The organism is Psychrobacter sp. TS_SC_6, from assembly GCF_056156305.1.
In genome coordinates this window covers 519,045-576,715 of sequence record NZ_CM149590.1, presented here as the reverse complement: position 1 = coordinate 576,715, position 57,671 = coordinate 519,045, and the positions used below count along the sequence as shown (strand labels likewise).

The window sequence follows — 57,671 nt, the reverse complement described above, 5'->3', positions numbered from 1 at the left end:
ACAGGACAGTATTAGAACATTTAGAATATGGAGGCTTAATCTATACCGCTATTTTGGCAGACAGTGAAACCACTATAACCAATTTACAAGCTGATGCATGGCCCACACCTGAACCGCTTGCAAGTGACCCTAGCCAGCCTACACGCTACCCGATTGAAGCATGGCCGCCAATACTACGAAAACCAATAGAAGCTATTGCTTACTATACACAAGTACCATTAGCGATGGCAGGGCAAGCCGTGTTAGGTGCAATAGCTCATATAGGGCAAGCGCATATTGATGCACCGATGGGCAGCGAACACAAGCCAACGAGCCTTATTATCATTACAGAGGGCGAAAGCGGTACAGGTAAAACACAAGTAATGGGCTTAAGTCACTTTAAGATAGATCAGCATGAGAAGCAGCTATATTCTAATTATTTAAGTGACATATCATCATGGGAAAATAATTTATTAAGTCTAAAAGGTAAAGACAGAGCCGCTTTTTTAGATGAAAACCCAAAGCCACCTAACCCCGTCACTATGTTTGATGATGCAACGATTGAACCGCTTATTGATCGTTTTGTTGATGGTGAAATGTATAACGCCAGTTTATCCACTGATGAAGCAGGACAATTTTTTAATGGTCACACCATGAAAAGTGAAACCGCTGGCAGTGCGTTAGGCGCGATAACCAAGCTTTATAGCAGTGGCATTGCAGGACGCACACGTTCGCAAAAGAACGCTTACGCAAACCCAAGAACCAAAGCTTATGATGTGCGTATGACTTTTTTACTACAAGGACAGCGCGTAGTCTTAGAGAAAGCATTAACCGACCCACTGATGAGCGGACAAGGATTTTTAGCACGTGCAATGATTGCTTGCCCTGAGGACTTACGAGGCAAAAGAGTATGGAATGATCCAAAGCGTAGGAATGACAGGCCACATGACAACCCTTACTTAATAGACTACTGGTCACGCTGTCAAAGCTTACTTGATCCAATCCCAGCTGATATACCAAGTGACATTAAAGGCGCACCTAGCCGCATTAAAATGCAATGGGCAAGCAATGAAGCATTACAAGCTTTTGAGGACGGTATGCAAGCGATAGAGAACCGCCAAGCAAGCGGACAGGTTTTAGAATATCTCAAAGCTTACGCCTCACGTATGGCAGAAAATGCCACGCGTATAGCTTCACTAATGGCATTCTTTGATAGCCGCAAGACCGTTACCACTGATGATATAAAACGCGCCTTTATGTTAGTGGAATATTCAACAACCGAACGCTTACGCTACCAAGATGCAACCTCTACAGGTGAGCAGAATGACAGTGAAAAGCTAAGTTGCTGGCTAGTAAATAAAGCAAGAAATAAAAACCCTCATAAATTAAACCGCACTGATATTTATAATGGTGCACCTCAGCCTATGCGTAAGAATAACCGCATACTTCAAGGTGAGCTAGATAACTTAGAAAGTAAGTCACATATCAGGCAAACGGACGAGGGACGAAAAAAGATTATTGAGGTCAATCCAAAGCTTTATAAATAAAGATACTTGCCCAGAAATGTGCCTTTTTTGCCTAAATGCCCCTTAGCCCTTACAGCTAGGGGGTTTTGCTTAGTAAAGGCATTTGCCTAACCGTGCCTTTTTTGCCTAAACCGTCCTAAAAACATACCTATTTAGGCACAATAAAGGCAATTTAGGCACGCTTAGGACGGAGGCATTACCAACTTAATGCTATATGTAATAAGGCCTACAAGCTATTTAGGCAGTTTAGGCACGTTTTCCTAGGTATAAAACTATATTGGTAGGTATGAGTAAAGCCCAGCTATTAGAAACCTCACAAGATATAACCGTATTGTTATATAATAAATAAGAAATAAGGCTTACTATATGTATGAGATTATATTTGCCCCTCAATTTGAGGACTGGCTAGAATCGCTAACCCAAGCCGAGCAGGACGATGTATTAGCCGCTTTAATGATACTGCGCCAATACGGGCATCAATTAGGCAGACCACACGCTGATACGCTAAAAGACAGTAAGCTAACCACCCTAAAAGAACTACGGGTTCAACATGCTGGCAAGCCATACAGAGCGTTTTATGTGTTCGACCCTTATAGGCAAGCAGTCATGCTATGTGGTGGTGACAAGACAGGTGACAAGACAGGTGACAAGCGTTTTTATAAGCGCATGATGCCGATAGCCGAAAGTATCTATCAGGCGTACCTTAAAACGCTAGATAACAAGGAGAATAACAAATGACAAAATTTACGAACTTAGATGACTACATGGCAAAAATGCCAGCCGACAGACAAAGCCATATCACTGATAAAGCCAAACGCTTAAGCCAGTCTATTGAGCTGGCTAAACTTAGAAAGATGGGAAACCTTAAACAGTCGGAGCTTGCCGCCATGATGGGCGTATCACAAGCCAGCATATCAAAGGTTGAAAGTGGCAAGGACATTCAACTATCAACTCTACAGAACTATGTACAGTCACTAGGAGGCGAAGTGGTCATTACTGCTAAGATGCCAAACAGTGAAGTCATATTGATGTAGTACACTCGCCTTATAGGTAAACCCAATCTAATACTGAAAGGCAGGCGTGTATCGTCTGCCTTTTTTGTGCCTGATGATACTACGCTCATAAGCCCATCTGAACATATTGACTGCATTAACAGATACCCCCAAGTTTAGGGCTAGCGACTTGGCTTTGGATTACCCATACCGCCATTATTTGATCGATTGAACACGACAAACTTGGAAGCAAAACCATGGAATCAAGAAAATTAGGAAGCAAAACCCGCCTTTTTCGTAATATTATAATCACGGCAATCGCTTAATTCATAATGGCTACAGCGGAAGCAGAGAAGAGAAATGGAAGCAAGAGGAAGCAGGAAAAGGGGTTTATTCACCTAGATGAATAGAACCCCTTGTTACCTTAAATTTTCTGTATAACCTATCCTGAAACCTCAGCACCCAACTTCGTATCAAGCATCAATCTAATGAATTTCTTAAACTGATTAGGATTAGACAATAAGTGCATGGTCATACCCTCATAAGCTTCTTGGCTTTCAAACAGCGCATCCATTGCTGCATCTGGATAACCACCTAACATAATCTGATCCGTGCTGTTATTACTGAATTGCTTGACCACGATCTCATTTTCGGTGACTTTATCCCAAATAGTGTTTTGAAAATTAACCATGTCGTTCTCGGTAAAGTCTTCGCCAGCAAATACCTCATTCAAGCGCTCAATCACCTGCGATAAAAAGGCTTCTTTTATATCTTTAGGGGTCGCCGTACCAGCGCCGCCACCCGCTTCTAGCTCGCCACTACCTTCTTGTAGCTTTAGGTCTTGCTGATACAGCTTTGAGACACGGTAATGACTCATGACGATATTACTCAGATCAACCTCATCCTCATTATCTAGGCTTTCACGCAGTAACGGCTGTAGGTTACGCGCGTATAGGCTCAGCTTCTCTAAGTCTTTAGAATCATAGTCAACGATTTGCGACATAAACTCATACTGACGGGTAAATGTCCCTAAGTCCTTTTTAAAGATCTCCAGCGCATCTTGATCAGTTTTAAAGCCTTTATAATCATTCTCAGCATTGGTGATAAGCACCACATTACCAGTCTCTTTGGTTTGCTCAAGTATATTCTTAGCATGCTGTGCTTTTGTACGCGCTTTATGATATTGCTTCTGCCAACGCTCGACCGCTGGCTTGCAGATATTGCTAATGGCGGCGTTAGACTTGTTTTTACTATAGAAGGCTTCGACAAACTGCTCGACTTCGTTCTTAGTGAAGATACCACTAACGCGCAGCTTCTCATAAAGGTCAAACACTTGATCAGGATCGGACACATCTGCTAAGTGTGCGGTCTCATAATACGGCTGAAAGGCCTCTAAAATATCTTCAGGATCATTAAAGAAATCGAGCACAAACGTGCCACTCTCCGCTTTGCCCTTATAGGTACGGTTAAGCCGTGATAAGGTCTGTACGCAGTCCACGCCTGTTAATTTCTTATCAACATACATAGCGCAGAGTTTAGGCTGATCAAAGCCTGTCTGGAACTTATTAGCCACCAGCATCACTTGATAGTCATCACTGTCAAAGGCTTTACGCATATCACGGCCTTTGAGGCCAATATTCATATTACTTTCGGTGAACTTCTCGCCAAGCAATGCGCCGCTATCAGGATCATTATCAGTAAAGGTAACTTCACCTGAAAACGCAACCATCGCATTGATGTTTCTATAGCCGTACTCAGCGATATAGTTATCAAACGCCAACTTATAGCGCACCGCTTCCTTACGTGAACCCGTCACTACCATCGCCTTGGCTTGCCCGCCAAGTAAGCCTTTGATGTTGTCATTAAAGTGCTCAATGATAATTTTGACCTTCTGGGCGATATTGTGCTCATGGAGGCGCACCCAGTTATTAAGCTTAATCTTGGCGCGGCGCGCATCGACTTCATCATCAGTGGCGGCAAGCTTTTGCTTGAGCTGATAGACCACTTTATAGTTGGTATAGTTTTTTAGCACATCTAAAATAAAGCCCTCTTCAATGGCTTGGCGCATTGAATAGACATGATAAGCGGCGGGCAGGTTATCTTTCGATGCTGGCAAGTCAGGATTGGGCAGACGTCCGAATAGCTCAATGGTCTTTGGCTTAGGCGTGGCAGTAAAGGCGTAGTAGCTTAGGTTAGGACTGCTACGGCGGGCGGCAAGCGTAGCATCCAAGATATCTTCGCTAGATAGTGGCTTATCATCGTCTGCATTACTCTCTATATCACCTGAGACCAGCACTTCTTTGAGCTGGCGCGCGGTAGAGCCGGTCTGCGATGAGTGCGCCTCGTCGGCGATGATGGCATAACGGCGCGATTTTAGAACGCTTGAATCTTCAATCGCTTTGAGCACAAACGGGAAAGTTTGAATAGTGACAATGATAATGGGCTGCGAGTTCACCAGTGCGGCAGCCAGCTGTTCAGACTTTGAACCGTCACCTTCTTTTCTATTGATTTTACCAACCACGCCATCGGCATGTTCAAACTGATAGATGGTTTCTTGTAGCTGGTCATCAAGCACAGTACGGTCGGTGATGACGATCACTGAATGAAACTGCTTATCGCCATCGCTGTTGTATAACGTGGATAGCTGATGCGCTGTCCATGCGATAGAGTTGGACTTGCCTGAGCCTGCGCTGTGTTGAATGAGATACTTTTGACCAGTGCCTTCAGTCACGGCAGCATCAACCAATTTGGTCACCACATCCCACTGATGATAGCGCGGGAACATCATGGTCTCGCGTTTAGACTTGCGCCCAATCGCGTCCTCTTCTTCTTCTATCTGCAAGTGCATAAAATGGCCGAGAATCGCCAAGAGATTGTCTGGTGTGAGTACTTCATTCCAGAGATAATCAGTAGCATAGCGGCTGCTATCGCTAGGTGCATCATTACCCGCGCCGCCCGCTTTAGTACCTTTATTAAACGGTAAGAAGTAAGTACGCGCGCCATCCAGCTTCGTTGTCATATAGACTTCATATTGACTGACGGCAAAGTGCACCAATGCGCCGCGCTTAAACGTTAGTAGCGGCTCAGGATTTTTGGTATCAGGGTCTTTTGGCAAGCGTGTCTTTTTATACTGAGTAATAGCATTTTGTACTGATTGCTTAAACTCTGACTTTAGCTCCATCGTGGTCACGGGTATGCCATTGACGAATAGCACGACATCAATACGGTTACGCTTAGCGACTTTGTCATTAGCATCAGCGCCGTCTTTTAAGCTGGCATGAGGGCTATAGACTACCTCAGGAACAACACGGCAGATATTGGCCTCATAACGTGCCATGATTTCAGGGTTGAGACTGTGCTCAGGTTTAAACTGGCACAAGCTAAAACGCGCGTTACGAATCTTTAACTCATGACGCAATACGCCCAATGTGCCATAAGTGCGCGACGCTCTATCAGTAGAGTGCTCATCAGCTTTGTTTAACTGCTTAACCAATGCGTCGATAAAGTGGCGCTCTGAGTCGATAGGATAATTACGGCAGAACTTCTCCCACTCTTGCGGCTGGGTATTCTGCACAAAGTCCAGCACGTCTTGCTCATATAGCGCGGTCTCAGCCGTATAACCACTAGGATTACCCAACTGCCAGCCTTGCACCTGCATTTGAGTGACAATATCGGCTTGGAAGACAGATTCATAAGTGACGTTGTGCGCGTTAGTCATGTTAAGTCCGTTTTTAATTATTATTTAGATAGAATAATGATTAGATAAAATAATGAGTAAATTCATGGCGTATGAAGTGCACCCTGAAAAACATAAACTCTAGATATTTATGATAATTGACATAATGGCATAAGCTACGTATAATGGTACGCAACAACTCCCCTAGTTTTACCAATCCATGTGATTGGATCATAAGACTAGGGGCTTTTTTTGTCTGTTTTTCTTGTTTAGTTTTCCTGCCATAACTGCCATGAGCTGGGGTTTACATCAACGCCCATTTGTTCTAAACAAACGGCCTTATTTCCCACTTGCGGAAACTCAGCCAAAAGCGCCAAAAAACGCGTGCCCCATTTTGAATTAGGGCAAATCACATCTAGCATTCTCTTCATCAAACAAAAATAAACGAATACTTTTTTGACGGTTAGATTTTGCCATTGCTGATCATTTAGCCCTTTTACGCTCGCTTTAAATACTATGGCTCTATTCCATAATCGGCTATGGTGTGCTGATACATTACGTATAAAGTTAAAGGCATGCAAATGTGATTGTAAATGGCTACCACTTTGAAGGTGATAGATCTTTGCAATTTTATCTTTATCACTGTCTTTCATACCTTTAAACAGCGTTGACATGGTGCCAAAATCCCATGTTTCGCAAGCTACCCAAATTGGTAAAGCAGAATAATATCGTGTGTGGTGATTAACAAAGGTATTCTTTTTTCTTTGTTCATTATCTATTGCACCTTGATGACGTGTGACCCACTTTTCATGGTTAAAGTTATCATCAAAATATTTGCTATCTAAGTAAGCCGTAGAACTATAACGACCTAACGTATAACTGATATTCACTCGTAATGCGACTTCAATTCTTTCTAGTGCATCCAAAGCCATTTGTCTAAGTTTCTTGTCAAACATATATAGATTTTTGACATCCTCAAAGTGACTACTCTCTATAAAGCAATCTAGCTTGCGATTGGAGTTTTGGGCATCCACCTGTCTAAACGAATATAAATAACCACTAAAGCGGTAATAACCAATGGTTTTTAGATAACCCAAAGCTTTTTGTTCGTCTTCGATAATTAGCCCACGATTTTTTAAAAGCTCTAGTTGTTGGCTAAAGCTTGTCCACTCTTTTATGGGTTTTTTGTTGACCATGTTTTTTCCATTGGTTAACGCTAAAGCGTTTAAAATATAAGTGTATAAGGTGAATAAGATCTACTCAGGTGCTTGCCAGCAGCGCACATCAATCTTGCCCGTAACAGCGGCAGATATTAAGGCGGTGCGGCGTTCTTGCATAAGTTGTATGGCTTTTTCTGCTTCACATATTAATTTCGAGTATTTATTCTGATTTTTCTCGATATGCTCAACAATACTTTCTTGCTCTACTCTTGGCGGCACTGTGACCACCATATTTTTTACTTCATCAAGATAAATATTTTTCTGAGTATTTGATTTACCCATTGCTGCATAAAGATATGGATTTGAAACGTAATGATATAAGTAGTTAATATCAACTTTTATATTGCAAAATGGAATAAAACCATCATGTATGCACACTTTGACTTTATTAATAAAAGCCTTACCAATAGTTGCTGAGGCAGTAATAATTAGGTTGTTAGGATAAACTCTCGCACTCTTCTTGCTCCCTAGAGGGGATAACCTTAATTTTGACTCATACAAATATTTATCACATTTTGTAGCATCTGAAATATTTAAATATGCCCATTCACCATTTTCATCAAAATATTCAGGAGCATCGACAGGGCGTAAAATAGCACCTCGTGTAATATCTGCAATATATTTTGCCTGTATTACCCCCCAATGCTCAGGCACTTCCCCCAACCACTCAACGCCCGAATCTTTCATCGGCGCATCAGGGTTTAAGCCTTTAGTGACGGCATGACTGATCACGGCTTGTCGCTTTTCTTTTAATAGTTGAATCAGGGTTTGCTGCTTTTCGATTAAGGTATCGATTTGGGCGGTTTCGTGGTCGAGGAAATTGGCGATTGTTTCTCTTTCATCTAAAGATGGCAACCAAATTTCAATCCCTTTCAAAATAGATTGGGTAATACTAAAAACTTTAACGCCTTTTACCATGTGTCTAATTTGGGTTCTTATTTCCTTAGAGTCCATCAAGTAGGCATAAAAGCGACTACATTGACGATCAAAAGGGCGAGCAATAACGGTGTGATAACCAGCAAAAACTAAATCATCAGTAATTAACTGGGTAAAATTCCCTGAACCTTCTATGTCCTCAGAAGTATCAGCAAACACCAAATCACCTTTAGTAAGCAAGGCATAAGGAGTTGACTGCAAATATCCTTCATCAACACACTTTAAATAGTGTTTTTTTGGATCAACCTCAAAACCATATTTTGAATGCACTTCCCCATAGCTTACACAAGGTACGCCAGTATCTAAGAGGTCTGCTTTGGTTATAGTTAAACCTCGACCAAACGAAAACATATATCTAAGCTTACTGAGTTCCCAATGACTAGGAATTTCCTCCAACCACTCAACGCCAGAATTTCTATATTCTTCATATTGTTGATACTTCGCCATTATGAATGCACCTCACCCAACAACTGCATAATCTCGCTACTGACAGCATCCAAGTCTGCATCAATCTCAGATAGCGGACGCGGTGGCTCATAGACATAGAAGTGACGGTTAAACGGTATCTCAAAGCCCACGATGCCAATCTCTTCATCGATGGCATCAGTCTTGTCACTATTGATCCACGCATCAGGCACATGCGGCTGTACTTCACGGGCGAAATAACTTTCAACCAGCTCAGTGGTCGTGACCTCAGGATTGAGCGGCACGTTTTCATAATCACGTAGATCGCTATCAGTTTGGAACTCGACAATCTTGGTCTTGCTGGCGGGATCGATATAGCTAAACGCACCATAGAGGGGATTGGCAACCTTGATCGCTTTTTTGATGACAGGTTCTGCCTCAGGATTTTTCCATGTGATGGCATCCATCAGCTGCTTTTTCTCTTTAGCGTCCAAATCTACCTCAGCATCTTTTAACGCTTGTTTGAACACTTTTTCAAACTCATTGAAGTCATCGAATTGGCGCGCGCCGATAGCTGCTTGCAAGGCTTTCGCTTTATTCATCAGCACAAGCTGCGCCTGCCATATTTTAGCATCGAGCACGTCTTTAACTTGGCTCTCTTTAAGCTCGCTAAAGTCGGCCTTGATCATCGCGCGCGCCTCTAAGGTCACCGCTAATAAATCACCGTAGCTGTCAGTCGTCCATTCAACACCAAAAGCGTCATATAGCGCTGGCATGACCATATCAAACGGCTTAGCTGCATAACGCAAGCTGTCGATAGCTTCATCAGATAATTGGGCAGACAAACGTAGCGGCCGCTCAATAGTGATACGGCGATAGCCAAACTCATGAGTGGCGAATATCTTACTGGCAAAGGTTTTGGCAGGTTCAGCCTTAGGATTGGCAGACTGACGGCCACGGTTAGACTTCACCTCTTCTGGCTTATTTAATACGCGGGCATCAACCACTTCAAAGTTACCAAAGCTACGAGTAATGGTCTTGATGTCGTCATCATTCATCTCATTACGCTTAGAGCCAAGTGATTTACGCATCTTACTGTATAGGTTACTACCGTCAATCAATTGCACTTTGCCGCGACGCTCAGAGGTTTTCTTATTGCTTAATATCCAGATGTAGGTCGCAATGCCCGTGTTATAGAACATATCGTTTGGTAAGGCGATGATGGCCTCTAGCAAATCGGCCTCTAAGATATAGCGGCGAATCTCACTCTCGCCGCTCCCTGCGCCACCCGTGAATAACGGCGAGCCATTTAAGATAATACCGATACGGCTGCCTTGATTGCTGTTTTGACCATTACTAGCTTCTTGCTCAGTAGCAGTAATCGGACGCATCTTGCTAATCAGATGCATCAGGAATAATAGCGAACCGTCAGACACGCGCGGCAAGCCAGCCCCAAAGCGACCGTCAAAGCCCTTTTGCGTATGCTCATCGTTTATCTCACCGGATATCTTTTTCCAGTCCACCCCAAACGGCGGGTTCGATAGCATGTAGTCAAACTTCTCAGCGACCAGCTGATCACTAGACAAAGTATTACCAAGCTTAATGTTATTCACCTCTTGCCCTTTGATCAGCATATCGGCTTTACAGATGGCATAAGATTCAGGGTTTAGCTCTTGACCATAAGTACGCATCACCGCGTCAGGGTTAAGCTCTAACACGTATTCCATACCAGAGGATAGAAAACCGCCTGTCCCCGCTGTAGGGTCATAGATGGTGCGAATAATGCCGTCTTTGGTCAGGGCATCATCATCTTCCATAAATACCAATGAAGTAGTCAGGCGCACGATATCGCGCGGGGTGAAATGCTCCCCTGCGGTCTCGTTCGAGCTTTCAGCAAAGCGGCGGATAAGCTCCTCAAAGACAAAGCCCATTTCATGGTTAGAGATAGTCTCAGGACTCAGATCGGTATTGGCGAACATCTGCACCACTTTATAAAGCAGGTTGGCATCGGCTAACTGACCGACGAACTCTTCAAACTTAAAATGCTCAAATATCTCACGCGCGTCTTTTGAGAAGGATTGCACGTAGGTATTGAGGTTATCTTTAATATCGCTTTGACCCATCTTGCTAAGATCCATGGGCGAGATATTATAGAAAGGTCTCTTGCTAGCACGAATAATGAACTTCTCTTGCGCTTCTTCAGGTAATCCCATGCTAGCGATACGCTGACTTTCGGCAACTACATCTGCCTTGGTCTCTTCTAATACGCACTCTAGGCGGCGCAATAGAGTAAAAGGCAGAATGATGCGGCCGTATTGAGATTGCTTAAAGTCACCGCGTAATAAATCAGCGACAGACCAGATGAAAGCCGCTGTTTGAGAGAAGTTTTTGGTCATGGGATTATCTTATTGTTTGTTGAGCAAGGATAGATACTTGGGATCATATGACAGGCTTAAAAATTGAATAGCACGTACTGCGACGGCGTACATCGACTGATGACGGCTTATAAAACTCATTGTATGATAGTAGGGTCTATAAAGGCTAGTATGAAAGCGGAATTAAAGGCTATATTGAATAAAAGAATTCTTGTTAAGAATAGATGATGCTTTTTGGAAGCAAGAAGTCAGGAAGCAAGAAATCGAGGAAGCAAAAAAGGGTTTTTATACTTTTACTCAATCAGCTTGACTACATGCCAGTAAAGGGTTTAAGCGGAAGCAAAGACTATTTGAGGAAGCAAAAACCATCTTAGGAAACAGTAATACGCTTAAGAGGCTGGCTTGAGATAAAACCAAGTTTGGGTTTATCTAGTTTTTCGAGTAAGTGCGAATTAGTGCGAGCTGACACTGTGGTTTTTGGTGCGGATAATCGTACTACAGACGCGCTATAGGCTGGCAAGTACAGTAAGACCCACTAGGCACGATGCAGTGAAACGCATCATAAACGCATGCATAAACTGGCTAGATTTAAGTAATCACAATCACAATGTGCGTTATTTGCACGATAAACGCTTAACTTTAAGCGCCATTATCAAACGTGTGCAATCAGTCGCAATTTAACCCCATGTACCTATCAGACAGCCTCCCCCAATGGGGGTGATCGTGGAATATAGGAATAAAAAAAAGGTTTTCTGATATTTTTAATTTTTCACAAACCTATACCAGTAAATGGTTTAAGTGGAAGCAAAGCCTATCTTAGGAAGCAGCAATAGGAATAATTGATAAAAACAGTCAACGCGCATTAATACCACTGTTAAGGTATAAGCATGACGCACCAAGAGCGTTTAGCAAAACAACCCCATGCAAACAAAGTGCCAGTTGATTTTAGTATCAAAAAATCACAGTAATATGCTTAAGAGGCTGGCTTGAGATAAGCTCAAGTTTGAGCTTATCTATTTTTTCGAGTAAGTGCGAGCTAATACGGTGGTGTTTTATGCGAATAATCGCAAAAAGAGCAGCCTCAAACGCGCTATAGGCTGGCAAGCATGATAAGCCCCACTGGGCACAATGCAAAAGAAACGCAGTAAAAACGCACACTATTTGCGCCTGTTTTGCACCCATTTAAGCGCTTTTCATCTTGACTGGTCAAAAATCCTGACATTTTCTTTGACATTTTCAATGTATATTTTTCTACAACCCTTATCGTATAATGATTTCAACTGACAATTATCTTGACATTTTCTTTGACAGATTAGGGTTACTTATTATGGCAGAACAGTCTAAAGAGTGGATTGATGATCACACACTTAGAGTCATGACCTATCGGTCTGGGGCATTCACGTTTACGTTGGGCTGCTCACCTAATGAAGCGCTTTTGAACCGTATTGATGATGCCCAATTACGTTTCAATAAAACGCCAACAGTGCCGCAAATTATAGACCAGATTCAAGACAAGGTTTTGGTCAGTAGTGTTTACAGCACCAATACCATTGAAGGTGGGGAGTTCAGCGAAGAAGAAACAGGGCAAATCTTACATACCGCCCCAAAAGATATTCAGAAAACCGCCGAAAAACGGTTGTTTAATCTAAAAGATGCTTTGCTATGGGTAAACAAACACCGTAATCCACAATTCGAACCTACACAAGGCAAACCATTTTTATTAGCAGATATTACGCAACTGCATATTTTGGTGTCGCAAGGTTTAGATGAGGGGCATAACCCAGTTGGACAATTTAGAGATAATGAAAAATGGCAAAAGACCTATGTCGGTAATGCAGAGCATGGAGGACGCTATCAGCCACCCAAGTGCCTTAAAGATATTGAGTATCTATTACAGGCATGGATTGAATGGCTAAATAGCCCTGCTATTATTAACCAGCATGTGATTGTCCGAGCTAGTTTGGCTCATTACTATTTTGAGCTTATTCACCCCTTTTGGGACGGCAACGGTAGAACTGGTCGATTGGTTGAAATGTTAATATATGAGCAATCAGGATATAGGCTGTCATCGTCAGCTATATGGCAGTATTATCAAAAAAAGATTCATGAATACTTTGCGTTATTCAACCATTGCCGTAAACAAGCTAAGGATAAAAAAGATGCGCCAAATCAATTGTTTATTGATTTTGTGATGGCTGGCATGCTGCAAACGATTAATGACTTACATGACCAATGTAATCAACTGATTGGTTTTTTGCTGTATCAAGGTAGTTTAAATAATGCGAAGTTTAACAAAGTGATTTCTGAAAGACAGTTTAATACTATTATGGTTATGATGGGGCTTAGTGATAATTACACCTCTGCTGCATTATTGCGTAATCCGCAAATTAAAGCTTTATATAGTAATCGCACGGAAAGAACCTTTTATCGAGATATAGAGTCCTTGATAGATGAAGGCTTTCTATCTGAACAAGAGGGAAAACTTCTATTAGCCATTTAAGAGAGCTTTTAAATATATAGGTGCTTCTAAGCGCTTAAGTTCAACCATTTGTAAGTTGCATTTCTCTTAGATAGGTTTGCATGATTCAAAGTGAAATCAGCAAAGTCCGAGTAGTCACTCAAAAAATAAATTCTGATCATTAGCGATAACGAAATGTTGTTAAATCTGTTGTTAAATTAATTTACAACAACTGTTAAAGCACTGATAACAGAGACTTATATCTTTATGGTTGACTCCCGCCGAGCGCACCAATCATCGTATTTCGCCATTTCTCAGCACTAACTCAAATCTGTAAAACCATTTAAAACAAAACCTTAAAGTTTTTATCATTAATAAGCTGGTCTGTTAATACCTATAAAATGTTGTATATATTGTTGTTAACTCCATTTTATGCTGACTTATGACGGAGTATTATTTTTCCTAGCTAGATATTTGTACAGACCTATTCTGCCTCTTGCAAATTGGCTTCTAATTGCGCACGGCTAGGCACACGCTGATAATTAATAACAGGTATATCACCTAAACGGCGTTGACTGGCAGCAAGCTTAGGGTCGATCGTAATCATCGCGATTTTTATATTTTGTCGAGTGATGAGCAAATGACTGCCCTTTCGTGTCACTCGATAATCAGGAAAATACTGCTTAATCATCTCCGCCGTCTTTTGTAAGGCATCATTTATCGGTTTTTTCTTATCTTTTGACTTTGTATCATGTAAGTTATGTGGCACACGTGATTTTGCAAAAAACCATAATCCACTGATAACTGCGATCAATATGACAAGCCACCAAATTCCGTCTATCATAAGAAAGGATATCCATTATTAGCAAGGGTTAGCTTATGTTAGCAGAATTACCATTGGCGTTAATAGCAGAAGTGGAGCGCGCCGCCGAACTATTAAAAACAAAGCAGCGCATTTGTCTCTTAACAGGTGCAGGGATTTCAGCAGAAAGCGGTATACCGACTTTTCGTGATAAGCAAACTGGCTTGTGGGAAAATTATAGCGCTGAGGACTTAGCAACACCAGATGCCTTTTCTCGTGACCCAAAGCTGGTTTGGTCATGGTATCAATGGCGCAGACAGCTGGTGGCTAGTAAAAAACCAAATCCTGCCCATATAGCACTGGCGCAGTGGCAATATCATAGTCAATCGACCAATCAGCAACTCACCCTCATTACTCAAAACGTTGATGACTTGCATGAGCAAGCGGGCAGCACCGTCACCCACTTACATGGCAATCTGTGGGCTAATAAATGTAGCCGATGTAAGACATCTTATACCACTCAATCAAAAAGCACTTATGACAGTGAATATAGTATCGACTTTGATGAAGCGCTGATTACTTGCCAGCATTGTGATGGTTATATCAGACCGGATATTGTGTGGTTTGGAGAGTCGTTACCAGTACATGAGTGGCATATAGCAGAGGAAGCTGCCGCAAATTGCGATGTGTTTATCAGTATCGGCACTTCCAGCCTTGTTTATCCTGCTGCCGGACTGGCACAGTCAGCAAAATACAACGGTGCCAAAATTATCGAGATAAACCCTTATCCGACACCAAATACGCTAGTCGATATTACGCTGGCAGCAAAAGCTGGTGCCATCCTGCCAGAGTTGGTAAAAACAATGGGCATACTATAACAAGTAAACCGTTAGCCTACCGCTTGATCGACTTTATCTAAATACTGCTGCTTTAGCTCATCACTGATAAATGACGATCGAAAAGAGTTTTTTACCAAGGTGATAATATCGTCTTCTGTTAATGGCAAATTCTCACTGATATTGATGAAGTTTTGGTTAATATAACCTTTAAAATAAGCAGGGTCATCTGAGTTAACAGTGATATTTAGACCATAATCTAGCAGCTCTTTAATATTATGTTCTTTATAGTTATCAAATACTCTCAACTCGATATTAGAATTCGGGCACACGGTCAGTGGCATCTGCTCCTCTTTTAGACGCTGCATCAGCTCAGCGCTTTTGATAGATTGCACGCCATGGTCAATTCTACTGATATCCAACAAATCCAACGCTTCATAAATGTAAGAGAAATCCGCTTCTTCGCCAGCATGGGCAACCAACTTAAAGCCTTCCTCTTTTGCCTTTTTAAATACCTGTATAAACTTCGATGGCGGATTGCCTAATTCTGAAGAATCTAAACCGACACCGATAATATCGTCTTTAAATGGCAATGCTTGCTCTAATGTCTCAAATGCTTCTTCTTGTGATAAATGCCGTAAAAAGCACATAATAATACAAGAGGTAATACCATATTGCGCCTTAGCATCAGTCAGTGCACGTTTGATGCCTGTTATTACTGTCTCAAACGCGACACCTCTTGCGGTATGCGTTTGCGGATCAAAAAATATCTCTGTATGAATGACATTATCCTCAACGCATTTGAGAATATATTCCCATGTCAAATCGTAGAAGTCATCCTGCGTAATCAAGACATTGGCACCAGCATAATAGATGTCTAAAAACGTCTGCAGATTGGTAAAATTATAAGCATTACGCACATCTTCTATATCCTTATAAGGAATCTCTATCTGGTTCTTTTTTGCCAATCTAAACATCAGCTCAGGCTCGAGCGAGCCTTCAATATGTAAATGCAGTTCTGCTTTTGGCAGTCTTTTTATTAGATCAATCATAATATTCCAGTATTGGCGTTGTATATCGGTTATTTATTAAAGATAGCTATAAGTGTTTAGTGTAATCTTTCATGCTGATGACCGTAAGGGTTTATTTTAAAAAAACCACCGTATCAGACAGCTCATTACCTGATGGGTTTTGCTCCAGATGATAATACTGGCGCAGCACTTGACCAACCTCATCTAGCAATTCAGTCAAGCTTTCTTCTGTCTTCTGATTGGCAATACCGACTACCGCTTTGTCACACATTGCGCGCCAAACTGTTGGGCTGACATGGGCACTGATACCACGATCAGCGACGATTTCAAGCTTGTGCTCGCAAACATTGACGTATATCAGCACACCAGTATTTTCTTCGGTGTCCCACACTCGATATTCACTAAATAAATCAATCGCACGGTCACGGCAGTCGCTATGATAGGCCTCTTGAATAGGCAAATGATTTTCTATGATCAAAAATACCTCGCCGCGGTGACCTTGCTCAGCAAGTGTCACCTGCTCTGTCAACCGAGCTTTTGCCGCGGGCGTTAACCATTTACTATGCAAAACGGGGATAAATAAGACTTGGCGCCACCAGCGGGCAAAGCTGGATTTTGAAGCGTTATTCTCTGCCATCATACTATTTCCTCAAGTACGTCATTACTAATGGTTATTTAGTGTCTTTAATAGGCAGCTATGAAGCCACTGAAAAATAACGGGCTAATGCTTACCAAGAACCGCCAGCGCCGCCGCCACCAAAACCGCCACCGCCACCACCAAAACCGCCACCACCAAAACCACCACCGCCGCCCATACCCGGCAGGAATATCATACCACCGCCTCTACCTCCTTTACCGCCACCAGACCCGCCTTTACCGCCGCCGCGTGAAATCAAAAACAACCAGATAAATATGGCCATAATCAATGTCATAAAAAAGCCACCGCCCAGTGCCAATGCACCAGCAAAGAAACCACCAGAAGCAAGGAGAGAACCAAACACACGGCCAAAGATACTGGTGATAAAGCTACCGAATATCATCGCCATGACAAATAAGAAAATAGGCAATGGCAGCTCATCTGAGCCTTGTTGGCTAGTACGTTCAGCTGCCTGCGCATCGGCACGAGCAAGCACTTCAGGATCAGCAGATAAACGACTTTGTAAGGCCGTTACGCCTGCCAATATCCCTGCGCCATAATTATTTTGCTTAAATAATGGGGTAATATCCTCTCGAATGATGCGATTGACCGCCGCATCTGGCAATACACCTTCGAGTCCATAACCTGTCAATATATACATATCACGGTCATTGACAGCGACAACCACAAGCAAGCCATCATCGATGTCTTGACTACCCAGCTGCCATTTTTCAGCAACTTGCAAGGCATAATCAAAAATAGGCAGGCCATTGGTAGTTGGGACAATCACCACTGCTGCTTGTGCCAAACCTTGCCGATAAATTGTACGTAACTGTGCTTCTAAGCGCTGCTTCTCTTGTGGATTCAGAATGTTGGCTTGGTCGATGACAGGACTGTTTAAAATCAGTTTGTCCGCATCGACACTGTCAGCAGTTGATTTAACAGGAGGACGTTTGGTCGCATTTGCCTCTGCCACGCCCTCATTATTGGATGCATTAGGATTGATAGCTTCATTACCGAGTATGGTTTCGCTAATCGCCTCATTGCCTAAAACAGCATCATTAATAGCTTCATTGGATTCAGCGGCTTTTGCAATAGCCACTAAGTCTTCCACACTGCGATTTTGCGTGGTGCTATCGGCAGCAAGCGTACTGTCATCGGGCGCCGCATACAATGTAGACGTGCTACTAATAGTAAGAGCGAATAACAACGCTGCTAGGGGTGTTTTTAAATGAGTCATTAACTGTCTACCACCTCAAGTCAGATCTTTACTAAATAAATAGGTAGAGCGGCAATCAATAAATAAGTAAGTACTTAATTAACCAATACTTACTGCTCTACCTGTTTTTAACGGCTTAACGATATAAATAGGCTTTAAGAGACGCTTATATTTAATATTAGAGGCAACCTATTCATACCAGTAAGAAACGCTAAGACAGCCATACAATTCGTTCAACAGATGAAGCATATCAGCGTGAAATAAACGCATGATTCATCATCATTGATTCGCTGCTATTGAGCCGTCTTTGACTCGCCACTGTCAAAATCCACGCTCGGTGCAGTAGAAATCTCTTTTTCGTTCGCGACGCTAAAATTCGGTTTAGCACTCATCCCAAATACTTTTGCCGTAATATTGGTTGGGAATTGACGTACGGTCGTATTATAGCCCTGTACTTCTTGGATATAGCGGTTACGAGCAACGGCAATACGGTTTTCAGTCCCTTCTAATTGCGCTTGCAAATCTTGGAACAGCGCATCAGATTTCAGTTCAGGATAACGCTCAGACACTGCCATCAAACGTGATAGTGCACCCGTCATTTGTTCTTGCGCCGCCGCATAACGCTCCATCGCTTCAGGATCATTGAGTACTTCTGGTGTTACGGTAATACCACCAGCGCGTGAGCGGGCTTCAGCCACTTGCGTAAAGACTTCCTGCTCTTGCTTGGCATACTGCTGTACTACTTTTACCAAGTTTGGCACTAAATCCGAGCGACGTTGATATTGGTTGACCACCTCTGACCACGAAGCCGTCACTTGCTCATCTTGAGCCTGAAGATTATTATAACCACAACCTGTCAAGCCGACAGTAGACGTGGCTAATACAGCTGATAGCAAGATGGGTTTTACAATGGATTTATAGGTCATTGTGGATTCTCCTAGTAATGATAAATATCAAACAACTGATAACAAGATTTTAAAATGACTTTTGACTGCTTTTTTTAATACTGGTTGTAATACTATGACTATATAAGCTGATATTTCGTAGCCTATAATATGTTGTGCTAATAATGGCGCTATAACGCTTTTTTTACAATTCATCGTTACCAAAACACAACCGCAAGCAACGACTTGTAGCATAATCTCTCGCTCTGTGTTGACTATGTATCTATATAAACTGACTTATTATGAATTATTGAAAAATCAGCCAAACTGAGACAAATCGACCTTATGCCATATTCTACGGTACTTGCTGTCCTCATAAAGCTTGCCACAACATATATATAGCTGCCGTTAAGAAGAAATTTCTAGTAATTGGGGAAAAAATATGGCAAATTGCAGTTACGTAGCTGTACGGTTTGCATACATTTGGTAGTGGACTTATTTCATTCATAGTATTAGTGATTCGTTTATTTATCATTTAAAAGGATTAATAGACAGATAAATAATCACTTTATGACTCTATTACGCAATTGTAATTAGCCGATACTGCTCATAGTAAGCTGAATACCATCGCGATGATGAGTATTTAAAATTATAACCGCCTGTTTTATCCACTGGTTTATTTATAACAGCGTTTATGTTTATGGCAGGATAACGGATTACCAAAGTAAAAAGATGGCAACCATCGCCAATCGATTGATACTCATGTATAAGTGCTATCAAGAGATGAGCAAATACAGTCAAACTTTGATAATAAACCAAGCGGATAAACACAGACAACTACAGTCCATTCTTAGTGACTATGTACATATGAAGCTTAAATCATTGTTTTAAGTACATGCAGATAATTTGAGTGGTTGGCTTTAATAAGGATATTAAACCGTCAACTCACTCTATGCATCCTCATATATAGTCATTTTGAGACAGTTGAAGGAATAGATATATGGAAGGTTTAGTCAATTTAGTAAACGGAATTATTTGGAGCCCCGCATTAATTTACTTATGCTTGGGCGCAGGTCTATTTTACTCTATCATGACGCGCTTTGTACAAGTGCGTTTATTCGGTGAAATGATCAAATTGCTATTCACTGGTAAATCCAGTGCAGATGGTATTTCTTCATTCCAAGCACTGGCAGTAGCCTTAGCTGGGCGTGTGGGTATGGGTAACATCGCAGGGGTAGCAGCCGCTATCGGTTTCGGTGGTCCTGGTGCTGTATTTTGGATGTGGGTAGTTGCTTTCCTAGGCGCATCTACTGCCTATGTTGAGTCGACACTGGCACAGATTTATAAAGAAAGAGACGTCATCACTGGCGAATATCGCGGTGGCCCTGCTTACTATTTTGAGCGCGCACTTGGTCAAAAATGGTACGGCATCCTCTTCGCAATCGCTTCTATCCTTGCTTGTGGTATGTTCTTACCAGGTGTACAGGCAAATGGCGTTCTTAGTGCTTTCACGCAACTTATGGGTGAAGGTACTACCATGAACGTTGCAGGCCTAGAAGTCGGCTCTATGCGTCTGGTCGGCTTAGCCATCATCTTGGTCGTACTAGGTATCATCATCTTCGGTGGTATTAAGCGTATTGCAACTTTTACTGAATATGCCGTTCCATTTATGGCAGTCGGTTATATCGTTCTAGCCTTAATCATCATGTTCTCTAATATCAGCATGATCCCACAAGTATTTGGTATGATCGTTGGTGATGCCTTTACCGCCCAAGCAGGCTTTGGTGCTGCTATTGGTTGGGGTGTAAAACGTGGTATTTACTCTAACGAAGCGGGTCAGGGAACGGGTCCTCACGCTGCAGCAGCTGCTGAAGTACAGCATCCATCACAGCAAGGCCTAGTACAGGCTTTCTCAGTATATGTTGATACACTACTGGTTTGTTCTGCGACTGCATTCATGATCTTGTCTACTGGCATGTACAACATTCAAGGTACATTACCAGATGGTCAATTCATCGTACAAAACGTCGCCGCTGCTACTGAAATCAACGCCCCTGCCTTTACACAAATGGCAATGGAATCAGTCTACGGCTCATTTGGTAACGTCTTTATCGCCATCGCTGTATTCTTCTTTGCCTTTACCACCATTTTGGCTTACTACTACATCGCTGAAGTAAACGTTGCTTACTTGACACGTTTTCTTGGTCGCGGTGCTAATAAGACAGGTTTGTTCTTAGTTAAAATCTTAATCATGGCAATGGTTGCTTACGGTGCTCTAAACTCAGCTGGTTACATCTGGGCAATTGGTGATATCGGTGTTGGCCTCATGGCTTGGCTCAATATTGTTGGTATCTTGGTCATCTTCTTTGTGGCACGTCCGACGCTTACTATGCTGAAAGATTATGAAGCACAGCTCAAAGCTGGTGTAACGCGCTATACTTTTGATCCTGCAAAATTCGGTATCAAAAACGCGCCTTATTGGGAAGAGCGTCATCTAAAAGAGCAACAAAGACTAGCGGCACAAGATCCTTTAAATAAAGAGCATCGTTAATCCTCTGTAAAGTATTTGCTTACTAGCCAGTTATTAAACAAGCCCGAGACCATTGTCTTGGGCTTTTTTTATTTCGAATGCTTGTATTCATAAACCTTCAGTCAATGTCTTGCATGAGTCGTTATTAACCCTTAAATCTGCGTTAATGCGAACCACTCCACAGGCGATGCATTCCAGCCATCTAGGGCGTGTACTCACTGTTAAAATGACAGAACAAGAGATGGCCTTAGCAAGAACATTTATTCATGTATCTGCCTATGATATGCCGCCTTTCTTTATACGATCACTGTGGTGTTCATCGTACTCCACGCTATGTACCATAGCTTTCACGCGACTGACTTATATAAATAGTATGGTAAATATGGATGTAGTCCAAACACAAAAAAGCCTGGCGCAATAGCTAGGCTTCTTCAATATTATAGTGTTATCAATAAACTGTTTATAAAAACAACTTACTCAGGCATCAATACCGCATCGATAGTGTGAACCACACCATTCGTTGCCATGATATCAGTACCAGTGATATTAGCAGTGTTACCCGCTGCATCAGTAATCACATTAGCATCGCTGATGTTGATAGTAGCACCATTAACGGTAGCAACGTCAGTACCATAAGGAATGTCAGCTGCCATAACGATCGATGGTAGTACATGATATGGAAGTACTTTATTTAACAATTCTGTATTAGCCAATAGCTCTTCTTTGGTAACGCCTAACTTTTCTAATACAGGAGCAAACGCATCATCAGTAGGTGCGAATACAGTATAAGTACCGCCTTCCATCATCATAGTGTCAAGACCAGCCGCTTGTAGAGCAGCGGTTAGGATGGTTAGGTTTTCGTTGCCAGCTGCGATTTCAGCAATTGTTTGCGTAGCAGCAGTGTCAGTTTCAGCCATTGGATCTACTTCAGCCATTGGTTCGGCCTCAACAGCTGGATCTACTACTACTTCTTCAGTAGTAACGTCCGGCTCAACTGGCTCAGTGACTGCTTCTTTATCGTTACAAGCTGCTAATGACATTGCTGCCGCCACAACGGCGATAGATAGTAAGTTCTTTTTTAACATAAGACGTTCCTTTGATATTAATAACTATTGAGGGAATAACAATTTGATAAGTACAGATTCGATAAGTAATATTTTTTGCATAAACCGTTTTTTTAGAACGCAGAACACTGTTTAGAATATGACATTTTTTAAAAGCATGTTATCTAAAACCATCTACAATACTAACTGATTGATTTTTAATTGATATATTCTTAGGTAGTAGCACTGTAGCAATCACGTATATAACACAGGCGTTTCGTTATCTGAAACTATAACGAATTTAAGAGCTGCGTAGAACAGCTCTTAAACGATTGATCTTATACTCATATACTGGCTGGTCTTAAAATCTTGCCAAAAGACTATCTAGGCATCAGAACTCTATCAATCACATGTACCACACCATTACTGGCAGTAATATCTGTTTTTAAGAGATTTGCCGTACGTCCACTTTCATCCATTAATTTGCCTTGAGCTGTCACCATAAGCGTGTCCATGCTTAGCATGGTTATATTGCCTGGTCTAACATCCTTTGCATAAATAGGTGCTGCCGCGTTAATCACGTGATAGCTTAAGATCTTCGTTAATAATGGTTTATTGGCAAAGAGCTGTGCTTTGGTCATGTTATTTTCTTGTAACGCTTGCATAAAAGCAGCATTGGTTGGTGCAAGAATCGTATAGTTGGCATTAGGATTAGAGAGCGCGCCCGCTAAATCAGCGGCAACCACAGCTTCTACGAGTACAGAGAATTCAGGATTGCTTTGGGCAATTTGTACTACATTCATTTTTGCCATTGATTGGCTATGCATGGGCGCTTTCATAGGAGCGCTTTTGGCTGGCATCATATTGTTACAAGCACTTAGACCTACTATTGAAACAGCTAAAGTACCGATAGCAGCGATTTTGATGATTTTCATAACATTATCCTTAATGAGTAAATATCTATAATCTGTTGGTTTTTATCTGGTATGTCAGATGAGATTGGCTTTCCTTAGCAGCAACGCTTAACGATATAGTTACTGATTTGATAGTGCATGAGTAGCCATGAAAAATAATATATAGGCAAACTTGCAAATAAAATCATCAACTCTTACTAATAAGCACTGCTTATGAAACATCAATTCTTCTGAAATTAAATTAACATATCTTTAAGTGGCGTAATCGGTTATTTACGCTACTTTTTGTGGTGTAGATGTAATCTGTATTTGCATTATGAAGCGATACTTTTACGTTTATAATCATAAGTAAAGCTTTTTGTAACCCTAAAAAGAAATGAGATTCATTTATACTCATACGCTTTATGCACTAGACTTTGATAACCTGACATTGGCAATATATTTTCTGCTAAAATCATTTGTATTTATTTACTGTTTTCTACTGGCAGTGATGGTTTTGACGTCTTCTCTATTAAAAATTATAACGACTTTTTCCTCTTCTTTTTTATAACATTGACTCTATAAGCAGCGCTCCTATGACTCCAACAGCCCGTTCTCAAACTGATACCTCTTTAACCAATCTAACTGACGCCAGTAACCCAAATGCCAACTCCAATGAATTTATATTGACGCCGCCTGCTGTGTTCCCTTATAAGGATCAGCAGCTAACGGCGCGAGCACGCATTACAGAGCAAATGGCAGCACGGATTTTGATGCTCGATGGCGCCATGGGCACGCATATTCAGAACTATAAGTTAGAGGAAGCGGACTATCGCGGTGAGCGCTTTGCTGATATTACGCAAGACGTCCGCGGCAATAATGATTTATTAGTGCTGACGCAGCCGCATATGATTAAAGAGATTCATTTGGCGCATTTGGAATCTGGCGCTGATATCATCGAGACCAATAGCTTTAATGGTACGCGGCTGTCGATGGCAGACTACGATATGCAGTATCTCGTGCCTGAGCTAAATAAAACGGCTGCTAAAATCGCACGTGAAGCCGCTGACGAATACACTTCGAGGAATCCAGAAAAACCACGCTTTGTCGCTGGGGTTATTGGTCCGACATCGCGTACTTGCTCGCTATCACCTGACGTCAATGACCCCGCCTTTCGTAATATTACCTTTGATGAGTTGGTGTTGAACTATCGCGAAGCGACGCTTGCACTAATGGAAGGTGGCGTTGATATCATTTTGATTGAGACTATTTTTGATACGCTTAATGCCAAAGCAGCGATATTTGCGGTGACTGGCGTGTTTGAAGACATTGGCTTTGAGCTACCGATCATGATTTCGGGTACGATTACTGACGCCTCAGGTCGGACGCTATCGGGTCAAACGGCTGAAGCTTTTTATAACTCGATTCGTCATGCCAAACCGCTATCCGTTGGCTTTAACTGTGCGCTTGGGGCGGATGCGCTGCGTCCTCATATTCAGACGTTGTCCAATATTGCCAATACTTATGTGTCAGCGCATCCAAACGCGGGTCTGCCTAATGAGTTTGGGGAATATGACGAAACAGCCGAAGAAACGGCGGCCCTGCTTGAAGGCTTTGCCAAAGCTGGCATCTTAAATATCGTCGGCGGCTGTTGTGGTACAACACCTGAGCATATCCGTCAAATCGCTAATATGGTAGCAAAGTACCCACCGCGCATCATTCCTGAGATTCCGCCTGCCTGCCGCTTATCTGGTCTTGAACCATTTACCATCAATAAAGACAGTCTATTCGTCAACGTCGGTGAACGTACCAATGTCACAGGCTCCAAGAAATTCTTACGCCTAATCAAAACCGAAGCTTATCTTGAGGCGCTTGATGTTGCCCGTGACCAAGTCGAAGGCGGCGCGCAAATCGTCGACATCAACATGGATGAGGGAATGCTTGACTCTAAACAAGCGATGATTCACTTCGTCAACTTGGTATCAGGCGAGCCGGATATTAGCCGTGTGCCCTTGATGCTGGACTCATCAAAATGGGATATTATCGAAGAAGGTCTTAAACGCACCCAAGGTAAGTGTGTCGTCAACTCTATCTCGTTAAAAGAAGGTCACGCTGAGTTCGTCGAGCGTGCCAAGCTCTGTATGCGCTATGGCGCAGCTGTGATTGTCATGGCATTCGATGAAGATGGGCAGGCGGATACCTTTGAGCGTAAAACTCAAATTTGTAAACGCAGCTATGATGTCTTGGTCGATGAAGTCGGCTTCCCGTCTGAAGATATTATCTTTGATCCGAATATTTTTGCGGTTGCTACTGGTATCACTGAGCACAATAACTACGGTGCCGATTTTATTAACGCGACCAAATGGATTACAGAAAACCTGCCAAATGCGATGGTTTCAGGCGGTGTCTCTAACGTTTCGTTCAGTTTCCGTGGTAACCCGATTCGTGAAGCCATCAATTCTGTATTCCTTTATCATGCGATTCAAAACGGCTTAACCATGGGTATCGTCAACCCTGCCATGCTTGAGCTATATGATGACATTCCTGTCGAGGCACGTGATGCCATCGAAGATGTGATGCTTAATCGCAATCAAGGCGAAACTGGGCAAGAGGCCACCGAACGCCTGATGACCATCGCTGAAAACTATCAAGATGGCGGTAAGAAAAAAGACAGCACCGTCGATATGACATGGCGTGAAGGCACAGTCGAAGAACGGATTGCTCATGCGTTGGTAAAAGGGATTACTACTTTTATCGAAGCGGATACTAAAGAAGCGTGGGAGAAATATCCGCGACCACTCGAGGTCATCGAAGGTCCGCTCATGGATGGTATGAATATCGTTGGCGACTTGTTTGGTGCCGGTAAAATGTTCTTACCTCAAGTAGTCAAATCTGCGCGCGTCATGAAGCAGTCCGTCGCGTGGCTCAACCCCTACATCGAGGCGGAAAAAGTCGAAGGCGAAGTCAAAGGTAAAATCCTGATGGCGACAGTCAAAGGCGATGTCCACGATATCGGCAAAAACATCGTCGGCGTGGTACTCGGCTGTAACGGTTATGACATCGTCGATCTGGGCGTCATGGTGCCGTGTGAGACCATTCTCGATACAGCTATTAAAGAAAAAGTCGATATCATCGGTCTGTCCGGTTTGATTACCCCCAGTCTCGATGAAATGGTCTATATCGCCAAGCAAATGCAAGAGCGCGGCATGACGCTACCATTGATGATCGGCGGTGCAACGACCTCAAAAGCGCATACCGCGGTCAAAGTCGAGCCGCAATATCAAAACGATGGCGTCATTTATGTGTCGGATGCCTCGCGCTCAGTGGGTGTGGTCACCAAGCTGCTGTCCAAAGAGCATCGCCAAGCGCTCATCGATGAGACGCGCGCAGAGTATGTCAAAGTACGTGAACGTCTCGCCAAGCGTCAACCAAAAGCAGCCAAGGTCACGTATGCCGAGTCGGTCAAGATTGGCTTTCAGTATGATTGGGAAAATTACGTTCCACCCGTCCCTAATAAGTTAGGACAAGTGATATTTGATGATTATCCAATCACCAACCTGCTGCCTTATATTGACTGGACGCCTTTCTTTATCTCTTGGGGACTGACCGGTAAATACCCGAAAATCTTGCAAGATGACGTGGTCGGTGAGGCGGCGCGCGATTTGTTTGATAATGCCAATGAGCTGATGCAAAAAATGATTGAGGAAAAGTCACTCGTGGCAAAAGGCGTGTTTAAACTCATGCCTGCTCGTCGTACTGGCGCGGACACCGTGACCGTCTATGACGATGCACCGCAACAAGACGGTCAGCCGACTCATCAGTTCGAACACTTACGTCAACAAAGCGATAAATCAAGCGGCAAGCCAAACTTTAGCTTGGCCGACTTTATCTCTCCGTTGGACACACACACGGATTATCTTGGCGGCTTTACCGTTTCGATCGTTGGAACAGAAGCGCTGGCTGAGAAGTATAAAGCGGCGGGCGATGACTATAACGCCATCATGGTGCAAGCCTTGTCCGACCGCTTAGCAGAAGCCTTTGCCGAACATCTGCATGAGCTGATTCGTAAAAACTATTGGGGCTATCAACCGACCGAATCACTCACCAATGATGAGATGATTAAAGAAAAATACGTCGGTATCCGCCCAGCGCCCGGCTACCCTGCCTGTCCTGAACATACCGAAAAAGGCAAACTGTTCGACTGGCTGGGTACAGTAGATGCGATTGGCACGACCTTGACTGAAAGCTATGCGATGTGGCCTGCATCATCTGTCAGCGGCTTCTATTATTCGCATCCTGAGAGTGAATACTTCAACGTAGGTAAGATCAGTCGTGATCAGTTAGAGAACTATGCTGAGCGTAAAGGTTGGGATATGAAGACTGCTGAGAAATGGTTGAATCCGAATTTGTAGGGTTTGTTTGAAACGGGATTAGTTATTGTAGCTGATCCTGCTATTTGCTTCTATCTTGGCTAGAAAGCCTTACTATAAGTAAGGCTTTCTATTTTTAGATATTAAATTCAATTGTAATTTGATTACGACACTTTATCAATGTTAAATTTTCAGGAATTGTTCCATTTTCTTTGTCACGTAGCGAGTGGAAGGTCTTCCATACTTCTTTGAATATAATATTCTTTTTTGAATCATCCCAACTAGGAGTGTGCCTCCAACTGGTTGCCCACCTCTTAGAAACTTCCACAAATAATATTTTATTGGCTGCAACAACTAGAGCATTACAGACAGACATTATCTCTTGGAACTGAGCAAAATCTATTTCTATTTTGGTTATACTATTGGTAGAACTTAGCATAAGTTTTATACCGTTCTTTCCAGCTACTTCCCTACCAGAATGAACTATCCCATGCCTTAACTCACACACCTTATCGAACTCTGTAAGTATAGTGTTAAGACCTTTAGCTTTCAAATCAACACCAATAAATTTACTCGCTGTTTTCTTTATTGATTCAGAAGAAGCTAATGATAAATGCTCAAAAGCTCCTCTTTCAATTTCATTTGTAGGATGCCAAATTACCGATCCTAGACTAATCTGGTTATTAGCGGATAAATTCTGTGAATCTACACAAATTTTTAAAATTTTACTAAAAACTTGTCTAAAATAATTTTCTACGCTAGATACAATAGCAATCGAAGCAAGCGATCCAACCCAATAATTAGTTCCCCACACTTCAAAAGGAAAGAGATTATTAATATTTTGTATCTCTAAGTAGAATTGATCAATTGGTGATTTTTCATTAACAACATGTAACGAAACATAATCATTCAAATTACCAATGCGCTCCGAGCCTACATTTTGGCATATACAATTTTCCCAATTTGACATTAAGCGATGAACTCCTCAGCGTAACTTCTGATTTTTTTAGCCCAAGCTGGTCCAATCATATTTACTTTTCTTAATTCTTTGTTGTCATAATCCATAAGAATATCTTTAATTTTTTTTATTTTAGAAAACTTTTTAATACTATCTGCTCTTTTCTTAGTGATAGGTAAAAATTTAATATCTTGATTAACAATATCTTCAAAGACTGATGCATCTTTTAACTTAGCTCCACATTCCATACAAAACTTAGCTTTACTAGATACTCTCGGGCTTTTACATACCTCACATGGAGGTAATGCTAGAGAAAAAGCATCGTCTAAATTTTCAACTGGAACTAATGAATTCCCTAGATGCCTTGGATAATGGTGGTTTGGCCTATTTGAAAATGCATATACATATTTTTCGATATTTATTCCTCTACTACTGAAGAAAATATTTCTATCAATTATAGCTGCAAAGTTTATTTCATAAAGTTCATAGACACCCTTTTCTCCTCTATTACTAATCCCGTTAGGAGAAAACAATCCAGCATATTGAAAGAAACCAATAACTTTCTCTAGTTCAGCTGAGATAGGTCTTTTTATTCCAATAATTGAACTCTGCCGATTGGCTTCCGAACCTTTATTAAACTCTTTTATAGTTATCAGTACTTGTTCATAAAAACTGGAGCCTGTATCTATGAAATTACAATACATTGGTAACTTTACTTTTAGAGACTCATAAACACTATATGTAGAGTTGAAACTATTTTTAATTTCTTTAAGTATAATTTTTGCTGATAACTCTACAGATACATTCCCTTCATCGTCCTCAAAACATATAGATGAAATCATATTCAAAAGTGTACGAGGTATACCATATGCTGCAAAACACATTAAATTAAGAAGATTAATTTCGGTCAACAGAACTTCGAAAACTTTATCTTCAAATCTCGATTTTAGCAAAGAATGCATAAACTCAAGATAGCCTTCACTATTAGGTTTCACCCATACATCAATTTCTTCAGCATCATGTCCGATATGAAATGATGAGGAATAGTTAATTACACCAGGATACACGGCAGCTTTCGGAGATATTCTTTTTGACTTGATTTGCCTATAAAATTCAAAAAAATCTTTTTGTTGGTCAGAAGAAAAAGCATGACCCGCATCATCTAGAAGTAAAATAAACCTAGGTTTAAATGTTATCTCACAAACCTTATCTGCTAGTAAATGTATTTCATTTAGAGTTATTAGATCTTCATCATCATTAAATAACTCAATACGACCCATTTCGAGCAACTCTATATTTTTTGAAACCCGGAACTTTGTTAACTTAAATATATTCTCTTGTATATTCAATTCAATTAGAGAATCATATATACCACTAATTACCTTAAGCATAATCCACTGATTAAACCAAAAAGCAGCATTCGTGTTACTTCGATAAAGCGGTTCTAATTTGAGAGAAGATTTGAAATTGACATAAACAGGAAATCCACTACTTTTCGTATCTGAGATTAGTTTATGAAAAGCTTTTAACATTAGCGTAGTTTTGCCGCATCCTCTAGGCCCAGTAATAAGCTTAGCCCCACCTTGAGTCAATTTCCTTAGAGTCTCTGTTTCATTCTGATGACTTATTGACCACTTCTTAAAGTCGCTAACTTGCAAATACTCTGCCTGTTCTATAAATATCTCTGAATCAATCATAAAATACTCAATCAAATCTTAATTTCGAAAGTGCTAATTATCATACATACTAAATCCTGCAATACTATTAAAACTACTAATTAGAACAGAAATAAATGCTTTAGCAGTTTCAGATCTAATTTGTATAGTATTGAAGCTTTTAAAAGGTATTTAGGATAGCTTGTTTTGGAATGGAAATCATTTTGGTGATTACCTTAAATATTAACCAGTTCATTGTAATAACAACACAGATCATTATAAGTGATGAGTATATTAATGCTATTAATTTAGTCTTTATTCTTCCCACGCCGACACCGCTCAGAACAATACATCACCTGCCCCCAATCTTTTTCCCATTTTTTCCGCCAGCTAAATGGTCGCTGGCAGACGGGGCAGATTTTTTGCGGTAAGTTTACTTTTTTATGTGCCATTGTCTGCTCCCTTTTCCCATATATCTCTAACTGATTATTGCCGCCTATTTATCTTCTTTTTGATGATCTAAACCCTCATACTTCTTAACCCTTCGACACTGATCTGAGCAATAGACCATACTATCCCAGTTTTTATCAAGCTTTTTAGTCCAACTAAACTCGCGCTCGCAGACCGGACATTCTTTTTTGCGGACGTTCTTTTTTTTGTGCGCCATACGTTGTTATCCTTAGATTTATTTAGTTTTTGAATTATATATCAAACTCTCTATTCATAATAAAAGGTTTAACGTCCCCACACTGGTGAGCGTACTACCCCGCCCGCCTGACTGCTGATGGCATAGCTGGTGTTACCAGACAAAGAATGAATAACCAAACTGCCCCCACTTTGTCCGTTCACTTTTGACGTACGCGTTGGATAAATCGCATATTGCCCTGAGGGTGACAGACGGGCTGGCTCATCCAGTCCAGTTTCTGCCAGACTGGTAATCTGCCCTGTGGCAAGTGTCATGACTGCTGCCTTGCGACCATTAAGATATGCCAAACGTTGACTATCCAAGCTAAGCTGAGGACTAGCAGCATAGCCTCCCGTCGATATCAGCGCAGCGTTGCCCGTGGCAAAGCTATAACGATAAATGCTTGGGCGACCAGCGCGGACTTTATCACTGGTATAGACAAAGCTCTGCCCATCGCTGGCATAGCTTGGCTGCACTTCAGTACTCGGTAGCGTGGTAAGCTGTTTGGTACTGCCATCACTAAGCTGCATCTCATAGATATCGGCATTGCCGCCGACAGTTGAGCTATACAGCAGCTTTTTGCCATCGGGCGAGAATGACGGTGATAAATTGCTACCTTCTGCGTTGACGACCAAATTATGACTACCACTTTTGACATCATAAATATAAATCTTCGGATGCTGACGCGTGGCTTGTTTGCTATAAGCGAGCATTTGACCATCCGCTGACCACGCTGGCGCATAGATATAACCATTTAATTGATCTATCAATTGGCGATCGCTGCCATCAGGACGAATACGATAGAGCGTCGAGACCTTGGCAGCACCGACTCCTTGCTCCTCCACATAAGCAATATGTCCTTGACGATCTAGTACAGGCATTTGAGCCGTCAGCGGATTACTGACAGGACTGGTCGGCTTTTTAATTTCAGCACTAGACAGTGTCTGGCAGCCAGTGAGAGCCGTCAATACAGCGATTGTCGTCGTCCCTTTTATCGTGATGTTATTCATGGTTGGTTTTGACATAATGGTCTTAAACATAAAGTGGTATCCAATGAAATCTCTAAGGTATAACAGCAGCATTACTCTATAGTCAATGAAAAGTAAAATCGATACATCAATAGTCCTGTACTACTGGTATCAATTTTTCTCGCTTGCTGTGCGCCTTGCACTCCAGAGGCTTCAAAAAATTTATCCCAGTAGCACTTAGCACTTAGCACTTAGCACTTAGCACTTAGCACTTAGCACTCACTGTAGCGACTTTAAAGTATTTCAACTATAGTGTAGCGCAAACTTAGTCAAACTTTGGACAAAAAAATGCCCCACTTATTAGTGAGGCATTTTAAATCTGATTTGAAAGTTTAAGTTTAAAAACTAAGGTTCGAAAACTGAGTTATTTAGCAATGGCTTTAAAATGTGCGACTTGACTGTCATTTTTGATGGTCAAGATAGGCGTATTGTTTGCATTGGTGCTGATGCTATATTTACCTTGTACGGTTGCCAATGTCGCGGTATCAAAGCTCGCTTGCGGCTCAGGACATGCCATCATAGTAGATATGACATTGCCTAGTACAACATTGCCGTTTACAACTTTATAATTGGAACCCATGTTATTACAAGTATTGACAAACGCAACACGATCATTGCCGTTGTCTTTGAAGAATTTTAGGGTAAGCGGTTTGGCTGGATCAAAAAATAGCTGAGTGACTTTATCGCCATTTGCGCGCTTGGCATCAACAAGCTGCCAATCATATGCTTGTAGTGCATTAGCAGTAATTGGTTGAGTCACAGGTGCCGTTACGATAGGAGCAGTTTGGCAACCAGCCGCAAGCGTACCTACCGCAAGGGTCGCTGCCATCATCATTTTAGTCATGTTTTTCATATAAAATCCTATAGGCCTCAAATATTAATATACAAAATAAGATATTCATTGTTTATTATTTTAATCAGTAGCGTTTGCTCTGATCAGTTTGTTGTTTTCTTTAGTCTAAACAATGGGGTTATTATGCCCGTTTCTCATAAACCTATCATGATAGATTGAGTACCAATTAACGCTATATTTGTGCCATTTTACGGTAGTTTTGCTAATATGCCTTGTTAAGCCAGTTATTAACTGCTAAAACACAATCTTTTGTTTTATTCTTAATAATTGCTTTACTGCCTAAAAGCTTATCAAGCTATATTTACGATTTTTACTTACCTTTGAATTCATATCTATAGCCTGTCTTTTTGGTTAATTTGTCTCGGTAGCTTCTTGTTGTTGTAGCGCTGCATACCCTGCCAAACGTTTGCGTTCGCTATCATTAAATAATTGCTGTTCGATTTGCTCAATCTGAGCTTGAACTTGTGCGTTGTCCGTCTGTTGGCTCAAAAGACGCTGTTTTTGTGTTTCATATTGAGTAAAACGCTGATCAAAATCGGCATCTTCTTGATCTACTTGGGCAAGCCTTGCTGCTGCTGGCGCGCCTACCAACTCTCGACGCATACTATATAAGGCTTCAGGCGTTGCGCCTTTGGCTTTCATCTGCTCTGTACGACTGATCAATTCATTTAAATTGGCTTGCTGCTCGATATTGGCTTTGGCGGTATTGTCTGGCATACGGCTGATATAGTCTTGTCTTGCCGCTTGTTTTTGACTGTCAGACATTTGCGCGTTTTGCTCAATTCTGATCATCTCTATACTATACTCATCGTATTCGTCTTCAGCACCAAAAAACGCCGTGATAGTTGGTTTTTCAAAATACTGCTGACGCAAATTGGCGATATCTTGCTTTTGCTGAGTGACGACGCTCAAATCCAGCGCGCCGTTTTTAGTCGCTTGTAGTTGGAGGTTGCCATAGCGCTTCTCTATCTCTGGAAGCGCTTTTAGATAGGCAATATATTGCTTAAATATAGCCACTGCTTGACTGGCGGCAGGCTCTGGCGTGTGGTGGCGAATATAACTCTCGACACGCGCTGATATTGCGGCTTCGTCCTCCTCTCCAAGGGCCGATAAAAAATAATCAAACAGCCGCCGTAAGCCTTCGGTAACGATCAGCTGTTTGTTTTCATCAATAATGATTTCACCATCCACCTCTGCCCCTTGTAAAGATTGCGGCAAGCCCTCTAAACCTGTGGTGAGTCTGGTAAAGTTTTGAGTGTCGGAGGCCTTAATGGCGTTATCCGTACCAGACAGAATAGATACCGAGCCATCCGCTTTATTATCAAAAGCAAGAGAGAGAGGAATAACTTTCGCCAAATCCTTCCCAGCACTGGGTTTGAACCACAGGATAATCGCCGCCGTGACTATGACAATCATGGCGATGATAGCGATCAGTAAATAAGCGGAACGGCGACCATTTGACATAAGTGAGCGTTCTTATTTTATCAGTCAGTTTAGAGGTTGGCGTTTTTGAGGCGATTGACCTGAGTGCGATAAATAGACTTTGGCTCAGACTCGCCCCATGCGGTCAAACCTAACACTTGATCGGCAGAATCCAAGTGATTCATGCGATAGTTGTCACGAATCACATAGCCAAGGCGACTTGAACAGGCAGAGACCAAACCATCATTAGACTCGCCTGCAAACGGTACGCCTGTTGCTGCCAATAGATAATCGCTAGGATCGAGTGCGCTAGTGAGCTGTCCAACCCCACTAAATGAGTAATATTTAATACCATTAACATTGGTATTCGCTGGCTGACCACAGTACGATCTTGGCATCGCTGCTGGAAACTTTGCATTAAAATTGGCAGCGCCACTTGTTGATAAAGCAAGGAGCGCTTGCCAGCCATCTTGCTGTTGTATCTGATTAAAGCTGATACCCGAACCGACATCGGTAAAGCCACCAATTAAATTGAACACGCCTGATACCAACTCTGTCGTAACGTTTGATGGGCTGCCTGATGTGTTATTTGGCTCGAGCGTATTTTTGACAAAATCTGCCGTTTTTGAGCCTTGTTCTGGACTGGATACCGCTGTGACTGAGGCGACGTATTTTGGTGCTACTCCTGCCACATAACGAATGTCTATACCGCCTTGACTGTGCCCGAATAAATTGACTTTAGACTTACCTGAGATGGCCGTAATGGTTTTGACTTGTTGTAGCAGCTGCTCACCACGAACCTCACTATTATTGACGGCTGACGTTTTGGTGGTGTACACCTCTGAGCCCCCTTTTATCAACTCTCCCGGAATGCCATTGAAGTAATCGATAACACCAAATAGCTTGGTAAAACCACCGAGTCCATGCGCCATGACGACCGGATATTGGGTTTTTGTGTAGCTCGAAGTAAAGTATTTGCTATCAACGAGTTTACAACCATTGGCATTGGCACAATTATAATATTGGCCAGCTGCTTGCGCCGAGGTGGTTTGCATCGTCAGTAATAAGACACCTGTGCCAATGGCACCCAGTGATGGTAAAAATAGGCTTGGCTTTAGTGCCGTGCAGAGATAGGTTTTGATAGTCATCGCAACGTCCTTGTTGTCATTACATACTGTCATTAAGTTTGATTTCCTTACCTCGCCCATGCACTCACAAGCGGTAAAGAATGCTGTTAATTCCTTTAAGCAGCAAAATTACATTACTTATATATTCTGTAACATTCAACTAATTTATCAAAATATGAATATATTATTGTGACTATAGGGTCATCACCGTATCTCTTTGGTTGTATAGTCATTATTATTAATAATAACGATAGATTTACTATCATCTAACTCAAAACTGCCTCTAATCCATTTATGGTATAATGATCTCACCTTAATTTTATAATTATAAGACAGATGATGATGACTAAAAAATCCCTTATCCAGTCCGCCGATGCCATAGAAAAAATGCGCGTGGCCGGTAAACTTGCCAGCGATGTTTTGGTGATGCTCGACGAACACGTTAGAGTCGGCATCAGTACCGAAGCATTAAACCAAATTGCCCATGATTATATCGTCAATGTGCAACAAGCCATTCCTGCGCCGCTCAACTACAATGGTTTTCCAAAATCTATCTGCACCTCAATTAACCACGTGGTTTGTCACGGTATTCCATCCGAAAATAAATTGCTAAAAGACGGTGATATCATCAATATCGATGTGACCGTTATTAAAGATGGCTATTATGGTGATACCTCAAAAATGTGGATCGTCGGCAATGGCTCTATCATGGCACAGCGTATTTGCAAAGTAGCACAAGACGCCCTATATGCTGGCATGAGCGTGGTCAAGAACGGCGCGCGTTTGGGCGACGTTGGTGCGGCTATCCAAGCAGTGGTCGAGCCTGAGCGTTTTAGTATCGTACGTGAGTTCTGTGGTCACGGTATCAGTAATGAGTTCCACCATGAGCCGCAAGTCATGCACTATGGCAAAAAAGGCACAGGATTTGAGCTAAAAACTGGCATGACTTTTACCATCGAGCCGATGATTAACCAAGGCACGTGGCAGACTAAGATTTTACCGGATGAATGGACTGCTATCACTAAAGATCGCAAGCTATCCGCTCAGTGGGAGCATACCATGGTCGTAACGGACAATGGCTGTGAAGTATTTACCACGCGCCCTGAAGAAGATTTGAGTTTTTTGACTCAGTAATACAATGAAAGATCGCTTAGGCGGTCTTTTTTTTCGTCTATTATTAATGGTTGTTCCCCACTATTCTTGATGGTTTTTTATCTTTATACTTTCTCTATATCATTGATCGCTTTTTATTTTTAGCAATCCTTACTTACTGAACTAGACTTCAAACTTTTAACTGGATAAATCTCATGTTTAATTGTGATGTCACCGCTATTGATTTGACACCGATGCCTTTGTTTTCAGCAGACAATATAACAACTGCTTCTTTATCAACAGACACGAGCGTGGTAGAAAAATCGCTATTTGGTATTCCTGAATGGTTGCTTCAAATAAATGACGATATCAGCCGCGCACTCGAACGTGGCGTCAATATCCGGCAACTGGTTAGTGCGCGTGCTTGCGTGATTGATGATTTATTGATCGAATTATTTAAATGCTTTGGGCTTGATAAGACGGATTTGGCACTGTTTGCAACTGGTGGCTATGGTCGCGGTGAGTTATCGCTACATTCAGATATCGATATTTTGCTACTGATGCCACATGATATTGACGCTGATACCAGTAGTAAAATTGATAACTTGGTGGCACTCTTATGGGACATCGGACTTGAGCCAGCGTTATCAGTACGCAGCGTCAGTGACTGCTTGGAGGCGGCGCTTGACCATACTATTGCCAGTGCATTATTAGAGGCTCGCCTATTAGTAGGCAACGACGCTTTGCAAAATGTCCCGCACCAAATAGTAAACAATCAATGGTCCCCACGCTCGTTTTATGATGTAAAAATCGATGAGGCAAAAGCACGTTATTTACAGCACAATGCCACAGAATATAATCTTGAGCCCAATATAAAAACCGCCCCTGGCGGTCTACGAGACATTCATATTATTGGCTGGGTGACCAAACGCTATTTTCGGGTCAGTAAGCTCTATGATTTGGTACAACAGAACTTCTTGACTGAAAAGGAATTCGATGAATTAAGCTTTTCAGAAAACTATTTATGGCAGATACGGCACTATCTTCACGAACTGACTGGTCGCAATGAAAACAAACTGCTATTCGATTATCAACGTGAGATTGCTCAATTGATGGGCTATGAGACTCAGCCAGATGACGAACCTAATGCGGCGGTCGAGCGTTTTATGCGCGATTATTACCGCTGTGCGATGCAAATATCAACATTGTCTGAAATGCTAACCAATCACTATTACGAAACCATTATCGAGGCGCAGTTGCCTGATGCAGAACGCCCAAAAAAACAGCCTATCAATGCCCGCTTTAACCAAGTCGGCGACCAAATCGCAATGGCGCATCACAGAGTATTTGCGCAGCATCCCGAGTCGATTTTAGAGATGTTTTTACTGATGGGTCAATATGGTATCAAGAATGTCCGTACCCATACTTTGCGCGCGCTAAAAATTGCAGCACGTGGTATTGATCAGGCTTATCGCGACAATCCTACGCATCAAACCTTATTTTTAGCCAATTTAAAAGAGCAGAATTATCTCTTTCATCGCCTGCGTACCATGAATCGTTATGGGGTTCTGGGTAACTATATCCCCGCCTTTGCTCAAGTCACGGGTTTGATGCAGTATGACTTATTCCATCGCTATACAGTCGATGCCCATACCTTATTTTTGATTCGTATTCTGCACCGTTTTACAGATCCACGTTTTTTTGAAGATTTTCCGCTGGTCAGCTCTATCTTTCAGCGCATCGAGCGCAAAGAGATTTTGGTATTAGCGGCGATGTTTCATGATATTGCCAAAGGTCGTGGCGGCAACCATAGTCAACTTGGCGAAATCGAGTCGATTGAATTTTGTCTGGCTCATGGTATGAGTACTGCAGACGCCAATCTGGTTGGCTGGTTGACCCGTTATCATCTGCTGATGTCAATGACAGCTCAGAAAAAAGATATCTCAGACCCAGAGGTTGTGACATTATTTGCAGATTTGGTCGGTAACGTCACCCATCTAAATCATCTGTATGTCTTAACCGTCGCTGATATGAACGCCACCAATCCACAACTTTGGAACAGCTGGCGTGCGACACTTATGAAGCAGCTATATTCGCAAACACGCCGTATTTTACGGGCGGATATTGATGCCCCAACCAATCGTCAAGATATGATTAGTGCCACACGCAAGCAAGCACTGGTAATGCTAGATAACGTCGACAATCAGCATATGAATCGCGATGAGGTCTTGAGATTGTGGGATGATTTGGGCGATGAGTATTTTTTGCGTGAAATTGCAGAAGATATCTTATGGCATACTGAAGCGATTTTGAATCATCCGCCTATAGGTCGAGCGTCAAATGCTGATAGTCCGCCATTAGTTGTCCTACGTGAGCATCGAGAGCTAGCGCTTGATGCGGTACAGGTTTTTGTTTATACGCAAGATCAGGTCAATTTGTTTGCGGTTACCATGGCCGTATTCGATCAGATGAACCTTGATGTGTTGGATGCCCGTATTATCACAGCGACCCGTGATTTTGCGTTGGATTCTTATGTGCTACTCGACCGTAGTGGTACTTTACTGGTCGATAGCGACAGCCAGCAAGAGCTTAAGCAGCGACTGATCGATGCCTTTAAAAATCCGACTGCGCCCAAACTGACGCACAAACGGATTCCACGCCAGCTCAAACATTTTGATGTAGCAACGACGATCAATTTTGAGTTCAATGATGCCTCAAGTCAGCACATCATGAGCTTAGAGACCCTTGATCAGCCAGGTTTACTTGCCCGTGTTGGACAAGTATTTTTACAGCAGCAGATTGAGGTACATGCCGCGCGTATTACTACGCTTGGCGAGCGTGCAGAAGATATGTTTTATATCAGCGATCAAAATGATCAAGCACTGAGCGCTGATAAACTTAAGACGTTAAAAACGGCACTGATAGACAGTCTTAGTGTCCATAATGATAGAGTCTAGCTTATTTTCTATATCAAGCTTTTATAAATGATGCCACGTGCATATTCCTTCAGCGCATTATCGGCAAGCTCTAGAGGCAAGATATCAGCCTCTACCTTTTGGTCGCCATACATCAAACGTCCCGCATCGACCTCCTTTTGTAGGAGGCGGTGCAAGCTGGCCAAATGAAATTCTGCATTATAATATCGGTAGATTTGCTTCAAAGTAATAGGTGCTTTGGCGTGAACATCGCGATATAAGCTATCAGAAGCCAAGATAGTCATCTCATTAAACATCTCTTCACGCGACAAATCGGCTTGATTAATCTTATATTGCAACTGCCTAGCAAGTCTGTCTTTAAAACTCAGCATCACAATAAAAATTAAGGTTTGTACGACAAATAAAGCGATGTATTGCCACAGAGGTAACGATATATCTAGCAATTTGCTAAACAGCATGATTACTATAGCAACGATTATATAGCTGACCAATTGCCAGAGCAGCCACATCATAAAACTATTGTTGCCAAACCAAAACATTTGACGTTCTCGTAACAGTGTCAACTGCTGGCGTGATTTCCACCAAGACTGTTCACGCTGCTTTAGCTGCTTATAAGCCTCAAGGCTTTCATGATCATCAAAGTATTTTTCATTGATATCCTTAGCATCGAGACTGTCCGTTTTTAACATACTAGACATATCAAATTATTCCTAAAATACGCTGTCAGAAAAGCCAGCATTTATCTTTACTTAGTAATACATACATCACATCGCTTTTATAATAACGCGTTATGATATAGTCACATGATTACCTATTTACACAGCCATATAGCTAAAATAACAATGCTTAACTATCCTCTACTCAAGTCATTACAAAGCACTATAAGTAAATATAAGAAGCAAAAGACAAAAAATAAGAGAAGTGCTACACTGCTCAAATGTAATTTTTCTTTATGATTTTATTATTAACTGTCTATTATAGTTAGCCAACCTATGAATCACAACTTAACGCACCTGCACCCTTATCCCTTCGCTAAGATGGCAACCTTACTTGCTGATAGCATCCCAGCCCATAGCTATAATGAAATCAAGCTCGGTATTGGCGAGCCAAAACACGCCCCGCCTGCATTTGTTCTGGACGTACTACGCGAAAACTTGGACAAAATAAGCCATTATCCGACCACAAATGGGCTGTTTGAGCTGCGTCAAACCATTGCTCACTGGCTTGAGAAGCGCTTTTTTTTGAATCATGTCGATCCTCATACGCAAGTATTGCCAGTCATGGGTACACGTGAGGCGATATTTAGTATCGTGCAGGCGGTTATTGACCATCAAGCAGAAACAGCTAACCCACCATTAGCGCTTAATCAATCGCCTACGGTTGTTATGCCCAACCCGTTTTATCAGATATATGAAGGGGCGGCGATATTAGCACAAGCGGCGCCTTATTTTATCCCTTGCACAGCAGACAATGGCTTTAAAGGCGACTATCGCGCCGTACCCAAAGACGTATGGACACGTACGCAGTTGTTATTTGTCTGTAGCCCCAATAATCCAACAGGCTCGGTAATGACAATGGATGATTGGGAGCAAGTGCTGCGCCTATCAGATCAATACGGCTTTATCATCGCCAGCGATGAATGTTATAGCGAGCTGTATTTTGATAAAGCACCAATAGGCTTGCTGCAAGCCTGCGCTGCTCTTGGTCGCCACGATTTCAAAAACTGTCTGGTGTTTCACTCTTTATCGAAACGCTCAAACCTGCCCGGTTTGCGTTCAGGCTTTGTGGCAGGCGATGCCGCTATCTTGCAGGCTTATTTACAGTACCGCACCTATCAAGGCTGTGCGATGCCGATACCTCATCAGCTAGCATCTATCGCTGCTTGGGAAGATGAAAAGCATGTGGCGCACAATCGGGCGCTGTATCAAGAAAAATTTGCGCTCTGGATGTCGGAGCTTGGAGCGTTATTAGATTTGCGCATGCCTGAGGCAGGATTTTACTTTTGGATAAAAGTGCCTGAGCAATTCGGTGGTGATGATGAATTATTTGTCAAAGCACTCTATGAGGATGCCAATATTCACGCGCTTGCCGGACGTTACCTATCACGCGAGGTCAATGGTGAAAATCCGGGGCAAGGCTATGTGCGTATCGCTTTGGTAGCAAGCGTCGAGGAAAGTCGCGAGGCAATCAAGCGCATTCGTCAATTACTCGGTGCTTAAAATCGCTATTTAAAACGCATTAAACTTAACAAACCGCCAATAACCATAATAATATTATGGTTATTGGCGGTTTTCTGTTAAAGAATGCTATAGTAAGTCTTATATTCAGATAATACAGCACTGTTATTTGACGCTGTATTTTTAATAGTTACCTATCTTTTTAGTGCTTATGCCATCAAGGATGATGCCATGCCCCATCTTGATTTTACCCAGCCACCATTTGATGTATTAAGAGCTGCTGAACGCCAAAGTATCAAAAAAAATACCCAAGTTCGATATCTTGCCAAAGATGAGACGTTACCAGCGGGTGATTTGCAGTACTTTTATGTGGTGCTTAAAGGTCATATTGAGCAGCTGTTAGATGGGGATTTTGTCGCCTCTTATTTGGGCAGCAACCATACCGAACATCTGAATAGTAACGATTGGTTTGATAGCAGGCGCTCACCAAAGTCGCTCATAGAAGATGGGCTGCAAGAAGATAAAAACATTGATTCGCAGCCGGCTGCTTATCAGTTTCGCGCTGTCGAAGATACTTTATTGCTGCAAGTAAATGGGGCAATCATTGATAAAATCGGTGCCCAAAACCATTTCGTACGCCAATTACTATCAGAAAATCTACCTGAGCGACTAAAAGCCTTACAGCTGAGGCGTGGTGGGAAAAAACTTGACACTGCCAGCTATGACGACCCTCACGAAGTACAGCAAATCATGCTACAGCCGGTGATTGATATTACTTTACTACCAGTCCATATCGTTGACGCAAACGATAGCCTATATCAAGCAGCACTTACCATGACTGAGGCTGGATTGAAACATGTCTTGATACGCCCACCAAGACATTTACAAGATAAAAACAGCTCCGATCGTACCTTGGGTATCCTCAGCGATAACGATATCTGCCGCGCTGTCAGTGACCAGCAGAATCCTGCTACGACGCCTTGTCAAAACTATGCAAGTTTTAACCTAAGGACCATCGATGCGGATGATGAGATTGGTGATGCGTTACTGACCATGACTCGCTATCGAATTCACAGGCTACCGGTGATAAATACTAATGGTAAGGTCATTGGTGTACTTGGGCAAAGCGATATGCTTGCTCACATTGGTCATCATTCTCAGCTGATTAGTATTCAGATCGACCAAGCCACAGATTTGCCAAGTTTGGCAACCGCAGTTGAGTTGATTGGACGCTATATACGCGCTCAGCATCAAAACGGTATCAAGATGGGCAACGTCAGCCGCATGGTACAGACCCTTAACGCGCAAGTATTTACCAAGCTTTGGCAACTTATCGTCCCTGATGAAGTAATAGAAAATACCTGTGTTATCGTCATGGGTTCAGAGGGTCGCGGCGAGCAAATCATGCGTACCGACCAAGACAATGCGCTCATCATGCGTGATGGTTATGACCATCCTAAGCTGGCACAATTTGCCGATACCTTTAACCAGCACTTAGCAGATCTTGGCTATCCACTCTGTGATGGTAATATCATGATGAATAATCCCATGTGGCGGCAACCATTAAAAGCGTTTAAAGCGCAGATTAGTCTATGGTTTAAAAACACTGACCCGATGCACAGTATTTATTTATCCGCCATATTCGATGGTGAATATGTCTGCGGTGATGAAACGCTATTGACGCAGGTTCGTGAACATATAAAAATCGCCCATAGGCAGTCAGACTTGATGTTCGTGCGCCAATTTGCACGAGCAGCGCTGCAGTTCGGCGATATCAATCAATGGTGGCAAAAGCTAGTACCGTTATTAGGTGGTAAACCCAGCACTTATACTATTGACCTCAAAAAAGCGGGTATCTTTCCCTTGGTACATGGCATCCGTACCTTGGCGTTAGAAAACGACATCTTTACCGACCCTAGCAGCAAAGGTCGTCTGAAAGCGTTGGTTCAAGCGCGGGCATTAACCCAAGAGCGCGCCGACACCTTACTTGAGGCATTAGAGTTCTTTATGGCGCAGCGCCTATCGGTGGCTTTATTGACAGACAATAAGCATGCAAAAGAAGTCAATCCAACGACCTTGTCTGCTCTTGAACGTGATTTATTAAAAGAGTGTTTGGCGGTAGTAAAAAGCTTTAAAGACGAATTAAACCGACATTATCAGCTTGAATTTGGTTAAGGTAAAGCGGTTAGCCTTGGAGATAACTGACTATGAACTGGCTAAAACAGCTGTCTACTGCTTGGCAAAAAAACCAATTACAGCGACCTGAACTGGCATCAATGTTTACGGCACCTGTCGATGAGCAATGGGTCGCGATTGACTGTGAGATGACCGGACTCAATCCAAAGAAGCATCACCTATTATCGGTAGCTGCCATTCATATCAATGGTGATAAGATTGATACAGGAAATGGGCTGCATCTGCTTTGCAGACCGCCTGTCATGCCTGAGGGCGATACCATTGTCATTCATGGACTGCGCACCGCCGATGTTGAGCATGCGATGAGTTATGATGAGATGCTGGGGCTACTGCTGCCCTTTATTGGTAATCGACCACTTGTGGGGTTTTGTCCGCAAATAGACGTCGGGTTCTTAAACCCTTTAGTAAAGCATTATATGGGTGCTCATTTGCCCAATGAGATTATCGATATACGACCCCTTTATAGTCGGCGTATGATGGGTCGTAGCCAAGGGCTCCCTAGCCAAGCACAGCATTTGAATAGTATCTTGGCGCATTATAATATTCCTGAGCTTGGCATCCACGATGCTTATAATGACGCCATCATGACAGCGATGGCGTTTTTGCATATGCGTTAAACCTTATTGTTAAAATAGAATACTAGATAATTTGGGGTAAGCTCTAAGATAAAAGTGCGCTTAACAATACATGCAGCGTCTACGCGAAAACAGCAACTCATGTTACCATAGCCTGTTTTTGCCACTTGAAGATAGGCTGCTCATGCGCTCCTTAGTAAAACCAACCCTACTTAGAACTCATAACCCTTCTATACGCACAACAGCCATTAGCCAATATTTGCAAACGCCGAAGAATATCGGTCAACGTCTATCTTTACTGGTATTAATTGTCGCTCCTACCTTAGTGCCATTACAGCTGTACGCTGCATTACCGCAAGAGATTGAAACGGCATTAGCGCGAGCCCATTTGAATGCAGCAGACATCAGTATTGTTATCACACCTGTAGGAGATAAAACCGCCAGCCGCTTGCCCTCTGCCGTTCAGGTCATCGACAGTGAAAAGGCGGTCAATCAATTGCAGCCTGCAAGCTCAGACGAGATAAATACTGATACCAATAACAACAAGCAAAAACTGGTGCAAAACAAGCAGAGCCCTAAACCGCTAGCCAATTACCAAAGTGCGTTAGTAATCATCGAAAAGCAAACCATCAGACAGCACGACAGACAATTACACGCTTATACCGATGATCCATATACCCATCAAAGCTTGATGAGTACTCCGTCATTACTGCCAGAAAACGTGTCAAACACTACTAATTATCCTTCCAGTCAGAACGACAATATCAGTGCTAATGGCACAGATAGTAATAACAGCGACAATAAAAAAGCTGACGGTGAGAGCTCAATAAAAATATCGTTTTCACCATTACTCAATCATCAGCCTGATATTGCGCGTACGCCTGCCAGCACCATGAAACTGGTGCCAAGCTTTATTGCCTTAGATACCTTGGGCGCTGATTTTGTCTGGCATACACGCGTTTACCATACTGGCATTATTATCGGTGATACCTTGCTTGGTGATTTGGTGATTCAAGGCAGTGGCGACCCAAAAATGACCCATGAGCGCTTACAGCAATTGCTCTATAAAGTGAAAGCAGCAGGCATCCATCATATTGATGGCGATATCATTGTCGATAGCGCCATTTTTAACCATGTCAGTAAAGATCCAGCGGCATTTGATAACGCGCCTTTACGTCCTTATAACGCCAGTCCCGATGGTTTTTTGGTAAATTTCAGTACTATTGGTATCCAAAGCTATCCATTAGATAATGCCCAAGCACAGCTGACTTATACGCCGCAGCTGGCAGATTATAAGTTGCCAAGTAAGATAAATATACGTCCCTCTGCCTGTGGTCAAGCACGTTATAGCTTAGCGCCGCAGTGGCAAGCAACTCAGCTGATCTTTGATACCTCTCTACCCGATAACTGCGGCAACCATGCTTTTTATGTCGCTTATCCTGATGCCAAAGATTTTGCGGCTCGCGTGATCAAAGCCAAATGGCAAGCACTGGATAATACGCTAACGGGCAACGTTGTCGCTCAAGAAACACCCTATAAGAATAAGAAATCCATATCAGCGCGCGGTTTGGCAACTCTACCAATGTCGCCTTTACCAATTGTTAGTTATCCTTCTTTAAACTTAACGCAGCAAATCTATGATATCAACCATTTTTCTAATAACGTGATGACTGAGCAAGTAGCGTTATCAATAGGCGCTTATCATAAACCCAAAGATGAAACCGCTAATTCAACCATTAATAAAAACGTCGATAAAGCTATTAATAGTCAGCACAGCTTATATCAATTTGGCAAGCCTGCGACAACGAGCTACCCTGCTGCCTTACAAACCATCAACGAATGGTGGCAAACGCATCTAAGCACGCCGCCGCCACATCTGACCAATGGCTCTGGGCTATGCCGCGATTGCACCATCAGCGCTGCTAATCTAAGCGAGCTGCTGACTTACGCTTACGCTCACCCAAGCTTTGATGCTTATGTAAACTCGTTAGGTATTGCTGGCGTCAGTGGCACTATTTTGACACATAGCGAGCGTTTACCAGAATCAAACGCCATTGGTCGAGCTTGGATAAAAACAGGTACGTTGAATGATGTCACCTCGATGGCAGGCTATGTCAAAGGCTTATCAGGACAGGATTATGTGGTGGTGGGAATCATCAATAATAAGCAAGCGCTTAATGCCTATACAGCAAGACCTGTACTGGACGCCATGCTAGATTGGACAGCGCAGCATTAATTTTTTACGCCAAATTATTTACTTTATAAAGGACATTTTATGTCACGTAAGCCCGCGTCATTTAGCAAACCTATCACCCCATCAGGACGTAAAGGATCACACTTAAATACAACTGCCACTCAGCCTAAACTGATGCTCTATATTGGGTTTTTTGCTGTTGGCTATATGCTTGCCAGCGCTGTATTTATGATGATTCAAACCAAGCTTGCTCTCAATGCGCAATTGGTCACTGTGCTGTCTATTGTCTTGGGCGCTTATATTGCCGTGCATAAGTTTATCAAGCACCAACAGCGTGCACTAGATAGAGACGAGATCAACCGTTTAATGTTTGGCGGCGTGATCGTGGTTTGGCTACTCACTATGGTTTACTTTTTGGGGATATGGGTATTTCTATTCGATTCCATCAGCCGTGAAGTGCTGCTTGAGATGAGCATGCAGCAGCCTTTACCGCTAATTTCTGCATTGATCATGATATTGGTGCTGAGTTTGGTGAGTGCACGTATCAGCATTTGGGCAATTAACCGCCTGCTTGATCCCAATCGCAAGGGCGCTTAATTGCTTACTTTCAACAATTGAACGTTATAAACAAGCAACTACAAAGTTTTTGCCCTATTCATCTCTAAATTCCGTTACGCTGTATTTACGCTGATGAACTTTGATGAATAGGAGATAAGACCATGGAAATGATTTTTTTGACAATGTTGATAAGCTTGGGCGTATTATTCTGACTACGGTCGTGGTCTACGTTTTGATTGTTACCTTTACTAAAATTTCAGGCAAACGCTCAAACTCTCAGCTAAATAATTTTGACTGGATTGTCACAGTGATGATTGGGTCATTAAGTGCCAGTACGATTTTACTCAAAGACATTCCGATTATCGAAGGTATGGCGGCTATTCTTTCACTGTATTTATTACAATTTTTGGTCACCAAATACGCCTCTGTTTCGCCGCAATTTAGCAGCTTTATTTTGTCTGAGCCACGCATTGTTTTTTACCAAGGGCAGTTTTTGCCCGATGCCATGCGTGATGAGCGTTTGACCCGACAAGAAATTGAATGTGCTATGCGCTCTGAGGGTATTCATAATTTTGATGAGGTTGAAGCCGTTGTTTTTGAATCGGATGCCAAACTGACTATTATTCCAAAGCCCAGTCCTTCTTATAACAATAACCAAGAAGCAGATGATACGGTATCAGAGACGATTGCTCCACTTATGTAATAGAGTTGATAAATTTTTTACTAAAAACTTGATCAGCTCTAAAAAGGATAGAGCAGCATGACTCCTCTCTTTGTCTTACTGTATCCTTTTTAGGCGGGTGTTGGACTATTAGTAAGTAAGCGGACTTTGAAAGCATTAAAATTATACAAAATGACTATTTATCAAACACGTCTTGAGCAAAGAATCTAGTATTTAACAAGTTTTCTTATTACATTTATTTAACCACTTCTTAAAATGGCAGCTGTTATGAAAGTAAGAATTTTGACCGTAGGTAATAAAATGCCCAAGTGGGTACAAACTGGTTTTGATGAGTATCATAAGCGTATTCAGCCTATGCTCAGTACCGAAATCGTTGAAATCGCAGCGGCGAAACGTGCCAAAAATCCTTCAGATGCCAATTTAGCCCAATACCGCGCGCAAGAAGGTCAGGCGATCTTAGCCGCTCATGCTACAGCAGGACGTGAGCAATTGTGGGTACTCGATGTTAAAGGGAAGATGCTATCGACCGAAAATTTGGCAGATAAATTGGCAGAGGGTATGCAGCAAGGCGATGATATTGCCTTGGTCATCGGTGGTGCTGACGGAGTATCTCCTGAAGTGTTAGCGAAAGCTGATGTAAAATGGTCGTTATCAGCGCTTACGCTACCGCATCCTTTAGTGCGTGTTGTCCTCATGGAGCAGCTATATCGCGCGATGAGTATCAATCATAACCATCCTTATCACCGTGGTAATTAAAGTAGCAATAGAAAACGATCCTGTAGGAAAACATCATCAATCACAGTGACACAACAGATTGAAAAATGGACGCGCGCCCTAATAAATGCCACATGAGACATCCTAAACCTGTAACACCCAATGCCCAAAGTATCAATTCGCAACGCGATGATAATCGCGACGATTTGCATAGCCCACTGATACCGACGCCGATAACAGCGGCGGCAGCTTGGACAGATTTGCCTATCATATCTAGCGCGGCAAAGCGCCCTAAGTTACCGGCGCTGTTTATATCGCATGGCGCACCGACGCTGGCTATCGAGCAATCTGCTACGACCAGCGCCCTTGCACGTATTGGACAAAATCTACCCAAACCTCGTGCCATCGTCATTATGTCCGCGCATTGGCAGTCAGCGAAACTTGAAATCAGCAGTAACCCGAACCCAAAGACTTGGCATGACTTTTCAGGTTTTACTCCAGAGCTATATGAGCTGCAATATCCTGCTGCTGGTCATCCAGCACTTGCTGAGACACTGGCGCAGCAGCTAAGCGCACGTGGTATCGTTTGTAGAGTCAATCCCCTACGAGTCAGCGACCATGGTGTGTGGGCGCCGCTTTTGCACCTGTATCCGCAAGCTGATATCCCCATCGTACAGATATCCTTACCACACTATTATGATAGTGTGGCTTGTTATCAATTGGGCGCGCAACTGGCTAAGCTGCGTGATGAGCAAATTCTGATTATCGGTTCAGGGAATATCACCCACAATTTGCAAGCATTACGTTGGCAAGCAGACAGTATCGACCAAACCGCAAAGGGTTTTAAAGTTTGGCTGCTACAACAGCTCAAAACTGACATCCCAAGCGCCTTAGACTGGCAGCAATATCCTGATTATAAGGACATTCATCCCAGTGACGAGCATTTATTGCCACTATTCTTCGCCTTAGGTGCCGGTCAACGTGTCTCAGTCGTGCATCAAAGTATGGCACATCATAGCTTAGGCATGGATATCTATCGCTTTGATTAAAGGCTCTCAATCAAAGCGTCAGATATATGCAGGTATACCATTTCTCATCATACTACTTCTCAAAAGCAGGTTTGGTAAATAAACCTGCACGCTCCATTTCGCCCGCGACACTCAATAACGTCGTCTCATCATTCATACGCCCAATCAATTGCATACCAATTGGCAGACCTTTTTTACTCATACCGACAGGCAACGACATGGCTGGCAAGCCTGTAATATTACCCAATAAGGTAAAACCCATTTTCCCAAGCACTGGTGAGCTTAACTTTTCGATCATACCTGAGCTAAAGGCGTATTTACCCATATTCATACCTTTATTTAGCAAACCAGCACTGCGCATGAGCATTTCGTCCATGCGACTTGGTGGTAATACGCCATGTTTTACTGCTGGTGTTGGAACGGTTGGGCACAAAATCATATCGTAGGTCTCTAGCAAAAGACCGGTTTGATATTGGCTATCATGCCAGCCATGCTTGGCGTGCGCCAAATCAACAGCAGATAGTGAACGTCCTAACATTGCCATATTATATGTTTGCGGTTCAAGATTTTTTATATGCTGCACACCATAGCAACGCTCAATAGTATCAATAGTAAACGCAGTATGCGTGCAAACAACGACTAAAAAATTATGCCAGAATTGTTCAATATTAATATTAGGTTCAGCCGGTATCACACGATGACCCATGGCCTCAAGCTGCTTAGCAGTCTGCTCTAATACCGCAAGCACCTCCTTATCGACCACAGTGTTGGCAACCAATGGCTGCTGATGTAAGGCGATGGTCAGTTGTCGGGGCGCGCGCATCGCCGCTTCTAAAAAAGTACCTTTAGGTGGCGCAATGATAAAAGGCGCCCCAATCTCAGCACCGCTAGTCGCATCAAGCATCGCGGCACTATCACGCACGCTACGTGTAATTACATGATCGGCTACTGCTCCTTCCCAGCCTTCACCAAATAAGGGTCCCATTGGGTTACGACCGCGACTGGGTTTGAGTCCAAATGTACCACACCACGCGGCAGGAAAGCGTATCGAGCCGCCGCCATCACCCGCGCCTGCCATCGGTACGATACCGCTTGCCACTGCCGCCGCACTACCACCCGATGAGCCACCAGAGCTATAGCCTTTTTTAAAAGGATTATGTGTCACGCCATGTGCTTTCGGCTCAGTGGTGATAATCAAGCCAAATTCTGGCGTATTGGTCTTACCAAAAGTATTCACACCCGTAGCTTTCATGCGCTTGACGATTTCACTATCGCTTTTTGAGATGATATTGATGCTATGACTGCCCATCGTAATCGGCTCATCAGCGAAGCTAAATGACAAATCTTTTAATAAATAAGGGACGCCGTTGAATACACCAGCTGGCAGTCCCGCCTGCGCTGCAGCATAAGCACGCTCATCAAAACGATGAATGATAGCATTCAATTTAGGATTGAGCTGATTGGCTTGATAGACTGCCGCATCCAGCAGTTCTTTGACGCTGACTTCCCCTGCATTGACCAATGCCGCCAACGCTATCGCATCGTACTGACTATATTCTTTAAACATAACCGACCTTCCTTGGAGAATAATCAAATTAAAATTTTGAAAAAATTAATATGTATCCGATTTATAGACAGTAACCAGTTTAGTATAAAACCTTACTGTTTCTAATGAATAAACAAACTCATTAGTCATTTACGGTATTTATAATCATATCTGATAGGGGCAATTGGTAGCCTGACAATAATGCTCTTAACACCTTTTACTACATAAAATTCTTTGATATTTTCAATAAAAAAGACGAGTTACTTTCGTAAATCGTCTTTTACCATCCAGTCAAATATAAGCTTTACATTAATAGCTCGCGTTTACCACTCTTACCCATTGAGCTGACCAGTCCAGCCTCTTCCATCGAGTCAACAATACGCGCGGCGCGGTTATAGCCAATGCTGAATTTACGCTGAATACTAGAAGCAGAAACTTTACGAGTCTCCATAATAAAACCAACGGCTTCGTTGTAAAGGTCATCGTCTTCACCAGAGGCATTGGCAGCACTACTGCCACCGCTAGAACTAGACAATTCAAAATTGCCTGCCATATTGTCGATATAATCAGGTGCACCGCGCTCACGCCATGCATCACAGACGCTATTGACCTCTTCATCGCTGACATAAGCGCCATGGACACGATCCGGTTCAATCTGTCCAGGTCCTAAGAACAACATATCACCATTACCCAGCATATCTTCTGCGCCGCCACTATCCAAAATAGTCCGTGAATCGACCTTTGAGTTGACTCGTAATGCTGCTCGTACAGGAATATTGGCTTTAATTAAACCAGTAATGACATCAACTGAAGGACGCTGAGTTGCAAGGATTAAATGAATCCCTGCTGCCCGCGATTTTTGCGCCAAGCGCGTGATTAACTCTTCTGCCTGCTTACCGACCTGCATAATCATATCGGCAAACTCGTCGGCAACGATGACAATCATCGGTAAGGTTTTTAGCTTTGGTGCTTGGCTAACACTTACACTGTCATTGGGTCGCCATAACGGGTCAAGCATTGGATTGCCTGATTTTTCAGCAGCGATCACTTTTTTATTAAACTCATTTAGCTTACGGACCTTTAGTAAGCTCATGAGCTGATAACGGCGCTCCATCTCTGCAACACACCATGACAAGGCACTTGCCGCCTCAGTCATATCGGTAACGACTGGGGTCAGTAGATGCGGAATGTCATTATAGTTGGCAAGCTCAAGCTGCTTAGGATCGATAAGAATCATCCGCAGCTCGTTCGGCGTATATTTGAGCAGCATAGATAGTAACATGGCGTTGACCAAGACTGATTTACCAGAGCCTGTTGTACCAGCAACTAACATATGGGGCGCTCGTGCAAGATCAGTAATAATCGCTTTACCGCCAATATCTTTACCCATCGCCATACTGATTTGCGCTTTAGGATCTTTAAATTTTTCGGTGTCCAACAATTCAATCAAACGTACCATTTCGCGCTGTTTATTGGGTACTTCGATACCGATGTATGGTTTACCAGGAATGACCTCGACCACACGTAAAGATGCCATTGATAATGAGCGTGCCAAATCGCGTGAAATTCCCGTAACTTTACTGGCTTTTATCCCAGGCGCTAGGTCTACTTCAAAGCGAGTGACGACAGGTCCTGGAATCGCATTGACAACACTTGCTTTAACATTGAACTCTTGTAATTTTATCTCTAGCAGCTCTGATAACTGCTCAAGCTCAGCAAGCGTATAGCTTGGCTGGCGATTGGGGTCTGGCTTATCTAAAATAGACAGCTCTGGAATCGGCGACAGACTGCTACGATAAGCAGCCGTTTGCATCGAGCGTGATTTTTGACTGAATGCAATATCATCACTGATATGAGGCATAACGGGAGCATCAATCGCGTCAGTGCTATCATAAACATTGTCGTCTTCTGGCATCATATCCGTAATATGATTGCTACTATCACCTTCTGGAACTGCAAAACTCATAGTTGGTTTGGTTACTGTGGCTGACTCGATACTTGATATGGTAGACATATTTTCTGCCATTGGTGACGCTTTTGGATTTGCAGGCGGGGTATTGGTCGGTGTCATATCTATTATTTCTGATGTATTCTCTATATCAGTATCAGAAAAAGGCTCCAAATCGTTCAACAAGTCATTTGCAGCATTATTAGGAATGTCGTCAGTAGAGTCGTTTGATGAGATGGCAGTTTGCTGCTGAATAGGCGCAGTTTCTGTTAATGTCTCTATGACAGATAATCCTTGTTCATGGCTAAAACCAGTCGCTTCCGGCACTGCCGCATGTTCTGCCAACCAGGCATCCACTAAGCTATCGACGCTAGGTGCTGATTCAGCAATATCTGGCTGCATATTTGATATGTTCGGTGCATAATCATTTAACGAATGTGCTGCTTGTTGCTGAGTCTCTTGAGTAATATCAATAACTGGGCTAGCAGAAGAAATGTCAGTATTTAAGCTGTCAACAGAAGCAGCAGCTGATGCCTCTGAATATGGAGCATTTATGACATCATAAGGTATCGTATCTTGCTCATTTTCTATCTGGTTTGCTAATAAATCAGCGACAGTATTTGCATCGTTCCATGCAAAACTTGGCTCAACCTTTCTGATAGACATTGGCGTAGCATTGGTAGCAGATACTGATGTTTTATTCAGATTAAAAGCGCTATTGCTAGTCGTTGTGGCGGCTGCAGTTTGCAGCTGCTCTTCTCGTTTGGCGCTTTCACTGGCGACTTGCGCAGCGGCTGCCATAGAGGCTTTTACACTGGCACCCAATCCTGAAGACGATAAAAAGTCTGTCAATGCGCTATTGAAACGACCACTTCTATTGTCTTGCTGTTTATTGTTAGCCTGTTCCGCCGCTTGCAACTCAAGCGGTAATTGCTCATATTCTGGAGTGTTATTCTGACTTATAATCGTATCACTACCTTGTTTATCGGTAGCACTAGTAGCATTGTCTTCTTGTATTATTTGACTAGCATCAAGGCTGCTATCAAGGTTTTTGACACCTGACCCAAACCAAGACAAAGTTTTAATTTTTTCATAAATACTTAGCCAATGAATATTAAAGGCAAAGGTGGTCGTAATAGCGACAAACACTGTCAAAAACGTCACACTCCCCCACTGCGACAATAGCTGTGCTAGCCTCGCTTGTAGCTCAAGACCAATAATACCGCCAGCAACGCCTTTGAGACCTGACGACATCGGATCGGCTACCTGCTGTACCAATGCGATCAATTGGGCAAATAATGCACTACTGCTCAGTATCAAAAACACGTAAGCAACCAAGCGTAATAACCAAAATGTCGGTTTATTATCCCACCAAATTAGTACTGACTCATAAACCAGAAACGCCAGTAACCACCACGCACCAAAACCAAAGAAGCTATACAGCAAATCTGAGAGCCATGCGCCCATCTCACCGCCCATATTATTAATGGTCGTCATATCACTACTGATGTGCGACCAGCTAGGATCATTACCGGTATAAGTCATCAAAATCACGAACAAATAAACCGCGAGGAGTAATCCCAGTAGGGTAAATATACCCTTTTTTAAGTAATCAATAATTGGTGCTGATATCACGTAAGATCTGCCTTGTTGTTAATACTCGTCATGAATATTCAATAATCGTCAAACCATGATTAAGCTTAATCATGCTGACATAAATTCCTGATAGAAACTGCTGTAATAAGTTACGACTGATGTGGCGTAATAACACAAAAAATTTAGCTAAAATGCTAAGACAAAATATTGACCGCATTGCTGTTTTTGTTTTGTGCTTGGGATACAACTTCTTATAATAACAAATACATAGCTGCCGTGGCGACCGCGTTATCAATAAAGCGCATAAGAAAATCAATCCAGTAGTGATTTAGCCAAAAATGCAGCTATAGTTGAAATACTTTAAAGTCGCTACAGTGCTACTGGGATAAATTTTTCGAAGCCTCTATCTGCTAAGCACAGCAATCAAGACAAATCAATACCAGCAGTACGTGATGTTTATATCTCACTTTTCACTGACTATATTTGAATGTGGGGTCATTTTTGGTACTAAAATTTCAAGCTTAAGATACTTTAGTTCTAATGATATCCATATTTTTTTTAGCAAACTTGCACTTTTTGCTCTTAGCTCTTATGTTATTATCACATAGCAACGATAATAACCAGATACGTCGTCATTTTTACGCTTATCTTTTATAATACTTATAATATCTACTTATTATTTTAACGTTGAACCTTTTCACTTTTATTGCTCTAGCAAGGAAATCTTATGGCAACTGATAATACTGCTCCACGCCACGAAAAACTCATCATTTTAGGTTCAGGTCCTGCTGGTTATTCTGCCGCTGTGTATGCAGCACGTGCCAACCTCAAGCCTGTTATGGTCACCGGTATGGAAGTCGGTGGACAGCTTACGACGACGACCGAAGTGGATAACTGGCCGGGTGATGCGCATGATTTGACTGGTCCTGCGTTGATGGATCGTATGAAAGCCCATGCCGAACGCTTTGGTACTGAATTGGTCTATGACCATATCAATAGCGTTAATTTAAATGTGCGTCCTTTTGAGCTGACTGGTAATAATGGCAATTACACCTGTGATGCTCTTATTATCTCAACCGGCGCATCAGCACAGTATCTAGGTCTAGAGTCAGAAACCAAATTCCGCGGTCTTGGCGTTTCTGCTTGTGCAACTTGTGATGGTTTCTTTTATAAAGACCAAAAAGTGGCGGTCATCGGTGGTGGTAACACGGCCGTTGAAGAAGCGCTGTATTTATCAAATATCGCCGCTGAAGTCACTTTAGTCCATCGCCGTGATAGCTTACGCTCAGAAAAAATTCTACAAGATAAACTATTTGAAAAGGCCAAAAATGGTAATGTCAAAATCGAGTGGAACCACAGCGTAAAAGAAGTAGTTGGTGATGATATGGGCGTTAATGGCGTGGTCATTGAATCTATGATTGATGGCAGCACCAAGCAACTGGATGTGTTTGGCATGTTTGTCGCGATCGGTCATAAGCCGAATACTGACTTATTCGAAGGTCAGTTAGAGATGAAAGACGGTTATCTTATAGTCAATAGCGGTCTGAATGGTAATGCCACCCAAACCAGTATCGAAGGTGTCTTTGCCGCAGGCGATGTCGCAGATAACGTCTATCGTCAAGCGATCACCTCGGCAGGTACAGGCTGTATGGCAGCACTTGATGCTGAAAAGTACCTAGATGCAATAGGCGAAACCGTTGCACAAGACCATACTTATGCTTCAACGTTGACAGCTGATAAAGAAGCGTAAATGAGCGTCTTTATTCACGATGGTCATACAACACCTGAGGCTTTTGTTCAACATATCAAGAGTCTTGGGCGTTATGACTTTCCAGAGCCAGCAATAGTAGATCCTGAAGGTATGGGTATTGTGGCTATCGGGGGAGATTTAGCTCCTGAGACGCTGATTTCTGCTTACGCACAGGGACTGTTTCCTTGGTTTAATGACGATGAACCGATTGCTTGGTGGTGCCCTGAGCCCAGATGTGTGATGCAGCCAACAGACTATCAGCCCAGTAAATCGCTACAAAAGCAAGCAAACCGTAGTCTTTGGCAGTTGACGCTGAATCAAGCTTTTGATGAGGTCATACACGCTTGTAGTTTACCGCGTAGTAATGGCGTTAATGACGATCTTAATGAAAATCAGCCTGAAGGCGAACATACTTGGATTCATGATGAGATGATTGAAGCTTATACTGAGTTACATGCTCAAGGCTTCGCGCATAGTATTGAAGTTTGGGATGATAAAGGCACGCTCGTTGGCGGTTTATACGGCTTAAAAATAGGTGGTATTTATTTTGGTGAGTCGATGTTTCATATCGCTTCTAATGCATCAAAACTGGCATTTTGGGGCTTGATGCGCTTATGTGAGCAAAGCAATGTTAATCTTGTCGACTGTCAACTCCCTAACGATCATCTTACAAGTTTAGGTGCTATCACCTTGTCACGTACTGAGTTTTTGGCTCAACTAGATATATTAATATCTAATAGTTCAAATAATTGGCACAAAAAATCGCATAAACCTCTAGCGGTATCGCTGCTAGGGAATTTGCAACCTTGGCCATTAAACCTCTAGTTTATTACTTTATTTTAAAATCTAAAATTGATCTGGCTAATCGATAGTTAAAATAGCGCGACTCGATTGAGTACCTATGACTATTATTGTTACGTTTAATCAGCAATGTTTTCATAAATCAGTAACTTACCTATCACGATCATGAGTACATTATGGCACCTGATACCTCTTTTTTATTAATAGGTAAGCTGGCAACCAAAGCCAATACTACCAAAGATACGATTCGTCACTATGATCAATTGGGGCTACTAAAATCGCGTAAGCGTCAGGCAGGTTCGCGGCTATATACTGAGTTTCATCCAGAATGTGTTGAA

General features: G+C 42.5%; 42 protein-coding genes (2 of these 42 cut by a window edge). 20 read left to right on the top strand and 22 right to left on the bottom strand.

What is annotated here, in order from left to right:
• The 3 genes from AC0J5Y_RS02445 to AC0J5Y_RS02435 all read left to right on the top strand — a co-directional run.
• Positions 1-1,526, top strand: partial view of a DUF3987 domain-containing protein gene (locus AC0J5Y_RS02445; RefSeq protein ID WP_475131382.1) — the 3' portion only. The gene continues 589 nt to the left of window position 1, outside the view; the window shows 1,526 of its 2,115 coding nt (coding positions 590-2,115); its start codon lies beyond the left edge, outside the window; it ends in the stop codon at positions 1,524-1,526.
• A gap of 345 nt (positions 1,527-1,871) precedes the next feature.
• Positions 1,872-2,243, top strand: a complete 372-nt coding sequence (locus AC0J5Y_RS02440) for a type II toxin-antitoxin system RelE/ParE family toxin (RefSeq protein ID WP_475131381.1) — start codon at positions 1,872-1,874, stop codon at positions 2,241-2,243.
• Positions 2,240-2,539, top strand: a complete 300-nt coding sequence (locus AC0J5Y_RS02435) for a helix-turn-helix domain-containing protein (RefSeq protein WP_475131380.1) — start codon at positions 2,240-2,242, stop codon at positions 2,537-2,539. The genes AC0J5Y_RS02440 and AC0J5Y_RS02435 overlap by 4 nt, the downstream gene beginning before the upstream one ends.
• 400 nt (positions 2,540-2,939) lie before the next feature.
• Here the strand turns inward: AC0J5Y_RS02435 and AC0J5Y_RS02430 are convergent, their stop codons facing one another.
• From AC0J5Y_RS02430 to AC0J5Y_RS02415, 4 genes are all read right to left on the bottom strand, one after another.
• The gene (locus tag AC0J5Y_RS02430) at positions 2,940-6,215 is read right to left on the bottom strand and encodes a type I restriction endonuclease subunit R (protein WP_475131379.1); all 3,276 of its coding nucleotides are present in this window, start codon (positions 6,213-6,215) and stop codon (positions 2,940-2,942) included.
• Between the two features lie 227 nt (positions 6,216-6,442).
• Positions 6,443-7,369 (bottom strand): Abi family protein, encoded by a 927-nt coding sequence (locus AC0J5Y_RS02425; protein WP_475131378.1) that lies wholly within the window; start codon positions 7,367-7,369, stop codon positions 6,443-6,445.
• 60 nt (positions 7,370-7,429) lie between these two features.
• A complete protein-coding gene (locus AC0J5Y_RS02420) occupies positions 7,430-8,776 on the bottom strand; it encodes a restriction endonuclease subunit S (protein ID WP_475131377.1) in 1,347 nt (448 codons plus the stop codon).
• Positions 8,776-11,130 carry a type I restriction-modification system subunit M gene (locus AC0J5Y_RS02415; RefSeq protein WP_475131376.1) on the bottom strand — a complete coding sequence of 785 codons (2,355 nt, stop codon included), beginning with the start codon at positions 11,128-11,130 and terminating at the stop codon, positions 8,776-8,778. Before AC0J5Y_RS02415 ends, AC0J5Y_RS02420 begins: the two co-directional genes overlap by 1 nt.
• 1,306 nt (positions 11,131-12,436) lie before the next feature.
• On the opposite strand from AC0J5Y_RS02415, the gene AC0J5Y_RS02410 reads away from it, so the two are divergent.
• Complete coding sequence (locus tag AC0J5Y_RS02410; protein WP_475131375.1) at positions 12,437-13,609, top strand: Fic family protein; 1,173 nt, start codon at positions 12,437-12,439, stop codon at positions 13,607-13,609.
• 442 nt (positions 13,610-14,051) lie between these two features.
• Here AC0J5Y_RS02410 and AC0J5Y_RS02405 read toward each other — a convergent pair whose 3' ends face one another.
• Entirely contained in the window at positions 14,052-14,411 is a 360-nt protein-coding gene (locus tag AC0J5Y_RS02405) for a hypothetical protein (protein ID WP_475131374.1), read from the bottom strand.
• A 35-nt stretch (positions 14,412-14,446) separates the two neighbouring features.
• Between AC0J5Y_RS02405 and AC0J5Y_RS02400 the strand changes: the two genes are divergently transcribed.
• Positions 14,447-15,247, top strand: coding sequence for an SIR2 family NAD-dependent protein deacylase (locus tag AC0J5Y_RS02400; protein ID WP_475131373.1), 801 nt, complete (start codon positions 14,447-14,449; stop codon positions 15,245-15,247).
• Positions 15,248-15,258: 11 nt separating this feature from the next.
• On the opposite strand, the gene AC0J5Y_RS02395 is transcribed toward AC0J5Y_RS02400, so the two are convergent.
• The 4 genes from AC0J5Y_RS02395 to AC0J5Y_RS02380 form a co-directional block, all read right to left on the bottom strand.
• Positions 15,259-16,257 carry an adenosine deaminase gene (locus AC0J5Y_RS02395; protein WP_475131372.1) on the bottom strand — a complete coding sequence of 333 codons (999 nt, stop codon included), beginning with the start codon at positions 16,255-16,257 and terminating at the stop codon, positions 15,259-15,261.
• Between the two features lie 91 nt (positions 16,258-16,348).
• Positions 16,349-16,873, bottom strand: a complete 525-nt coding sequence (locus AC0J5Y_RS02390; RefSeq protein ID WP_475132058.1) for a TPM domain-containing protein — start codon at positions 16,871-16,873, stop codon at positions 16,349-16,351.
• A gap of 91 nt (positions 16,874-16,964) precedes the next feature.
• Positions 16,965-18,113 (bottom strand): TPM domain-containing protein, encoded by a 1,149-nt coding sequence (locus AC0J5Y_RS02385; protein WP_475131371.1) that lies wholly within the window; start codon positions 18,111-18,113, stop codon positions 16,965-16,967.
• A gap of 272 nt (positions 18,114-18,385) precedes the next feature.
• The gene (locus tag AC0J5Y_RS02380; protein ID WP_475131370.1) at positions 18,386-19,018 is read right to left on the bottom strand and encodes a LemA family protein; all 633 of its coding nucleotides are present in this window, start codon (positions 19,016-19,018) and stop codon (positions 18,386-18,388) included.
• Between the two features lie 958 nt (positions 19,019-19,976).
• Between AC0J5Y_RS02380 and AC0J5Y_RS02375 the strand changes: the two genes are divergently transcribed.
• Complete coding sequence (locus AC0J5Y_RS02375) at positions 19,977-21,527, top strand: alanine/glycine:cation symporter family protein (RefSeq protein ID WP_475131369.1); 1,551 nt, start codon at positions 19,977-19,979, stop codon at positions 21,525-21,527.
• Positions 21,528-21,979: 452 nt separating this feature from the next.
• Here AC0J5Y_RS02375 and AC0J5Y_RS02370 read toward each other — a convergent pair whose 3' ends face one another.
• Both AC0J5Y_RS02370 and AC0J5Y_RS02365 read right to left on the bottom strand, forming a co-directional pair.
• The gene (locus tag AC0J5Y_RS02370) at positions 21,980-22,591 is read right to left on the bottom strand and encodes a fasciclin domain-containing protein (RefSeq protein WP_475131368.1); all 612 of its coding nucleotides are present in this window, start codon (positions 22,589-22,591) and stop codon (positions 21,980-21,982) included.
• 338 nt (positions 22,592-22,929) lie between these two features.
• On the bottom strand, positions 22,930-23,484 hold the full coding sequence (locus tag AC0J5Y_RS02365; protein WP_475131367.1) for a fasciclin domain-containing protein: 555 nt from the start codon (positions 23,482-23,484) through the stop codon (positions 22,930-22,932).
• A 554-nt stretch (positions 23,485-24,038) separates the two neighbouring features.
• Here AC0J5Y_RS02365 and metH point away from each other — a divergent pair.
• Positions 24,039-27,854 carry a methionine synthase gene (metH, locus tag AC0J5Y_RS02360; RefSeq protein ID WP_475131366.1) on the top strand — a complete coding sequence of 1,272 codons (3,816 nt, stop codon included), beginning with the start codon at positions 24,039-24,041 and terminating at the stop codon, positions 27,852-27,854.
• Between the two features lie 94 nt (positions 27,855-27,948).
• Here the strand turns inward: metH and AC0J5Y_RS02355 are convergent, their stop codons facing one another.
• From AC0J5Y_RS02355 to AC0J5Y_RS02320, 8 genes are all read right to left on the bottom strand, one after another.
• Positions 27,949-28,782, bottom strand: coding sequence for a hypothetical protein (locus AC0J5Y_RS02355; protein ID WP_475131365.1), 834 nt, complete (start codon positions 28,780-28,782; stop codon positions 27,949-27,951).
• Complete coding sequence (locus AC0J5Y_RS02350) at positions 28,782-30,467, bottom strand: hypothetical protein (protein WP_475131364.1); 1,686 nt, start codon at positions 30,465-30,467, stop codon at positions 28,782-28,784. Before AC0J5Y_RS02350 ends, AC0J5Y_RS02355 begins: the two co-directional genes overlap by 1 nt.
• A gap of 266 nt (positions 30,468-30,733) precedes the next feature.
• On the bottom strand, positions 30,734-30,877 hold the full coding sequence (locus AC0J5Y_RS02345) for a DUF2256 domain-containing protein (RefSeq protein ID WP_475131363.1): 144 nt from the start codon (positions 30,875-30,877) through the stop codon (positions 30,734-30,736).
• Positions 30,878-30,921: 44 nt separating this feature from the next.
• Positions 30,922-31,092 (bottom strand): DUF2256 domain-containing protein, encoded by a 171-nt coding sequence (locus tag AC0J5Y_RS02340; RefSeq protein ID WP_475131362.1) that lies wholly within the window; start codon positions 31,090-31,092, stop codon positions 30,922-30,924.
• Between the two features lie 68 nt (positions 31,093-31,160).
• Complete coding sequence (locus tag AC0J5Y_RS02335) at positions 31,161-32,150, bottom strand: Xaa-Pro aminopeptidase (RefSeq protein ID WP_475131361.1); 990 nt, start codon at positions 32,148-32,150, stop codon at positions 31,161-31,163.
• Positions 32,151-32,502: 352 nt separating this feature from the next.
• The gene (locus tag AC0J5Y_RS02330; RefSeq protein ID WP_475131360.1) at positions 32,503-32,991 is read right to left on the bottom strand and encodes an META domain-containing protein; all 489 of its coding nucleotides are present in this window, start codon (positions 32,989-32,991) and stop codon (positions 32,503-32,505) included.
• Between the two features lie 351 nt (positions 32,992-33,342).
• On the bottom strand, positions 33,343-34,455 hold the full coding sequence (locus AC0J5Y_RS02325; protein WP_475131359.1) for a lipase secretion chaperone: 1,113 nt from the start codon (positions 34,453-34,455) through the stop codon (positions 33,343-33,345).
• Positions 34,456-34,484: 29 nt separating this feature from the next.
• Positions 34,485-35,561 carry an esterase/lipase family protein gene (locus AC0J5Y_RS02320; RefSeq protein ID WP_475131358.1) on the bottom strand — a complete coding sequence of 359 codons (1,077 nt, stop codon included), beginning with the start codon at positions 35,559-35,561 and terminating at the stop codon, positions 34,485-34,487.
• A gap of 321 nt (positions 35,562-35,882) precedes the next feature.
• Here AC0J5Y_RS02320 and map point away from each other — a divergent pair, with 321 nt between their 5' ends.
• Together map and glnD are read left to right on the top strand one after the other, a co-directional pair.
• Positions 35,883-36,674: a type I methionyl aminopeptidase gene (map, locus tag AC0J5Y_RS02315; RefSeq protein ID WP_475131357.1), complete on the top strand. Its 792-nt coding sequence runs from the start codon at positions 35,883-35,885 to the stop codon at positions 36,672-36,674.
• 173 nt (positions 36,675-36,847) lie between these two features.
• On the top strand, positions 36,848-39,589 hold the full coding sequence (glnD, locus tag AC0J5Y_RS02310) for a [protein-PII] uridylyltransferase (protein WP_475131356.1): 2,742 nt from the start codon (positions 36,848-36,850) through the stop codon (positions 39,587-39,589).
• Between the two features lie 8 nt (positions 39,590-39,597).
• On the opposite strand, the gene AC0J5Y_RS02305 is transcribed toward glnD, so the two are convergent.
• A complete protein-coding gene (locus tag AC0J5Y_RS02305; protein ID WP_475131355.1) occupies positions 39,598-40,266 on the bottom strand; it encodes a hypothetical protein in 669 nt (222 codons plus the stop codon).
• Between the two features lie 294 nt (positions 40,267-40,560).
• Here AC0J5Y_RS02305 and dapC point away from each other — a divergent pair, with 294 nt between their 5' ends.
• From dapC to AC0J5Y_RS02265, 8 genes are all read left to right on the top strand, one after another.
• Positions 40,561-41,787, top strand: coding sequence for a succinyldiaminopimelate transaminase (gene dapC, locus AC0J5Y_RS02300; RefSeq protein ID WP_475131354.1), 1,227 nt, complete (start codon positions 40,561-40,563; stop codon positions 41,785-41,787).
• Positions 41,788-41,976: 189 nt separating this feature from the next.
• Positions 41,977-43,920 carry a DUF294 nucleotidyltransferase-like domain-containing protein gene (locus tag AC0J5Y_RS02295; RefSeq protein ID WP_475131353.1) on the top strand — a complete coding sequence of 648 codons (1,944 nt, stop codon included), beginning with the start codon at positions 41,977-41,979 and terminating at the stop codon, positions 43,918-43,920.
• 26 nt (positions 43,921-43,946) lie between these two features.
• Positions 43,947-44,558 carry a 3'-5' exonuclease gene (locus AC0J5Y_RS02290; RefSeq protein ID WP_475132057.1) on the top strand — a complete coding sequence of 204 codons (612 nt, stop codon included), beginning with the start codon at positions 43,947-43,949 and terminating at the stop codon, positions 44,556-44,558.
• A gap of 70 nt (positions 44,559-44,628) precedes the next feature.
• Positions 44,629-46,752, top strand: a complete 2,124-nt coding sequence (locus tag AC0J5Y_RS02285; RefSeq protein ID WP_475131352.1) for a D-alanyl-D-alanine carboxypeptidase/D-alanyl-D-alanine-endopeptidase — start codon at positions 44,629-44,631, stop codon at positions 46,750-46,752.
• Between the two features lie 39 nt (positions 46,753-46,791).
• Positions 46,792-47,307 (top strand): ABZJ_00895 family protein, encoded by a 516-nt coding sequence (locus AC0J5Y_RS02280; protein WP_475131351.1) that lies wholly within the window; start codon positions 46,792-46,794, stop codon positions 47,305-47,307.
• 193 nt (positions 47,308-47,500) lie between these two features.
• Positions 47,501-47,971 carry a DUF421 domain-containing protein gene (locus AC0J5Y_RS02275; RefSeq protein ID WP_475131350.1) on the top strand — a complete coding sequence of 157 codons (471 nt, stop codon included), beginning with the start codon at positions 47,501-47,503 and terminating at the stop codon, positions 47,969-47,971.
• Positions 47,972-48,217: 246 nt separating this feature from the next.
• Entirely contained in the window at positions 48,218-48,706 is a 489-nt protein-coding gene (rlmH, locus tag AC0J5Y_RS02270; RefSeq protein ID WP_475131349.1) for a 23S rRNA (pseudouridine(1915)-N(3))-methyltransferase RlmH, read from the top strand.
• 92 nt (positions 48,707-48,798) lie between these two features.
• Positions 48,799-49,713 (top strand): DODA-type extradiol aromatic ring-opening family dioxygenase, encoded by a 915-nt coding sequence (locus AC0J5Y_RS02265; RefSeq protein ID WP_475131347.1) that lies wholly within the window; start codon positions 48,799-48,801, stop codon positions 49,711-49,713.
• Positions 49,714-49,765: 52 nt separating this feature from the next.
• On the opposite strand, the gene AC0J5Y_RS02260 is transcribed toward AC0J5Y_RS02265, so the two are convergent.
• Complete coding sequence (locus tag AC0J5Y_RS02260; RefSeq protein ID WP_475131346.1) at positions 49,766-51,259, bottom strand: amidase; 1,494 nt, start codon at positions 51,257-51,259, stop codon at positions 49,766-49,768.
• 283 nt (positions 51,260-51,542) lie between these two features.
• Complete coding sequence (locus tag AC0J5Y_RS02255; RefSeq protein WP_475131345.1) at positions 51,543-54,821, bottom strand: DNA translocase FtsK; 3,279 nt, start codon at positions 54,819-54,821, stop codon at positions 51,543-51,545.
• 688 nt (positions 54,822-55,509) lie between these two features.
• Between AC0J5Y_RS02255 and trxB the strand changes: the two genes are divergently transcribed.
• From trxB to AC0J5Y_RS02240, 3 genes are all read left to right on the top strand, one after another.
• Positions 55,510-56,532, top strand: a complete 1,023-nt coding sequence (trxB, locus tag AC0J5Y_RS02250; protein ID WP_475131344.1) for a thioredoxin-disulfide reductase — start codon at positions 55,510-55,512, stop codon at positions 56,530-56,532.
• Positions 56,533-57,357 carry a leucyl/phenylalanyl-tRNA--protein transferase gene (aat, locus tag AC0J5Y_RS02245; RefSeq protein WP_475131343.1) on the top strand — a complete coding sequence of 275 codons (825 nt, stop codon included), beginning with the start codon at positions 56,533-56,535 and terminating at the stop codon, positions 57,355-57,357. It begins immediately after the preceding gene.
• Between the two features lie 152 nt (positions 57,358-57,509).
• Positions 57,510-57,671: the start of a MerR family transcriptional regulator gene (locus AC0J5Y_RS02240; RefSeq protein ID WP_475131342.1), read on the top strand. 273 nt of this gene lie beyond the right edge of the window; the window shows 162 of its 435 coding nt (coding positions 1-162); the start codon lies at positions 57,510-57,512; its stop codon lies off the right edge, out of view.

Excerpts from the sequence above, each read along its gene's own strand:
- AC0J5Y_RS02355 (WP_475131365.1), bottom strand. The coding sequence starts at position 28,782 with ATGTCAAATTGGGAAAATTGTATATGCCAAAATGTAGGCTCGGAGCGC.
- glnD (WP_475131356.1), top strand. The coding sequence starts at position 36,848 with ATGTTTAATTGTGATGTCACCGCTATTGATTTGACACCGATGCCTTTG.
- AC0J5Y_RS02365 (WP_475131367.1), bottom strand. The coding sequence starts at position 23,484 with ATGAAAATCATCAAAATCGCTGCTATCGGTACTTTAGCTGTTTCAATA.
- AC0J5Y_RS02305 (WP_475131355.1), bottom strand. The coding sequence starts at position 40,266 with ATGTCTAGTATGTTAAAAACGGACAGTCTCGATGCTAAGGATATCAAT.
- AC0J5Y_RS02320 (WP_475131358.1), bottom strand. The coding sequence starts at position 35,561 with ATGACTATCAAAACCTATCTCTGCACGGCACTAAAGCCAAGCCTATTT.
- rlmH (WP_475131349.1), top strand. The coding sequence starts at position 48,218 with ATGAAAGTAAGAATTTTGACCGTAGGTAATAAAATGCCCAAGTGGGTA.
- AC0J5Y_RS02370 (WP_475131368.1), bottom strand. The coding sequence starts at position 22,591 with ATGTTAAAAAAGAACTTACTATCTATCGCCGTTGTGGCGGCAGCAATG.
- AC0J5Y_RS02405 (WP_475131374.1), bottom strand. The coding sequence starts at position 14,411 with ATGATAGACGGAATTTGGTGGCTTGTCATATTGATCGCAGTTATCAGT.
- AC0J5Y_RS02395 (WP_475131372.1), bottom strand. The coding sequence starts at position 16,257 with ATGATTGATCTAATAAAAAGACTGCCAAAAGCAGAACTGCATTTACAT.
- AC0J5Y_RS02375 (WP_475131369.1), top strand. The coding sequence starts at position 19,977 with ATGGAAGGTTTAGTCAATTTAGTAAACGGAATTATTTGGAGCCCCGCA.
- AC0J5Y_RS02330 (WP_475131360.1), bottom strand. The coding sequence starts at position 32,991 with ATGAAAAACATGACTAAAATGATGATGGCAGCGACCCTTGCGGTAGGT.
- AC0J5Y_RS02400 (WP_475131373.1), top strand. The coding sequence starts at position 14,447 with ATGTTAGCAGAATTACCATTGGCGTTAATAGCAGAAGTGGAGCGCGCC.
- AC0J5Y_RS02410 (WP_475131375.1), top strand. The coding sequence starts at position 12,437 with ATGGCAGAACAGTCTAAAGAGTGGATTGATGATCACACACTTAGAGTC.
- AC0J5Y_RS02285 (WP_475131352.1), top strand. The coding sequence starts at position 44,629 with ATGCAGCGTCTACGCGAAAACAGCAACTCATGTTACCATAGCCTGTTT.
- AC0J5Y_RS02265 (WP_475131347.1), top strand. The coding sequence starts at position 48,799 with ATGAGACATCCTAAACCTGTAACACCCAATGCCCAAAGTATCAATTCG.
- AC0J5Y_RS02425 (WP_475131378.1), bottom strand. The coding sequence starts at position 7,369 with ATGGTCAACAAAAAACCCATAAAAGAGTGGACAAGCTTTAGCCAACAA.
- AC0J5Y_RS02345 (WP_475131363.1), bottom strand. The coding sequence starts at position 30,877 with ATGGCACATAAAAAAGTAAACTTACCGCAAAAAATCTGCCCCGTCTGC.
- trxB (WP_475131344.1), top strand. The coding sequence starts at position 55,510 with ATGGCAACTGATAATACTGCTCCACGCCACGAAAAACTCATCATTTTA.
- AC0J5Y_RS02335 (WP_475131361.1), bottom strand. The coding sequence starts at position 32,150 with ATGTTTAAGACCATTATGTCAAAACCAACCATGAATAACATCACGATA.
- AC0J5Y_RS02295 (WP_475131353.1), top strand. The coding sequence starts at position 41,977 with ATGCCCCATCTTGATTTTACCCAGCCACCATTTGATGTATTAAGAGCT.
- AC0J5Y_RS02390 (WP_475132058.1), bottom strand. The coding sequence starts at position 16,873 with ATGGCAGAGAATAACGCTTCAAAATCCAGCTTTGCCCGCTGGTGGCGC.
- AC0J5Y_RS02430 (WP_475131379.1), bottom strand. The coding sequence starts at position 6,215 with ATGACTAACGCGCACAACGTCACTTATGAATCTGTCTTCCAAGCCGAT.
- AC0J5Y_RS02420 (WP_475131377.1), bottom strand. The coding sequence starts at position 8,776 with ATGGCGAAGTATCAACAATATGAAGAATATAGAAATTCTGGCGTTGAG.
- metH (WP_475131366.1), top strand. The coding sequence starts at position 24,039 with ATGACTCCAACAGCCCGTTCTCAAACTGATACCTCTTTAACCAATCTA.
- AC0J5Y_RS02280 (WP_475131351.1), top strand. The coding sequence starts at position 46,792 with ATGTCACGTAAGCCCGCGTCATTTAGCAAACCTATCACCCCATCAGGA.
- map (WP_475131357.1), top strand. The coding sequence starts at position 35,883 with ATGACTAAAAAATCCCTTATCCAGTCCGCCGATGCCATAGAAAAAATG.
- AC0J5Y_RS02435 (WP_475131380.1), top strand. The coding sequence starts at position 2,240 with ATGACAAAATTTACGAACTTAGATGACTACATGGCAAAAATGCCAGCC.
- aat (WP_475131343.1), top strand. The coding sequence starts at position 56,533 with ATGAGCGTCTTTATTCACGATGGTCATACAACACCTGAGGCTTTTGTT.
- AC0J5Y_RS02340 (WP_475131362.1), bottom strand. The coding sequence starts at position 31,092 with ATGGCGCACAAAAAAAAGAACGTCCGCAAAAAAGAATGTCCGGTCTGC.
- AC0J5Y_RS02440 (WP_475131381.1), top strand. The coding sequence starts at position 1,872 with ATGTATGAGATTATATTTGCCCCTCAATTTGAGGACTGGCTAGAATCG.
- AC0J5Y_RS02380 (WP_475131370.1), bottom strand. The coding sequence starts at position 19,018 with ATGACCTATAAATCCATTGTAAAACCCATCTTGCTATCAGCTGTATTA.
- AC0J5Y_RS02385 (WP_475131371.1), bottom strand. The coding sequence starts at position 18,113 with ATGACTCATTTAAAAACACCCCTAGCAGCGTTGTTATTCGCTCTTACT.
- AC0J5Y_RS02415 (WP_475131376.1), bottom strand. The coding sequence starts at position 11,130 with ATGACCAAAAACTTCTCTCAAACAGCGGCTTTCATCTGGTCTGTCGCT.
- dapC (WP_475131354.1), top strand. The coding sequence starts at position 40,561 with ATGAATCACAACTTAACGCACCTGCACCCTTATCCCTTCGCTAAGATG.
- AC0J5Y_RS02350 (WP_475131364.1), bottom strand. The coding sequence starts at position 30,467 with ATGATTGATTCAGAGATATTTATAGAACAGGCAGAGTATTTGCAAGTT.
- AC0J5Y_RS02325 (WP_475131359.1), bottom strand. The coding sequence starts at position 34,455 with ATGTCAAATGGTCGCCGTTCCGCTTATTTACTGATCGCTATCATCGCC.
- AC0J5Y_RS02260 (WP_475131346.1), bottom strand. The coding sequence starts at position 51,259 with ATGTTTAAAGAATATAGTCAGTACGATGCGATAGCGTTGGCGGCATTG.